The following is a 57,671-nucleotide window of genomic DNA, read 5'->3' on the forward strand; positions in this document are numbered from 1 at the left end:
GCCGAAGGTTGCTTCGGCGTCCTGTAGTTTTACTACAAATCGTCGGCCATTTCAGCCTTTCGAATGTATATACGAGTAGTAAAACTACACAAGACTGAGCGTATGGCTCGGTCTTGCTGGTGAGCATAATCGTTATTGTTGGTCTATTGCGAACAAGAAAAGGTGAAACTTTGATGTTGCCTGCCAAGATTAATTTAATTTCAGCTATTTCTAACCTTTGTTCGACAGTCCTTCACCGAGCATGGCTCTTGCCTTCACAACTACACGCCATTTACACGCCGATCAAGGATAGACCATGAGCCTTCCAACGCTGGCCGAACTGCCGGCCATTCTGTTGCCTTACGCCAACCGGGCCGAGCAGTCATTTCGTGACGCGGTGGCCGCGCTGGATGACGATCATGGCCTTTCTGCGTGGACGCCGCAACGGTGGGCCGACTTCGCCCGCGTGTGCGCCGCGAGTGATTTCGTCATTGAACAGGGTGTTCGTGACCCTTTGATGTTGCTGGAGCTGGTGGCCTGGGGCGAGCTGGACCGCGGCTTTGCGCCCGGCGAGCTATGCAGCCAGATAGCCGGTGCCGTGCAACAGGCCGAAACAGAAGATGAACTGGGCCGCGTGCTGCGCCGCCAACGTACGCGCCAGCAGGTGCGCATCATCTGGCGCGACCTCACACGCCAGGCCGACCTGGTGCAAACCTGTCGCGATCTGTCCGACATGGCCGACGCCTGCATCGACCAGGCCTATCAATGGCTGTACCAGCGCCACTGCGCCCAGTTCGGCACGCCGACCGGCGCACGCAGCGGCGAGGCACAGCACATGGTCATCCTCGGCATGGGCAAGCTCGGTGCAGTGGAGCTGAACCTGTCGTCGGATATCGACTTGATCTTCGCTTATCCCGAAGGTGGTGAAACGGTGGGCGTGAAGCGCGCCCTGGATAATCAGGAGTTCTTTATTCGCCTGGGTCAAAAACTGATCAAGGCCCTGGACCCGATGACCGTCGATGGTTTTGTCTTCCGCGTCGACATGCGCCTGCGCCCCTACGGTTCGGCCGGCGCCCTGGTGCTGAGCTTCAACGCGCTGGAGCAGTACTACCAGGACCAGGGTCGGGACTGGGAGCGCTACGCCATGATCAAGGCGCGGGTGGTGGCCGGCGACCAGGCGGCTGGCGCGCAACTGCTCGACATGCTGCGCCCGTTTGTCTACCGCCGTTATCTGGACTTCTCGGCCATCGAAGCGCTGCGCACCATGAAGCAACTGATCCAGCAGGAAGTACGGCGCAAGGGCATGGCCGACAATATCAAGCTGGGCGCGGGCGGCATTCGTGAGGTGGAATTTATCGCGCAGGCATTCCAGCTGATCCATGGCGGCCGCGACCTCAGCCTGCAGCAACGCCCGCTGTTGAACGTGCTGGGCACGCTGGAAGGCCAGGGTTATTTGCCCGCAGCGGTGATCAGCGAGCTGCGCAGCGGTTACGAGTTCCTGCGCTACACCGAGCATGCGATCCAGGCGATTGCCGACCGCCAGACGCAAATGCTGCCGGACAGGCCCGAAGACCAGGCGCGCATTGCCTTTATGCTGGGCTTCAGTGACTGGGCCGCGTTCCACGAGCGCCTGATGTACTGGCGTGGTCGCGTGGACTGGCACTTTCGCCAGGTGATTGCCGACCCTGATGAGGAAGAAGGCGAAGAAAGCGAATTGGTGGTCGGTGGTGAATGGTTGCCACTGTGGGAGGAATCCCAGGATGACGACGCGGCGTGCCGTCAACTGAGTGAAGGTGGTTTCACCGATGCCCCCAAGGCCCTCAAGGCGTTGGCCAGCCTGCGTGCCAGCCCGCAGTTGCGCGCCATGCAGCGCCTGGGGCGTGAGCGCCTGGATGCGTTTATCCCGCGCCTGCTGGCCCAGGCCGTTGAACATGCCAACCCCGACCTGGTACTGGAGCGCGTGTTGCCGCTGGTGGAAGCCGTGGCCCGGCGTTCGGCCTACCTGGTGTTGCTGACTGAGAACCCCGACGCCCTGCGTCGCCTGCTGACATTGTGCGCGGCCAGCCCTTGGATCGCCGAACAGATCACCCGTTTTCCGCTGCTGCTGGATGAATTGCTCAACGAAGGCCGCTTGTTCAAGCCGCCGCTGGCGCCGGAGCTGGCCGCTGAGTTGCGCGAGCGCCTCACGCGCATTCCCGAAGATGACCTTGAGCAGCAAATGGAAGCCTTGCGCCATTTCAAACTGGCGCACCGCCTGCGGGTGGCCGCCTCGGAAATCGCCGGCAGCCTGCCGTTGATGAAGGTCAGCGACTACCTCACCTGGCTGGCCGAAGCGATTCTTGAACAAGTGCTGGCCCTGGCCTGGCGCCAGACCGTCGCCCGTCACGGCTCGCCGCAGCGACTGGACGGCACCCTGTGCGATCCTGGGTTCATCATTGTCGGTTATGGGAAAGTGGGCGGCATCGAACTGGGGCATGGTTCGGACCTGGACCTGGTGTTTATCCATGACGGCGACCCCCAGGCCGAGACGGACGGTGCCAAGCCGATCGATGGCGCGCAATTCTTTACACGCCTGGGCCAGCGCATCATTCACCTGCTGACCACCCAGACCAACTCCGGCCAGCTGTATGAAGTGGACATGCGCCTGCGACCTTCCGGCGCATCGGGCTTGTTGGTGAGTTCCCTGGGGGCGTTTGATCGCTATCAACAAAATGAAGCCTGGACCTGGGAACATCAGGCCCTGATCCGCGCGCGGGTACTGGTGGGCAGCCAGGATGTGGGCCAGGCGTTCGAGCAGGTACGGGCTAACGTGTTGGGGCGTGAGCGGGACTTGGAGAAGCTGCGCCAGGAGGTCAGCGAGATGCGTGCCAAGATGCGTGACAACCTGGGCACCAAGGCCACGACGGCCGGCAGGGGCGCCAATGCCTTCGAGGCCACGGCGCTGTTCGACCTCAAGCAGGACGCCGGAGGTATCGTCGATATTGAATTTATGGTGCAATACGCGGCTTTGGCGTGGTCTGCGCAACATCCATCGTTGCTGCGCTACACCGACAATATCCGCATTCTGGAGGGCCTGGAGCAGGTCGGGCTGATGCCCGCCGCCGATGCCCATTTGCTGCGTGAAGTGTACAAGGCTTATCGCTCAGCCGCGCACCGCCAGGCTTTGCAGAACGAGGCCGGTACGGTAGCCGGGGACCAGTTCGCCGACGAGCGGCGACAGGTGATGCGAATCTGGCAGGCGCTGGGCTTAAATTGAAACTCGACTGATTGGCGACGCCAATTTTTATATGGGATGCGGATTAATGTGGGAGCCGGGCTTGCCCGCGATGCAGGCGCCTCGGTTTATCAGGGATACCGAGGTGATGCGATCGCAGGCAAGCCAGCTCCCACATAAAGATGCTCCCTGGCGCACCGCGATCTACAGTCATTATCGAGGCGGGGAGGCATAGGCCTCCCCGCATCGTTTGTGGAAACTACATGAATATTCTGATCGTTGGGCCCAGTTGGGTCGGTGACATGGTGATGGCACAGACACTGTTTCAGTGCCTGCGCCTGCGCTATCCAGACTGCCAGATCGACGTGCTCGCCCCTGAGTGGAGCCGGCCGATCCTTGAGCGCATGCCCGAGGTGCGCAAGGCCTTGAGCTTCCCGCTCGGCCACGGTGCCCTGGAGTTGGCGACCCGCCGACGCATCGGCAAGTCCATGGCCGGCCAGTACGACCAGGCGATCCTGCTGCCTAACTCGCTGAAGTCGGCGCTGGTGCCGTACTTTGCCGGTATCCCCAAGCGCACCGGCTGGCGCGGCGAGTTTCGCTATGTGCTGCTCAACGACGTGCGCACCCTGGATAAAGCCCGTTACCCGTTGATGATCGAACGCTTTATGGCTTTGGCCTACGAGCCGGGTGCTGAACTGCCCAAGCCGTACCCACGCCCCAGCTTGCAGATCGACCCGGTGACCCGCGACGCGGCGCTGGCCAAGTTCGGCCTCACCCTGGATCGGCCCGTATTGGCCTTGTGCCCTGGCGCCGAGTTTGGCGAGTCCAAGCGCTGGCCGTCGGAGCATTACGCCAAAGTCGCTGATACCAAGATCCGCGAAGGCTGGCAGGTGTGGTTGTTCGGTTCCAAGAACGATCATTCGGTGGGCGAAGACATTCGCCAGCGCCTTATACCCGGCCTGCGTGAAGAAGCGGTGAACCTCAGTGGCGACACGTCCCTGGCTGAGGCCATCGACCTGTTGTCGTGCGCCGACTCGGTGGTGTCCAACGATTCCGGCCTGATGCATGTGGCGGCGGCGCTGAACCGTCCGCTGGTGGCCGTGTACGGCTCCACATCCCCAGGCTTCACTCCGCCGTTGGCCGACAAGGTCGAAGTGGTGCGCCTGGGTCTGGATTGCAGTCCGTGTTTTGACCGCACCTGCCGCTTCGGCCACTACAACTGCCTGCGCCAGTTGCTGCCCCAGCCGGTAACCGATGCCTTGCAGCGTTTGCAGGGCGACGTGGTCGAGGTTCACTGAGTTGCGGGTTCTGGTAATCAAGACCTCATCCCTGGGCGACGTGATCCATGCCTTGCCGGCCCTCACTGATGCAGCACGGGCGATTCCCGGCATTCGGTTCGACTGGGTGGTGGAAGAAGGCTTTGCCGAAATCCCAACCTGGCACCCGGCGGTCGACAAGGTCATCCCGGTAGCGATTCGCCGCTGGCGCAAGAACCTCTGGCAAACCATCAAGAGCGGTGAATGGCGGCGGTTCAAGCAGGCGGTGCAGTCGACCAAATATGACCTGGTGATCGATGCCCAGGGCTTGCTCAAAAGCGCCTGGCTGACCCGCTATGTGCGGGCGCCCATCGCCGGCTTCGACAAAGATTCTGCGCGTGAACCCCTGGCTGCGCGCTTTTATTCGCGGCGCCTGGCCGTGGCCCGTGGGCAGCATGCGGTGGAGCGCTTGCGCCAGCTGTTCGCCGTGGCGCTGGGCTACGACCTGCCCCAACGCCTGGGCGACTACGGCCTGAGCGTTGAAAAGCTGCTTGGCCTGCCGCCGAAAAAACCGTTCGTATTGCTGCTGCACGGTACTACCTGGGACACCAAGCACTGGCCCGAAGCCTATTGGCGCGAGCTGGCCGAACGCATGGGCCGTTTGGGCGTCGATGTAAAGCTGCCGTGGGGCAACGCCGCCGAAAAGGCGCGGGCCGAACGCCTGGCCCTCGGCCTGCCCAACGCCGAAGTGTTGCCCAAGCTCAACCTGGCGGGCGTTGCCCGTGTCTTGGCGAGCGCCCGTGCCTGCGTGGCCGTCGACACCGGCCTTGGCCACTTGGCGGCGGCATTGGACGTGCCGACCATTTCCCTGTTCGGCCCCACCAACCCAGGCCTCACCGGTGCCTACGGCAAGGGCCAGATTCACTTGGCCAGCGACTGGCCGTGTGCGCCTTGCCTGCAAAAACAGTGCACTTATCAACCCACTGCCGACGACCTGCGGCGGTTCGACATCGCACGCGAGTCGCCCCTGTGCTTCACGCGCTTGAACCCTGAGCGTGTCGCAAGCCGGCTGAGCACGTTGTTACTGGCCGAGGAGCAGCACTGATGCAACTGGCTTTTGTTCTGTACAAGTACTTTCCTTTCGGTGGCCTGCAGCGCGACTTCATGCGCATCGCCCTGGAATGCCAGCAGCGCGGCCACAGCATTCGGGTGTACACCCTGATCTGGGAAGGCGATATCCCGCCAGGCTTTGAGGTGCTGGTGGCGCCGGTCAAGGCCTTGGTCAACCACCGCCGCAACGAAAAGCTCTACGCCTGGATCCAGGCCGACCTGGCCAAGCGCCCAGTGGACCGCGTGGTGGGCTTCAACAAGATGCCGGGGTTGGACCTGTATTTTGCCGCCGACGGTGTGTTCGAGGACAAGGCCCAGACACTGCGCAACCCGATGTATCGCTGGTTCGGGCGCTACAAGCACTTTGCCGAATACGAGCGCGCCGTGTTCGATAAAAACGCCAAGACGCAGATCATGGTGTTGTCCGAGCATCAGCAACAGCTGTTTACCCAGTATTACGGCACCCAGGCCGAGCGTTTTCACCTGTTGCCACCGGGTATTGCCCGCGACCGCCGCGCCCCGCCGAACGCCGCCGAGATCCGCGCCGAGTTCCGCGCTGAATTCGGCTTGGCCGAAGACGATTTGCTGTTGGTGCAAATCGGTTCGGGGTTCAAGACCAAGGGCGTCGACCGCAGCCTCAAGGCGCTGGCCGCACTGCCTTCGCGGCTGAAGAAACGTACCCGGCTATTTGTAATCGGCCAGGACGACCCCAAAGTATTCCAATTGCAGAGCGCGGCGCTGGGCCTGGGCGACCAGGTGCAGTTCTTCAAGGGCCGCAATGATATTCCGCGTTTCCTGCTGGGGGCGGACCTGTTGATTCACCCCGCGTACAACGAGGCGGCCGGCATGGTGCTGGTCGAAGCGGTGGTCGCCGGCCTCCCGGTACTGGTGAGCCAGGTGTGCGGCTACGCGTTCTACATCGACAAGGCCCAGAGCGGCCGGGTGTTGGACGAGCCGTTCGAGCAAACCCAGCTCAACCAGTATCTGGTCGATATGCTCGACGACCCACAAGCGCGTGCGACCTGGAGTCGCAATGGTCTGGCCTTCGCCGAGACGGCCGACCTCTTTAGCATGCCGCAGTACGCTGCGGACCTGATTCTGGCGGAGCCAAACCGATGAAGTTGATTCTAGCCGAACCCTTCAAGACCCTCTGGGCCGGACGCGATGCGTTCGCCGAGGTCGAGAAGCTGGAAGGCCAGGTGTTCCGCGAGCTGGCCGCTCGCCGTACGTTGCGTACGGTGGTCGAGGGCCAGCCTTATTTTGTGAAGATCCACCGTGGGATCGGCTGGGGCGAAATCCTCAAGAACCTGGTTACTGCCAAATTACCGGTGTTGGGCGCGGGCCAGGAGTGGGTGGCGATCCAGCGCTTGCAGGCGCTTGGTGTACCGACCATGACCGCCGTGGCGTTCGGTGAAAAAGGCAGCAACCCGGCCGACCAGCACTCGTTCATCATCACCCAGGAACTGACCCCCATCATCAGCCTGGAAGACCTGACCCTCGACTGGGTCAAGCAACCGCCCGTGCCGTCGATCAAGCATGCCTTGACCCTTGAGCTGGCGCGTACCGTGGGCGCGATGCACCGCGGTGGCGTCAACCACCGTGACTGCTACCTCTGCCATTTCCTGCTGCACACCGACCGGCCCATCAGTGTCGACAACCTCAAGCTGTCGGTGATCGACCTGCACCGTGCCCAGGTGCGTGCGACGATCCCCGTGCGCTGGCGCAACAAAGACTTGGCCGGCCTGTATTACTCCGCGTTGGAGATCGGCTTGACCCAGCGCGACAAGCTGCGTTTTCTCAAGGCCTATTTCCAGCAGCCGCTGCGCCAGATCCTGGCGGAGCAAACCGCGCTGTTGTCTGCGCTGGAACGCATGGCAGCAAAGCTGTATGCGCGTAAACAACGATACGGGGATGCAATCTGATGGCGGGTTGGAATCTGGAACCTGCCTACGCCGCCCTGGCGGATGACTTTGGAAGCCTGGACGCGGTGTTCGCCTTGCAAGGCGAGCGGCTGACCCGCGACCCGTTGTCGGAAGTGATTCGGGTGGAGCGTGGCGGGGTCAATTATTACGTCAAGCGCTACGTAGGTGCCGGCAAGGGCCTGCGTCGTTACCTGGGTCGGCCGCGGGTGAAGTCCGAATGGCAGAACCTCAAGCGTTTCGCCAAGTGGGGCATCCCCACCGCCGACGTGGTGGCCTGGGGCCTGGACCGCAAGGGCCTGGCCTATAACCGTGGCGCCATGATCACCCGTGAACTGCCCAAGACCGAAGATCTGTCGGTGCTGGCCGAGCGTCACGATGAGCGCCTCAAAGACCCCCGGTGGGTCGATGGCATCAGCCGCCAGCTCGCCGAATACACGCGCACCATGCACGATCACCGCTTCACCCATAACGACTTGAAGTGGCGCAACCTGCTGGTGGACGACCAGCGCACCCTGTACCTGATCGACTGCCCCAACGGTGATTTCTGGCGCGGCTTCTGGCTCAAGTACCGCATCACCAAGGACTTGGCCTGCCTGGACAAAGTCGCCAAGTATCACTTGTCGGCCACCCAGCGCCTGCGTTTCTACCTGCAATATCGCCAGCGCGCGCACCTGACCGCGTCGGACAAACAGCGAATTCGCCATGTGGTGAAGTTTTTCGAGGGACGCGAATGAGTGACTTCCTGGCGGCTGAAGACCGCGCTCTGCTTGAGCGCAACGGCCTGGCGACCTTCGACGCCCTGTGGGCCAAGCAACTGGATGCGGTGGACGAGCCGAACACCAGCGGCGACGGTTGGAGCAGTGTGTATCGCCTGGAGCTTGAGGGGCAGGGCTACTACCTCAAACGCCAGAGCAACTACCTCACACGCACCTTGCACCGGCCGTTTGGCGAGCCGAGTTTTGCCCGCGAGTTTCGCAACATCAGCCTGTATCGAAAGCTCGGCATCCCGGCCCTGCAAGCGGCGTTCTTCGGTGAGCGCAAGGTCAAGGGTGAGCGCCGGGCGATGCTGCTCACACGGGCCCTGGATGGCTGGAATGACCTGGATTCGTTGCTGGAGCAGTGGGCGCAATTGAGCGCAGCCCAGCACAGTGCGATCCTGTTGGCCTGCGGCAAGCTGGCGCGTCATCTGCACAGCGTCGGGCAGGTGCATGGCTGTTTTTACCCCAAGCATATTTTCCTGCAGCCTGCCGGTGAGGGGTATGCCGCACAGTTGATCGACCTGGAGAAAACTCGCCCGCTGTTGTTTGGCTGGCGTGACCGGGTCAAGGACCTGGAACCGCTGCTGCGCCGTGCGCCGCAATGGTCGGATGCGCAGGTGCGCCAACTGCTGGCGGCGTACCTTGAGCAGCCCGAGGACGGTGCCCTGGTGTCCACTTGGCACCAGCGCCTGACCGCGCGCCGCAGCCACAAGGAGAACCGCTGATGCGTTTATCCGAGCTGAAATCGGCTGGGCGTACCCCCAGCCTGCCACTGACCCTCGACCTGGCGGATGCCGCCGGCCCTGGGCAATTGCAATTGCTGAGCCTGCTGCGGGTGTTGCCGGGGCAGCGCTACGTGGGTGCCGCCGTGTGGCGTGGTCGCCCGGTGTTGGCCAAGTTGTTGGTGGGCAGCAAGGCGGCGCGGCATTTTCAGCGTGAGCTCACGGGTGTGCGTCTGTTGGCTGAGCAAGGCCTGACCACGCCGTTGCTGCTGGCCGATGGCTTGCAGGACGGCGAGGGTGGTTGGCTGCTGTTTGAATTTATCGAGGGGGCCCAAAGCCTGTCCGACGCTTGGCTCGCCGTCGAAAACCTGCCGCCGTTGGCGGACGAACAAACCGCTGTGCTCGCCGAAGCGCTGGGCGCGATCGCCCAGATGCATGCCAAGGGCCTGTGGCAAGAAGACCTGCACCTGGACAACTTGTTGCGCAAGGATGGCAAGCTGTATCTGATCGATGGCGCCGGCATTCGTGTCGAAGAGGCGGGCAAGGCGCTGTCGCGCAATCGAGTGCTGGAGAACCTCGGTGTGTTCTTCGCCCAACTGCCGAAAAACCTCGAACCTTTTACCGAAGAGTTGCTGGTGTATTACTTGCTGGCCAACGGCGAACACGCCTTGCCAATGCAAGCCCTGGAAAAACAGGTGCGTAAAGTCAGCGCCTGGCGCTTGAGAGACTACCTGGACAAGACCGGCCGCGAATGCACGCTGTTCAGTGTGGTGCGCGGCGCTTTTGGCTTGCGTGCGATCCGCCGCGAAGAGGAAGCTGCGATGGTGCCGGTGCTTGAGCAAGCCGATGCGTTGCTCGACCAGGGTCACCTGTACAAGACCGGTGGCGCGGCGAGCGTGGCCAAGGTCGACGTGGCCGGCCGGCCGCTGGTGATCAAGCGCTACAACATCAAGGGTTTTGCCCATTGGCTCAAGCGCTTCTGGCGCCCGAGCCGCGCCTGGCACTCCTGGCGCGAAGGCAACCGCCTGGCCTTCCTGGGCTTCGCCACACCCAAGCCGCTGGCGGTGCTGGAGAAACGGTTCCTGTGGTTGCGCAGCCGCGCCTATCTGGTCACCGAATACCTGCCTGGGCCGGACATCATCGAGCGCTTTGCGCCGTATGTGGAGAGCGGCGAGGCGCCCGAGAGCGAGTTGCAGGCGCTGGACCAGCTGTTTGCCGACTTGATCCGCGAGCGCATCAGCCATGGGGATTTCAAGGGCCATAACCTGTTCTGGAATGACGGGCGCTGGGCGATGATTGACCTGGATGCGATGTGCCAGCACTCTTCCGCTGCCAGCTTTGCGCCGGCCTATGCCAAAGACCGTGCAAGGTTTATGCGTAACTGGCCGCAGGGCAGTGCGCTGTACCAGGTGATTGACCAGCGCTTGCCCAAAGAGGCGGGTGTCGGCAGTTAAACCTATCGCGGGCAAGCCCGCTCCCACACTTGATCTGTGAACGCGGTCAAAATGTGGGAGCGGGCTTGCCCGCGATGGCGCCCGTCCAGGCGCTGCATTCAGAACTGGTACTGCGCCCCAGCCCCCGCATACCACGAGCGCCCCGGCGCCGCTTCGTAGTAGCGGTTATTGCCATCCCCCACAATCACCGACCCCACGTACTGACGATCCAGCAGATTATCCAGGCGCAGGGTCTGGTGAAAGGTCCAGTGCTCTACCTTCTGCTCAAACCGTGCGCGCCAGTTGAAGACGCTGTAGGCCGGCGCGGCGTGTTGTTGGTTGGTGTCTTCTACGTAGACCTTGCTGCGGTACATGCCTTCGATGGCGGTGCTGACCCAGTCCCGTGGTTTCCAGTTCAGTTCGGCGAACAGGGTGGTTTGTGGCACGCCGGGGAGGTAGTTGCCTTTGTCGATGGTGTTGGCGCCGCTGGTAAAGTCGCTGTCGTAGGTTGCGTGCAGGCGGGTGTAGGCGAGGCTGGTGCTCCAGTGGTCGCTCAGCTGGCTTTCAACACCCAGTTCGAAGCCGCGGCGCAACGTGCGACCGGCGTTCTGGTAGCTGGTACGGCCACCGATGGATTGCTGCACCACCAGTTCGTCCTCGGTGGTGATCTGGAAAATGGCGGCGTTGATCCGCGTGTTGTTCAGTTGCGCTTTCACGCCCATTTCATATTGCGTGCTTTCAGACGGCTTCAAGCCGAAGTTGAAGCCCTCGGCGTTGCCCGGTGCATAGGCCAGCTCGGCCTGAGTCGGGGTTTCAAAGCCTTTGCCTGCGCTGATGTAGGCGTGCAAGTCGGGGGTGAACGCGTACATCACGCTCATCGAAGGGGTGTTTTTCTGGTAGGTCTTGTTGCCGCTGGCGTCGCCATTGCTCAGGAACTGATCGTCAACGTCCATTTGCATCGTGCTGTGGCGCACGCCGGCTTGCAGGGTCCAGCGGTCGAGGGCCCAGTTGGCTTGGATATACGGGTCGAGGCTGCGAGCCGTGTCGATTTCGTCGCGGCGTAGTTGGCCTTTCACGCCGAGGGTGTTGCCGCTGTAGTTCTGATAGCCATGGCGGCTGTCTTCGCTTTGGTCGAAGTCCAGGCCGGTAATGATCGTCAGCTCGCCAGGCGCGCTTTCGATGGGCTGCAGCCAGCGCACGCTGCCGCCGTAGAACTTTCGATCAAATTGCACTACGCCACCGCCGCGTTCGTTGGCGGGCGTGCCCTTGGGGATCGACAGGTACTGAATCACACTGCGCCTCCCGGTGTAGGTATTGACCTGCAAGGTCGCGCCACCGAAATACCGCTCGTAATTCATCCCCAATTGCTGGTGATCGATACTTTTACGCGTGTTGTAGTTCAGCGCATTGGCGCTTACCGAGCGCGGGTCTGCCTTGTACGCTGCCCAGGTTTGCCCCAGCGGATCCTGCGTACCGTCCTGCTCCAGGCTGCTGTAGATCAATGCCAGCTTGCTGTCGTCATCGGGCTCAACATTGAGCTTGGCGAAGGTCTGGTCGCGGCGCGCGCTGCTGTGATCGCGGTAGCCGTTGGTGTCCATGCGCGAGGCGTCGAGCACAAACCCGGCGCCATTCGCCGCGCCCTCGGCGCTGAGGTGGTTCTTGTTCAGGCCGTCGCTGCCCACCAGGGTTTCGGCGCCGATACGCGGCGGGCCCTCGCCGTCGCGGGAGAACATCTGGATCACGCCCCCGGCGTTGCTGCCATACAGCGTCGCCGCCGGGCCGCGCAGCACTTCGATGCGCTCGGCCGTGTCGAGGTTGAACGTCGCGGCCTGGCCCTGGCCATCCGGGGTACTGGCGGGGATGCCGTCGGCGATCAGCTTGATGCCGCGCACGCCGAATGCTGAACGGGCGCCGAAGCCTCGGGACGAGATCTGCAGGTCTTGCGCGTAATTCTGACGGTTCTGCACCACCAGGCCGGGCACGCGGGACAGGGCTTCGGAGGCGTTGATGCCGAGCTGGCCGTCACTGATCTGCTCGCGGTTGATGCCGTCCACGGAATAGGGCAAATCGAACGTCGGGCTGGCGCTGCGCGAGCCGGTGACCACGCTGGGGTCCAGGATCAGGGGCGTATTGTCGGCCTGGGCGGTGTTACACAGGCCCAGCAGTAAGGCAAGGCAGGTTGGGGCAGAAGGAGTCATGAAAAGGCCGGTTGGTAGCGCGCAAGTGAGGGGCGTAGGCGAAAATGTTACAAGTTTAACGACTCGCCCTCTGATTTGCCGAAATCCTGACCGCTGGGCGCAATGGGATGCTTCCTACGCTTAGCGTCGACTGCGTAAGCCTGAAGCCTTGGTTCTGTGGTGTTAGGTTTTCGGTCTTTATTAACAAACAAGAAGAATCGACTATGCGGAGTCCTATTCTGAGGTTGCTGGTATTGCTGGGAATATCGTTGCTCATGGGCGGCTGCGGTACTACGACCACGGTACTGCGTGGCGATGACGTCACTGTTCTGAACCTCAAGAGGAAGAAAACGTACTGCAACTCTGTTCCGCGTGTTTATAGCGGCGTGGTTTATGACTTGTGTGTCTTGCATGGACCGCCGAACTCCGCAAGTGATCTCTCGCTGAATGGTATTCCCTGGGGCATTCTTGATGTGCCCGTTTCTGCTGTCCTGGACACGCTCGTCCTGCCCTACACGATCTACCGCCAAAGCGCGGACGGCAGCATCGAGCTGCGCTAACAGCTTCCTACTGCTTTTAAGCTATAATCCCGCCCTTTAGCTGTTTCCCGCCCCGGCGGGAAACACACTTTTTTCAGGCGCGATGCGCCTGCATGCAGACTAAAAGAGGCTAGACCCCAGTGGCATTGACGATTCTTGGCCTGTCCGGCGCCCTTAGCCATGATCCTTCCGCAGCCCTGTATATCGACGGCAAGCTGATTGCGGCCGCCGAAGAAGAGCGCTTCGTACGCGACAAACATGCAAAGAACCGCATGCCCTACGAGTCGGCGAAGTTCTGCCTGGAGCAGGCTGGCATCAAGCCTTCGGACGTTGACGTGGTGGCGATCCCGTTCGCCCCGATAAGCCTGTTCGGCGAGGCGCGCTGGCACTACGCCAAGCGTTACTGGTACGCCCCGGACCGCGCCCTTGACGCGATCCTGATGGGCAACCGTCGCTACAAGCGCTATCGCAACAAGATCGTCTGGTGCCTGGAGCAACTGGGCTTCGATCCGAAGAAAATCAAGATTGAACCGGTAGAACACCACCTGGCTCACGCATCCAGCGCCTACCACTGCTCGGGCTTCCAGGAAAAAACCGCGATCCTGGGCATTGACGGCAAGGGCGAGTACGCCACTACCTTCTTTGGTTACGGCGAAAACGGCAAGATCCACAAGATCAAGGAATTCTACGATCCGGACTCCCTCGGCGGCCTGTACGGCGCAATCACCGAGTTCCTCGGTTTCGAAATGCTCGACGGTGAGTTCAAGGTCATGGGCATGGCGCCGTACGGCGATGCCAGCAAATACGACTTCTCGCGCCTGGCCTCCTTTGAAAACGGCGAACTGGTGATCAACACCGACTACGCCAACGTCATCGGCCTGCGCCGCTACAAAGAGAAGGGCAAGGGTTTCTACTTCTCGCCAAAACTGATCGAGTGGCTGGGGCCGAAACGCGAAGGCGACATCGCCGACGAACCGTACATCCACTATGCAGCCAGCATGCAGGCGCTGTTCGAAAAACTGGCCTTGCAGATGATCGACCACTACCTGGGCGACATCCTCAAGGACACCGGCAAGCTGGCCTTCGCCGGCGGCTGTGCGCTGAACGTCAAGCTGAACCAGAAAATCATTGCCCGTGACGACGTCAAAGAGCTGTTCGTACAGCCGGCTTCCGGCGATGCCGGCACCGCCGTCGGTGCGGCGGCCTACGTGTCCCATGCTCGTGGCGTACCGGTCGAGAAGATGGAACACGTCTACCTCGGCCCGTCCTACAGCAACGAAGACGTGATCGCCGCGTGCGCCAAGCACGAGAGCAAGCCGAACTGGCGCAAGATCGAGAACATGCCTAAGCGCATTGCCAAGATCATGGTCGACGGCAATCCGGTAGCCTGGTTCCAGGGCCGCATGGAGTTTGGCCCGCGTGCCTTGGGCGGTCGTTCGATCATCGGTTGCCCGAGTGCGACCGGCGTGGCGGATCGCATCAACCACCAGATCAAGTTCCGCGAGCGTTGGAGGCCTTTCTGCCCGTCGATGCTCGACACCGTGGCCCCGCAGATGATCAAGGTCGATCATCCTGCGCCGTTCATGACCTTCACCTTCGAAGTCGCCGAAGAGTGGAAGACCCGTGTACCGGAAGTGGTGCACGAAGACGGTACTTCCCGCGCCCAGGTGCTCAAGCGCGAGTACAACCCGCGCTACTACGACATGATGAAAGAGCTGGAAGTGCTGACCGGTAACGGCGTGTCCCTGAACACCTCGCTCAACCGTCGTGGCGAAGCGATGATCTGCTCGCCGACCGACGCGCTGAACATGTTCTTCGGCTCGGACCTGCAGTACCTGATCATGGAAGACATCCTGGTGGTCAAGGATGGCGTGGACCCTTATGACGCCGTGGTTTAAATGCTGAACCGCTTCCAGGGCTGGCGTGAACGTGGCTGGGCGCCTGTCGAGGCCGAGGTTTACGCCCAGGCCTGGCAGCGTTACGGCGGCAGTGTGGCGACCCATCCCCAGGTGATTGAGCGGTTGGCCGGGCTGGCGCAGATACCTGTGCGCTACCTGGGCTGGGAGCACGGTGGTGAACTCAAGGGGGCAATCGCCACCTGGGGACGCGACCTGGCGCTGTCCAAGGATGTGCTCAAGCGCAGCGGCAAGAAAGGCCTGTTTGACCTGGGCAACGCCGAGATCATCCTGCCGATTGCTGCCGATGCGCAGCTGCCGTTGCGTCATCGTGCGCGCTACCTGTCGACGCTCAATCAAGGGCGCGTGAGCACCCTCAAGCCCCAGGCCGAGCAATTGGCCATGGCGCGTACTCCCGAAGACCTGTCGAAGAAGTTTCGCTACAACCAGCGGCGTGAACTGCGCCTGTTGGAAGAGGCGGGCGGCTTGGTAAGGGCGGTCAGTGAGTTTTCCAGTGTAGAACTGGCGGCGATCTATTGCGACCTGTTCCAGCGTCGTTGGGGCTTCCCGGCGGCGGGCGCGGCGCGTCTGGCCGAGGTGCTGGAGTTGCTCAAGGAATTCCTGTTCGGCTCGGTGCTGTTTCTGAACGACGCGCCGATTGCAGTGCAATTGGTGTATCAGGTGCAGTCCAACGAGTGGTTCAGTGCCGAATATGTCAATGGCGGCGTCGACCCTGAAACCCGTGCATTCAGCCCCGGCAGCGTGCTGAGTTTTCTCAATACCCAAGGTGCCTGGGAGCAGGCGCGGGTGGCGAACAAGTCGCTGCGCTTCTCCTTCGGGCGTTCCGACCGTGAATACAAGGAGCGCTGGTGCAACCCGGTGCCGGTGTTCAGTGTATGAGCCGTAAACAGCAACTGCTCAAGCGCCATCGGCGTAACAAGCGTATTGCGCTATTGATCGGCGTGCTGGTGTTGGTCGCCACCGGCGTACTGGTCGCCTGGTGGTTGCCGCTGATCCTTGCGGTGCTGCTGTGGGCCGCCCATGAAGCCTGGTTTGCCGATCACCTGTTTTACTCGCCCAAAGACAGCTATGAGTACGCGTTCCCGGCCGGCAGCGAACAGCCCGGCTTGCGCCTGGAGGCGGGCCGGCTGTTGCTGGATGCGCCGTTGGCGGCGGATGAAACCCTGATCGTCGGCATTGAGTTGAAAAGTACCTGGCTGGGGCGTTTCTTCGACCCTGCGGTGGACCTGTTGGGCCTGCAAAGCCCGGACCGGCAAGCCTTCGAGCGCGGCGTCGCTGGGCGGCGTTATCTGAACCTGACCGGCGCCGCCGAAGCCTTGGCCGCGGGCAAGCTCGAATTGCGCGGGCGTTTTTGCCGGATAAAGGGGCAGCCGACGCTGTGGCGCTTTCGCCAGCCGGACTATCGCCAGCAACGTGTGATGGTGATCGCGCCCCATGCCGACGATGCCGAGCTGGCTGCGTTCAGCCTTTACAGCCAGGCGACTGAAAGCTGGATCGTCACGCTGACGGCCGGTGAAATCGAAGCTGAGCATTATCAGAACATGGGCCTGCCCAAGGCTGAAGCTGCGCGCCTCAAGGGCCGTTTGCGGGCCTGGGACAGCGTCGCCGTGCCCCGCTGGGCGGGCGTGCCCGAGGCGCAGTGCGTGCAGTTGGGGTACTTCTGCATGCAATTGCAAGCCATGCAGGCCGCGCCAGATCAGCCTCAAGCCTCCCGCGAAGCCGGTTTGGCCGATACGCGGCTGTTCCGCCAGTTCAATGGTTTTGCCCTGCCTGGCGATGCTGATGGTGCACCGACCTGGCATAACCTGATCGCCGACCTGCGGGCGCTGCTGCTCAAGGCGCGGCCCCAGGTCATCGTCTTGCCCACGCCGTTGCTTGACCCTCACGCCGACCATATCTGCGCCCACGCGGCAGTGCTGGAAGCCTTGCAGGGCCTGGAGTGGCAGCCCGACACATTGCTCGGCTACGCCAATCACCTGCATGATAACGACCGCTGGCCAATGGGCGATTCCGGCGCTGGCGTGGCGCTGCCGCCACGTTTCGATGGTGCTGTGGAACTGGTGCCGTGCAGTTTCGCTCTCGCCTTGAGCCAGCAGCAGGACAAGGCCATGGCCCTGGGCATGATGCACGACCTGCAGCCGCCAGCGCCGTTCAAGCGTCGAGTGCGTAGGTGGTTGCAGCAACTGCTGGCGGGCCGTAGTCCATCGCCCTATGGCGAGAACGAATTCTTCCGCAAGGCCGTGCGCCGTCACGAGCTGTTGTGGGTCCTGAAGCAGGACTGAGAGCCGATTGAAGGCAGGCCGTTATGCGCCTGTCGCCCTTTTTACCGGGCTGCATGCCCGTAGCCAGATCGCTGCATGGAGAGTTATGAAGCCTCGTTTCAAGGTTTTGCAGTTACAGCCGGACTACAACGTCAAGACCCATGACTTCGCGGACTTGGGTGAGCAAATCGTCAAATCCCTGCCGGCTGAGCGCTTCGAGGTGACCTCCGGATTTCTCAGTGGGCGCCCGCTGCCCGGCCAGCCCCTGAGCGTGGCCGAGCACTCCCATTATTTCGAGCTGCCGGAGAAGTCCCTCAAGGGCATTCGCTTTGGCGCCATGTGGCAGATCTACAAGTACTGCCGCGAGCAGAAGTTCGACGTGGTCATCTGTAACCGCTTCAAGTCGGTGAACATGATGCTGTCGCTCAACCGCTGGTTGAAGATCCCGCTGTGCATCGGCATCTCCCACGGCTTTGGCGAGTACGCCCGTGGTTACCGTCGGCGTCAGACCCAGCGCTGGGTCAGCCCGGCGTGGCGTTTTGTCGGGGTGTCCGAAGCGGTCAAGGACTACCTGGTAGACCTCAATTGCGGGTTCACCCCTGAGAACACCACCTACGTCACCAACGCGATCGACATTCCCCAGGCAGAGGCTTTGCAGCTGTCCCGTGAAGACGCACGCAAGGCCCTGGGCCTGCCGATGGATGCACGGATGATCGGCGCCCTGGGCCGCCTCGTGCCGATCAAAGGGCATACCCATCTGCTGCAGGCCTTCGCCACGCTCAAGGACAAATACCCTGAGGCGCAGGTGGGGATTATTGGTTCTGGCCGTGCCGAAGCCGACCTGCGTGCCGACATCGAGCGCCTCGGCCTGACCGGCCGTGCGCACTTGCTGGGCTTTCGCGAAGACGGCATGAAGTACGTGCGCGGCTTCGATATCTGGACCATGCCGTCGCTGTTCGAAGGCCTGGGCCTGGCCTTGCTGGAAGGCATGAGCGGCCACCTTCCGGTGATCGCCTCCAACGGCCCGGCGATGCTGCCACTGGTGCAGGGTGCGGGCGGCTTGTCCCATGATCCGGGCAACGTCGAACAATTGGCTGCGGCCCTGGACACTTACCTGGCCTTGAACGATGAACAATTGCGCGCCAAGGGGGAGGAGGTGTTCCGCTATCTGGAGGCCAACCACACCCTCGACGAGTTCAAGCACAAGTACCTGACCCTGATTGAAACCGGTTTGCGTGAAGTAGGTAGAGCATGAATCAGCAACAACCCCTGGTCTCGGTGATCATCGCTTCCTACAACCATGGCCAGTACATCGAGCAAAGCATTCTTAGCGTGCTGGGGCAGACCTACCCCAATATCGAGCTGTTGGTAGTCGACGACGGCTCCAAGGATGACAGCGTCGAACGCATCCAGCGCTTGCAGGCCGAGCACGGCTTTGATTTCCAGGTGCAGCAGAACCAAGGGCTCAGCGCGACCTTGAACGGTGCGATCGCTCGCGCCAAGGGTAGCCTGATCGCACCGTTCGGCTCGGATGACATCATGTTGCCGGACCGTATTGCCACCCAGGTGGCGTATATGGACGGCAAGCCGAAAGTGGGCATGTGTGCTGGCAATATCGAGCTGATCGACGGGGATGGCAACCTGCACCCGGAGAAGAAACAGCGTCGCGACGTGCCGTTTCGCCGTCTGGACTTCGATGACCTGTTCCTGGACCGCAAGCCGTTTCCACCGGCGCCGACCATGCTGATTCGTCGCGAAGTGCTGGAGGAGGTCGGTGGTTTCGACCCGCAGATTCCCCTGGAAGACTTGCTGATCCAACTGAAGATCACGGCGGCGGGCTACACCATCGACGCCCTTGACGTGGTGATGGCCAAGTATCGCCAGCACGCCAGCAACACGTACAAGAACCACCGCTACATGATCCAGAACATCCTCAAGACCTACGCCAAGTTCAGCGAGCACCCGGCCTATGACGCGGTTCGCTACAACTTCCTGAACTCGATGTTTCTCAAGACCGCCGACCGCGACCGCCCGTTGGCGCGGGAGGTGCTCAAGCAGATCCCTTTGAAGTTCTGGGGGCGCAAGACCTTGCGCGGGCTGGTGCGGTTGTATCTGGCGCCGCTCAAGAACTGAACCGACGCCGCCCCCTGTAGGAGCGAGCTTGCTCGCGAAAAACGTCAACGATAACGCGTACTTCCTGAATAAACGCGGCGCCGGTGAGTTTTTCGCGAGCAAGCTCGCTCCTACAGGTGTTTAAAGGCTCTGGACCTGCTCGCGGATTTTCGCAGTGGCCGCTGGGCTCGCCTCCAAGGCGTAACCTTTGACCAATTGTTCGAAGTGCGTTTCGAACAGCCAGTTGCGATCCTGAGGATAACGTTGCATGTGGCGCAGGTTACGTTGGCGCAAGGCGTAACGCAGTGAAGACGGGTAGATGCGCAGGTCAGCCACGTCGATCAGGGCGAACTCACCGTCGTCCATCAACAACACGTTACCCAAGTGCAGCGAACGGAAGTACACGCCGCGCTCGTGCAGTTGCGCCATGAACCGTCCAAAGCGCTCAACCAGTGATTCACGCAGGCTGCTGTCCAGGCTTTGCAGCGCTTGGCGCAACGTCAGGCCGGGCAACGGCGTGTAGCGCACCGCGCTGCTGGCGTCGCTCAGGCGGTAGAGCCCGAGGATGTGCGGCGTAGGAATGCCCAGGGTGCGCAGTTGCTCGCTGTTGCTGGCAAAGCGCTCGGAGTACGGGTTGAAGCTGCCGGAGGTGTACCAGCGGCGTGGGCGGAACAGCTTGAGGAAACTGCCGTCCTCCAGGCGCAGGACTTTGGGACCCAGGCCATCGGCCTCAATCACATGGGCGTTGCTGCAAAGTTGTTCAAACGCTGCGGGCTTGAGGTTCTGCACCGGCATGCGCAGCAGGCTGCGATGGCGCTGGGCGATGCTCAGGCCGGTGATAATTGCCAACGGAATCCACAGCAGGAACCAGTGCTCCTTAGGGCGCGACAGAATGCCGCCGCCTTCGGTCAGGCCCGCACCGATGCCGTAGGCCAGCAGTGACGAAGCCAGGATGAACAGCGGCTGGGCGCGTTGCTGCAGACTTTTGTATAGAGCCCAACCGAGCATGAAGGCCCAGGGGATAAAGCCGATGATGCCGACGTAATAAAGCACCCCGAGGGCGAAGCTGTGGGGTTCGCGCAGTTGGTAGCCATCGGATACGGTCAGGTATAGCTCGGAATCGTAGCTATGCCCAATCCAGGGGTGTTCGGCGATGAGCTGTAATGTCATGGTCCACAGTTCGAGTCGGAACGAGCTGCCGCGTCCAGTGATCATTTCGGGGAAAAACAACAAGAGCCCGGCTGCACCCAGCACCATACCGGCGAAAAGCATCGCTGCGCGGCGGTTACGGCTGACAAAGCTCAACCATAGGATGGCCAGCGTCAACGCTACTAATGCAGTACGTGAACCGGTTGCCAAAACCGCGGCGGTCATGACCGCCAGGGCCGGAACGCTGAACCACAGCACCTTGAGACGCTGGGTAGTCATGCAGACATACAGCCAGTACACCGTGAAAAAGCCAAACAGATGCGAGCTGAGCAGTGGGTTGTCCAGGGCGCCCAGGCCGCCGATCATGCGCATGCCGGGCGAATAACCCTTGGCGAACGCCACCAGGTTACCCAGGCTGACCACCAGCGCAATCACCGCAGCGCTGAAGAAGATCGGCTTGAACAATTCGTTGCGGTAATGCAGCAGCAGACCGCAGCCGCCAAACAGCATGAAGGTATTCAATGGTCGCTTGAACAGGTCAGTATCGGAACTGGGCGCCGGGCTCCAGAGCAGACTGGTCAACGCCCAGGCGGAGAACGCCAGGAACGCGATTGCCAGGGGCTCGCGCAGCAGGTCCTTGAATTCCCGAGGGCGCATGCACAACAGAAACAAGGTCGGTACGCTGAACAGGATGTAGACAATGCGGTGCAGTACATTGCGATTGCCGACAAAGAACAGTGCACTCAGGAGCAGCAGCAAGCCAACAGGCAAAATCCATAGGACCAGGAAGTCGAAAACGCGATTTGAGCCATAGGTAAGGCGCTTGGAGTGCATACAGTAAAGCCATTCCAGAAATAGAAAGCCGACCATCTTAAGCTAGTGGCTAAGTAATGTCGCCGGTAGGATCCAACCGGGCCGCGGCTTACGCCGGGTGCAAGTACAACAGAGAAGCTGTGCTAAAGTCAGCCTCCTTTTTCAAAACGCCGCGTGATATGACCGACTCCAGTCCGAGCGCAAGCCCTTCGAGCTTGAAAATATACTTCCGCCTGCTCAGTTACGTTAAGCCCTATATGGGCTTGTTCGCGTTGAGTATCCTTGGATTTCTGATTTTCGCGTCGACCCAACCGATGCTGGGTTACATCCTCAAGTACTTTGTCGACGGTCTCTCCAATCCGGAAGCTGTGCTATTCCCGACCGTGCCCTTTTTGCGCGACCTGCAATTGCTGCAGGCAGTGCCGCTGCTGATCATCCTGATCGCGGCCTGGCAGGGCCTTGGCTCGTTCCTGGGCAACTACCTGTTGGCCAAGGTCTCCCTGGGTCTGGTCCACGACTTGCGGGTGCAACTGTTCAACAACCTGCTGACGCTGCCCAACCGCTACTTCGATAATCACAACTCCGGGCATCTGATTTCCCGCATCACCTTCAACGTGACCATGGTCACGGGGGCCGCGACCGATGCTATCAAGGTGGTGATCCGCGAAGGCATGACGGTGATCTTCCTGTTCGCCTCCTTGCTGTACATGAACTGGCGCCTCACGTTGGTAATGATCGCGATCCTGCCGTTGATTGCCGTGATGGTCAGTACCGCCAGCAAGAAATTCCGTAAGCAGAGCAAGAAGATCCAGGTGGCCATGGGCGACGTGACCCATGTGGCCTCGGAGACCATCCAGGGCTACCGCGTGGTGCGCAGCTTCGGCGGTGAAATCTACGAACAGAAGCGCTTTTTCAAGGCCAGCCAGAGCAACACCAACAAGCAACTGCGCATGACCCGCACCGGGGCGATCTACACCCCGGCGCTGCAATTGGTGATCTACTCCGCCATGGCCGTGCTGATGTTCCTGGTGCTGTACCTGCGTGGCGACGCCTCGGCGGGTGACATGGTGGCCTACATCACTCTGGCGGGCTTGTTGCCCAAGCCGATCCGCCAGCTCTCGGAGGTCAGCTCGACTATTCAGAAAGGTGTGGCGGGCGCCGAAAGTATCTTCGAACAGCTGGACGAAGACGTGGAGGTCGACCACGGCACTCTCGAACGCGACAAGGTCAGCGGTCGCCTGGAAGTTCGTCACCTGAACTTCACCTACCCTGGCACCGATCGCCATGTGCTCAAGGACATCAGCTTCACCGCCGAGCCTGGGCAGATGATTGCGCTGGTGGGGCGCTCGGGCAGTGGCAAGTCGACCCTGGCCAGCCTGATCCCGCGCTTTTACCATCATGAAAGCGGTGAAATCCTGCTCGATGGCATCGAGATTGAAGACTACAAGTTGCTCAACCTGCGCAAACACATTGCCCAGGTCACCCAGCATGTGACCCTGTTCAGCGACACTGTGACCAACAACATCGCCTACGGCGACCTGGCCGGTGCACCTCGTGCCGATGTGGAAGCGGCGGCAGCGGATGCCAATGCGAAGGACTTCATCGATCAGTTGCCCAAGGGCTTCGATACCCAGGTGGGTGAGAACGGTGTGCTGTTGTCCGGCGGCCAGCGCCAGCGCTTGGCGATTGCCCGTGCATTGCTCAAGAACGCGCCGTTGCTGATCCTCGACGAGGCCACCTCGGCCCTCGATACCGAGTCCGAGCGGCATATCCAGGCGGCACTCGATAAGGTCATGCAAGGCCGCACGACCCTGGTGATCGCGCACCGTTTGTCCACCATCGAGAAGGCTGACCTGATCCTGGTGATGGACGACGGGCGGATTGTCGAGCGTGGTACCCATGGCGAGTTGTTGGCGCAGAACGGTTACTACGCCCGCCTGCATGCCATGGGTCTGGATGCACCGGTGCAGGCTGATATCACCTGATCCAACCGGCATCACGGTGTAAAGGAAATGTAGGAGCGAGCTCGCTCGCGAAAAACCTCAACGATAAACCGCGCTTCCTGAATAAACGCGGCGTCTGTGAGTTTTTCGCGAGCAAGCTCGCTCCTACAGAGAGCAAATCCCCTCCCACATTTGCCCTGCGGTGGTCGCAAGCCATCGCAAACCCTGTGCTAATATCGCGCCCCTGTTCATTTTGTATGTGGGTTGCTCCATGAAGTTGTCCATGCCGCGATTCAATCAAGCCGCTGTCTTGGTGGTCGGCGATGTCATGCTCGACCGTTACTGGCATGGTGGTACCTCACGGATTTCCCCTGAGGCTCCGGTACCGGTCGTCAAGGTCGAGCAAATCGAAGACCGCCCAGGTGGCGCTGCCAACGTCGCGCTCAATATTGCCGCCCTCGGCGCCCCGGCCTCCCTGGTGGGGGTGACCGGCGACGACGAAGCGGCCGAAAGTCTGGCCAACAGCCTGCAGGGTGCCGGCGTGCATGCGTTGTTCCAGCGCATCGCTCATCAGCCGACGATCGTCAAGCTGCGGGTCATGAGCCGTCACCAGCAGTTGCTGCGTATCGATTTCGAAGAACCCTTCGCCACCGATGCCCTGGCCCTCGGCGACCAGGTCGACGCGCTGCTCGACGGTATCAAGGTGCTGGTGTTGTCCGACTACGGCAAAGGCGCCTTGCAGAATCACCAGGTGTTGATCCAGGCCGCCAAGGCTCGCAACATTCCGGTGTTGGCCGATCCCAAGGGCAAGGACTTCTCGGTTTACCGAGGCGCCAGCCTGCTCACGCCCAACCTCAGTGAGTTCGAAACCATCGTCGGCGGTTGCGCTGATGAGCACGAACTGGTGAGCAAGGGCGCGGCGCTGATGGCCGATCTCGACTTGGGCGCCTTGCTGGTGACCCGTGGCGAGCACGGTATGACCCTGTTGCGTCCGGGTCACCCGGCGATGCACCTGCCGGCGCGTGCCCGTGAAGTGTTTGACGTTACGGGCGCCGGTGACACGGTAATCTCTACTCTGGCTGCGTCTATCGCGGCTGGCGAGGAACTGCCCCACGCCGTGGCCTTGGCTAACCTGGCCGCGGGCATTGTGGTGGGCAAGCTGGGTACTGCAGCCATCAGCGCACCTGAGTTGCGCCGTGCGATCCAGCGTTCCGAAGGCTCGGAGCGCGGTGTGCTGGGCCTGGAGCAGTTGCTGCTGGCAATTGACGATGCTCGAGCTCACAACGAAAGCATTGTGTTCACCAACGGCTGCTTTGACATCCTGCACGCCGGGCATGTGACGTACCTGGAGCAGGCAAGCGCCCAAGGCGATCGCTTGATCGTTGCGGTCAACGATGACGCTTCGGTCAGCCGCTTGAAAGGTCCTGGCCGCCCGATCAACAGTGTTGACCGGCGCATGGCGGTACTCGCGGGCCTGGGCGCGGTGGACTGGGTGATCAGCTTCTCCGAAGGCACCCCGGAAAACCTGTTGGCCCAGGTCAAGCCCGACGTGCTGGTCAAGGGTGGTGACTACACTGTCGATCAGGTAGTCGGTGCGGACATCGTCAGCGCCTACGGCGGCACGGTCAAAGTGCTGGGGTTGGTTGAAAACAGCTCCACCACTGCGATTGTCGAGAAGATCCGCAACAACGAGTGATACCCCGTGGGGCGAGCCTGCTCGCCCCTAGCTTTTCTTCGGCACGATCTTGCGCAGCATCTGCCGTGCCTTGCCGGTCAAGCGCTTGAGCTTCGAGTCTTTTTCCGGTTCTGCCAGGCCCTGCTGCCTGAGCCAATCCTTCCAGCGAATCCGCTCATCGCGCACCAGCCAGCCTTCTTGCTGGGCAAAACTTTCCGCCAGATAGAGGCCGCGCGTGCTGGCCGGGTACAGTTGGTCTTTCTTGACCGTGTACAACTCTGCCAGTGGCTCGCCATCTTTGAGCGGCATCAAGTACAGGTCCGGGCGCTGACGGTCCAGGCGCGCCACCAGTTGGTCACCCTCCAAACGCTCATCCACATGAAACAAGCTGAGGGACTTGGCTTCCTTCGGCACTTCCAGGCGCAGGTCATAAATCAATTGCAGCGAGGCGGTCGGCAGGTGCACATAGGCCCGTGGGCGCTCGATCAGTTGCATGGTGGCGCAGCGTACCGGGCGTGCGGCGCCGGACAAGGGGCTGAGCCGAAACGGTAGGGCCTCGCGGTAATGCAGGGCGGCGGAGTAGGGCGCCGGCAGCCAGGTGTCGTTGAAGCGCCCGCCGAGCCAGCCTTCGGGGGTTTCGAGCAGGCACTCTTCGGCAATTTCCTGGATGGCGGTGTGCAGCGGCAGGTTCAGTTCATGGGCCGGGACGTAGCCGGAGATCAGCTTGAGCACCACATCGCCACGGTCCTGGCGGCGTTGGCGCACCAGCACCCAGTAGTCCTTGTTTTGCCAGTGCAGGGTCAGGCGTACCGAGACGCCGAGGTTCGCCAGTTCCAGGGCGAAGCGTTCGGCATCTGGTACCTCGACCGGCTTGCGCCGTTGCAGGGTCTGGGCGAAGTTGAGCGGCATGCCGACGCTCTGGTAGCTCAGGCCTTCGGGGGTGGCTTCGACGTGCAGCGGCAGTGTCTTGAAGTTGCTGGGGTTCTTTCTTATGAGCGTACGCGGCATGTCGGCTCCTTCTTGCGACGGGGTCGGCCGCGTGGGCGGCATCAGAGTTGACGAATGACCCGGGCAGCAGTTGCTACGTTATGGGCCAGGTGCAGCGGATTAATGGTCCCGACAATAGCACTGGCGACGCCCGTTTGCGCGAACAACAAGGTGAAACTGGCCTGAATTGGATCCATTCCCGGTTCCAGGCATACGTGGCCGCTGGCCAGCGCCTTTTTCACCAGGATGCCCTTGCCGTGGGCGGCCGCATAGTCGATCACGGCCTTCTCAGCCTGTTCGTTGAGGTTGTAGGTGACCATCGCACAGTCGCCCTGCTCCAGCGCTTTCACCCCGCCTTCGACGGTTTTGCCGGAGAAGCCGAAACCGCGGATCTTGCCGTCTTTCTTCAGCTGCGCCAGGGTCTGGTAAACCTCGCAATCATTGAGGATATGCAAGTCGTTGCCGTCGGAGTGCACCAGCACCAGGTCGATAAAATCCGTTTCAAGTCGTTTCAGGCTGCGTTCAATCGACATTCGCGTATGGGCCGCGCTGAAATCGTGGTGGGACACGCCATTGGCAAACTCTTCGCCAACCTTGCTGACGATTACCCAGTCCTTGCGCTGGTCACGCAGCAGCGGCCCCAGGCGCTCTTCGCTCATGCCGTAGGCCGGCGCGGTGTCGATCAGGTTGATGCCCAGCTCGCGGGCCTGGCGCAACAACATGCGGGCGTCGTCGTCGCCAGGGATCTGAAAGCCGTTGGGATATTTCACCCCTTGGTCGCGGCCCAACTTGACGGTGCCCAGGCCCAGGGGCGACACCAGCAGGCCGGTGCTGCCCAGGGGGCGATGCAGGTCGTGCAGGGTTGGCAGGCTCATGGCAACAGTTGCTCCCAGGCGGGTTGGCCGATTGCCGGGGTTGGCAGTTCGGGCAGAGGGGCGCTGGCGCTGGGGCGTATGCCGTCGCGCTCCAGGGCGTGGAGTACGCGGTCGGCGAAGTCCGGCGCCAGGGCCAGTTTGGTGGGCCAGCCCACCAGCAGACGGCCGTCTTCGGCAAGGAACGCGTTATCGGGACGGCTCAGCCCCGATTGCAGCGGCTCGGCGCGATCCACCCGCAGGGTGGCCCACTGAGTCTGGCTCATGTCGATCCAGGGCAGCAGTTGCGCCAGCTCTTTTTGCGCGGTGGCGATCTGTTCTTGCGGCGTACGCGCCACACCGTCAGCCTCGGCGATATCGCCGCCCATGTACCACACCCAGTTGCCGTCGGCGGCCGGGTGGGTGGTTACGGTGATCCGCGGCTTGGTGCCGCCGCCCAGGCAGTGGGCGTACAGCGGCTTGAGGCCGGGGCCTTTGGCGATGATCATGTGCAGCGGGCGTTTTTGCATGGCCGGCTGGCTATGGCCCAGGGCGGCGAGCAAGTCTGCCGTGCCGCCGCCAGCGCTCAGGACTATGCGTTGGGCGCGGATTTCACGGCCATCGACCTTCAAGCCCACCAGGGTGCCACCCTCCAGCAACGGTTCGATGTGCTGACCAGCAAGCAGACCGTCACCGGCCAATTGCGCCAGGCGGTTGATCAGGCTGGGCACGTCCACCACCAGCTCGGCCAGGCGATAGACCTTGCCTTTGAAGCGACGGTCCTGCAGCGCCAAGGGCAGTTCGTCGCCCTTGACCTGATCGACGCGGCCACGCACGGCCTTGCTGGCAAAAAAGCTGGTGAGGTTGCCGGCAATCGTGCCGGGCGACCACAAGTAATGCGCCTGGGACAGCACGCGCACACCGGACAGGTCCAGCTCGCCGCTGCCGGCCAGGGCTTCACGCCAGCGGCGCGGCATATCGGCAATGGCTTCGGAGGCGCCGGTGAGCGCGCCATGCAAGGCGTATTTCGCACCGCCGTGAATGATCCCCTGGGACTTCAGGCTTTGCCCGCCGCCCAGGGTGGCGCTTTCCACCAGTACCGTGGAAAACCCCTGGCCGCGCAGGCGCGCATTGAGCCAGAGGCCGGCAACCCCGGCGCCGACAATCAGAACGTCGGTGGAAATAACGGATGGCATCGGCGACCTCAGTGTTCAAGACAAGAGGCGCAGTATACAGGCTGTTGAGTGGCGGTCAGTGCCCGGCGGTTTTTGAGAACAGCTGAATCACCACCACACCCAGCACAATCAGGCCCATCCCCAGCATCGCCGGCACATCCAGCTTCTGCCCGTAGATGAACAACGCCGCGATGCTGACCATCACGATGCCCATCCCGGCCCATACCGCGTACGCCACGCCGACCGGCACGGTGCGCACCACCAGGGTCAGCATCCAGAACGCCACGCCGTAACCGACGATCACCAGCAGCAACGGAATAGGGGTGCTCCAGCCTTTGATGGCTTTCATGGAAACGGTGGCGATCACTTCCGAGCAGATGGCGATGGCCAAGTAGTAGTAGGCGGCATTCATGGGGCAATCCTCGACGTGATGCGCATTTGATAAGGTCGGCATTCTAGAGGTTCGCCAGATGGGGTAAAGTCATTACCTATCTGGAATTGAGATGGGTTGAGCCATGAGCGTGCACTGGGATCTGGAGCAGATGCGGCTGTTTGTCAGCGTCGCCGAGCAGCGTTCGTTTTCTGCCGTGGCCCGTGGGCAGCGCAAGGCGCAATCGGCGGTCAGCAATGGCATTGCCCTGCTGGAGGCGGACTTGGGCGTTGTCCTGTTCGAACGTAGCAGCGGCCGGCAACCGCGCCTGACCGAGGCCGGCAGTGTATTGTTGGAGGAAGCGCGTGAGGTGCTGCGCCAGTGTGAGCGCCTCACGGGCCGGGCGTTGTCGTTGACCCGCGGCGAGGAGGCCTGCCTGCGCCTGGCCCAGGATGAGGCGATGTTGTTCCAGCCTGTGCTCGACAGCCTGGAGGCGCTGGCGGTGCACTACCCGCTGCTGGAGGTGCAGTTGTCCAGCGCGGCTCAGGGCGATGTGGCGCGCAAGCTGGTGGAGCGCAAGGCGGACCTGGGGCTGTTGTTCTATCACGACCAGATTCCTGAAGCCCTGGAGCGAAGGGTGGTGGGCAGTGTGGAAATGGTCACGGTGTGTGGAGTCAATCACCCGTTGGCCAAGGAGCAGTACGTGACGTGCCAACACCTGGCCCAGTTTCGGCAGTTGCTGATGTCGACCCAGACCAGCGTCTACCCCGGCAGCGAGGCGGCCAGCCCCCTGGTGTGGCGCGCCGACAGCTTCTACGTATTGGCCGAATGGCTGATGAGTGGCCTGGGCTGGGCCTGGCTGCCTCGGCATATCGTGCAATACCCGACCTACCAGCAACAGATGGTCGAATTGGCCAGCGAATGGACCCCGCCCGCCCTGGTGGTGGAACTGGTGTGGCGCCGCGACGAGCACCTGGGGCCCGCCGCTCGCTTCTTGGCCAAACGTTTTGCCGAGTGCTTGCAGGCGATCGACTGAAAAAGCCGATAAACTCCGCCGCCATGAATAGAACTCTCTACAGCTGTCTGTTTTACCTGGCGCTGCCGTTGGTGGCTTTACGCTTGTGGTTGCGTGCGCGCAAAGCGCCGGCCTATGCCAAGCGGGTGGGCGAGCGGTTTTCCTATGGCTTGCCGGTGATGCGGCCCGGCGGGATCTGGGTGCACGCGGTGTCGGTCGGCGAAAGCATTGCCGCCGCCCCGATGATTCGCGGCTTATTGGAGCGTTATCCACAGCTGCCGATGACTGTCACCTGCATGACACCCACAGGTTCCGAGCGTATCCAGGCGCTATTTGCCAACGAACCGCGCATCCAGCACTGCTATTTGCCGTACGACTTGCCCTGCGCCGCCAAGCGTTTTCTCGACCGCGTGCAGCCTACGCTGGCGGTGATCATGGAAACCGAGCTGTGGCCCAACCATATCCATGCCTGCGCCCAGCGCGGTATCCCGGTGGCGCTGGCCAATGCGCGGCTGTCGGCGCGTTCGGCCAAGGGGTATGCGCGATTTGCCAAGCTGACGGCGCCGATGCTGGCAGAAATGAGCTTGTTCGCGGTACAGACCGAGACAGAGGCCGAACGTTTTCGCGGCCTGGGCGCACGGCCTGAAACCGTGGAAGTGACCGGCTCGATCAAGTTCGACCTGAGCATCGACTCTCAGTTGACGGCCCGCGCCGCCGCCCTGCGTGAACAATGGGGCGCCAGCGAGCGTCCGGTCTGGATCGCCGCCAGTACCCACGAAGGTGAAGACGACGTGGTGCTGGCAGCTCATCGCCAGTTGCTGGCGAACTATCCCAATGCACTGCTGATTCTGGTGCCCCGTCATCAGGAGCGCTTTGGCCCGACGTTTGAGCGCTGCGTGCAGCAAGGGTTTGCCACCGTGCGTCGCTCCAGCGGTGAGCCGGTCACCGAGCAAACCGCGGTGCTGCTTGGCGACACCATGGGCGAATTGCTGTTTCTTTACGCCCTGGCCGACAGCGCATTTGTCGGTGGCAGCCTGGTGCCGACCGGCGGGCACAACCCGCTGGAACCGGCGGCGCTGGGTAAACCGCTGATCATGGGCCCGCATGTCTTCAACTTCCTTGACATCACCGCGATGATGCGCGACGCCGGGGCTTTGCGAGAGGTGGACGATGCCGATGGGCTGGCCGAAGCGGTGCGACAGTTGTTTGAGTTGCCCCAGGACGCACGCAAGATGGCGCAGGCTGGGCTCAAGGTGATGCAGGCCAACCAGGGCGCGTTAAAGCGTTTACTGGATGGCTTGGACAAACTGATCAAACACTGACCACACCAACCCAATGTGGGAGCTGGCTTGCCTGCGATAGCATCACCTCGGTGTACCAGATATACCGAGGTGTCTGCATCGCAGGCAAGCCAGCTCCCACATGGGTTCGGCGGTGCGCTTAATAGCCGGGGCGGGCCTTGAGCTGTTCGGCAGCGGCTTTGGCGAGGTCCGGCGGCAGGAAGTCTTTGTCCGGGTTGTAGTCGGCCTTGAGGTAGCGCGCCAGATCCTGCAAATCCCCTGGGTTGAGCGTGCCTGCCGCCTGCTTCAAGCGCAGGTTATCGAGGATGTAGTCGTAGCGGCTGTTGTTGTAGTTGCGCACCGACGCGTACAACTGGCGCTGTGAATCCAGTACGTCGACGATGTTGCGCGTGCCCACCTGATAGCCGATTTCCGTGGCTTCCACCGCGCTCTGGTTGGAGATGATCGACTGACGGCGTGCCTGTACCTGCTCCACATCGGTGTTGACTGCACGGTGCAGGTTACGGGTGTTTTCCACTACCTGGCGGCGTAGGCCTTCGCGCTGTTGCTCGGTCTGGTCGAGGCGCGAATAGGATTCGCGCACTTGCGAACTGGTGAGGCCGCCGCTGTAGATCGGGATGTTCAAGCGCAGGCCGACGGTGCGTTGCGACACATCGCCGCCGTACGGGATAGGCAACTGATTCGGGTTGCTGAAACCCAGGGCGTCGTTGTCGCCTTTTTCGTATTGCGCAACCGCATCGAGCGTCGGCAAGTGGCCGGCTTTGCGCTGCCGAAGGGTTTCTTCAGCGGCGGTTACCGCGTAATTGCTGGCGAGCAGGTTAAGGTTCTGACGCCCGGCAGTTTCGACCCAGGCCTTGGCGTCGTTCGGTGCCGGCGGCAGCACCGGCAGCGTGTGGACGATACCCTGAATCGAGTTGTATTGGCGGTTGGTCAGGGTGATCAGCGCTTCGAAAGCGTCGTCCACCTGACGCTGGGCCAGGATGCGGTTGGCCCGGGCAGTGTCGTAGCTGGCCTGGGATTGCAGCACATCGGTCTTGTCCGACAGGCCCACATCGAAGCGTTCGTTGGACTGGTCGAGCTGGCGCTTGAAGGCATTTTCTTCGGCCTTGGTCGACGCCAGGTTGTCCTGGGCGCGCAGCACGGCGAAGTAGCTCTCGGCACTTTGCAAAATCAGGTTCTGCTCGGAGGCCGACAGTTGCAGCGAGGCTTGCTCGTTAACGGCTTGGGCGGCTTGCAGCTGGAACCAGCGGTCGGCACGGAACAGCGGCTGGCTCAGGGTGGCCCGCCAGGAGTGGGCGTCACGGTTGGCCGTGGCGGCCGGTTGGTCGATCTGGGTACGTACGTTATTGCTGTCGGCGCCGGCCGACAGATTCGGCAGCAAACCTGCGCGGGCCTGGGGCACTACTTCTTTTTGCGCGCCGTACTGCGCACGGGCAGCGGCCAGGTCGGCGTTGTTGTTCGCCGCTTCCTGATAGACGCTGACCAGGTCGGTATTGGCGGACAAGGGCGCTTCAGCTGCCCAGACCAGTCCGTTGGTCGCACAAGACACGGCAACAGCCAGTGAGAGTTTGCGCAGCATGAGGCGATCCCTAGTAAGAATATTACGGTGATAATTCAGCGCCCAAGGCTAAGGCTGGCCATGCCTGGCGTCAAGCCTTGAGGCCGTGCCCGAGTGTAGTGGCCGTACCGTCACACAACAATCCCACGATCACGCCATTCATCACGCTGAATGCACCGCTATTGGCAATTTGCCCACGCCATGGTCTAGACTGGCCGCGTTCTTGTCGGGGTGCCTTGTTGGAAGGCTGAGATCGGTAAATACCGGATCCCGTTGAACCTGATCAGGTTAGCGCCTGCGTAGGGAACAAGATTTCTCGTCACCCGGCGAGTCCTCTTGTGCTTCGTCCGGGATGTTGTTCGACAATCGAACAGCCCTCGTGCGCCAAGCACAGCACTGGTTCCAGTGCGTCCGTCCGTCACAGGTTCGCTCCGACAAAAATCCACCGCCTGGATAAGTTGGAGAGCCTGTGATGAGTACAAAACTAAAAAATACCGTGCACCTGAGTGAATCGGCCAAGGTCGACTCCGGCTCCGTGCAGCCATTTACCCGCTCGCAAAAAATCTACGTGCAGGGCTCCCGCCCGGATATTCGCGTGCCGATGCGTGAAATCAGCCTGGATGTGACCCCCACTGAGTTTGGTGGCGAAATCAACGCCCCTGTAGTGGTCTACGATACCTCCGGCCCCTATACCGACCCCAATGTCATCATCGACGTGCGCAAAGGCTTGGCCGATGTGCGCTCGCCGTGGATCGAAGAGCGTGGTGACACCGAGCGGCTGGCCTGCTTGAGTTCACGCTACGGCCAGGAACGTCTGGATAACCCCGACCTGGCCTACCTGCGCTTTGCCCACCTGCAAAACCCGCGTCGGGCCAAGGCCGGCGCCAACGTCAGCCAGATGCACTACGCGCGCAAAGGCATCATCACGCCAGAAATGGAATACGTGGCCATCCGCGAAAACATGAAGCTTGAGGAAGCTCGCGCCAGCGGCCTGCTCAAGCAACAACATGCCGGGCACAGCTTCGGCGCCAGTATTCCGAAAATCATCACGCCCGAGTTCGTGCGCGAAGAAATCGCTCGCGGCCGCGCAATCATCCCGGCCAACATCAACCACACCGAGCTGGAACCGATGATTATCGGCCGTAACTTCCTGGTGAAGATCAACGGCAACATCGGCAACAGCGCCCTGGGTTCGTCCATTGAAGAAGAAGTGGCGAAGATGACCTGGGGCATTCGCTGGGGCTCGGACAACATCATGGACCTGTCCACTGGCAAGCATATCCATGAAACCCGCGAGTGGATTATCCGTAATTCGCCCGTGCCGATCGGCACCGTGCCTATCTATCAGGCCCTGGAAAAAGTCGACGGCGTTGCCGAAGACCTGACCTGGGAGCTGTTCCGCGACACCCTGATCGAACAGGCCGAGCAAGGCGTGGACTACTTCACCATTCACGCCGGCGTACTGCTGCGCTACGTGCCGCTGACCGCCAATCGCGTCACCGGCATTGTCAGCCGTGGCGGCGCGATCATGGCCAAGTGGTGCTTGGCCCATCACAAGGAAAACTTCGCCTACACGCACTTCGAAGAGATCTGCGAAATCATGAAGGCCTATGACGTCAGCTTCTCCCTGGGGGATGGCCTGCGCCCGGGGTCGGTGGCCGATGCCAACGACGCTGCGCAATTCGGTGAACTGGAGACTCTGGGCGAGCTGACCAAGATCGCCTGGAAGCACGACGTACAAACCATGATCGAAGGCCCCGGCCATGTGCCGATGCAACTGATCAAAGAGAACATGGACAAGCAGCTGGAGTGCTGCGACGAGGCGCCGTTCTACACCCTCGGCCCGCTGACCACTGATATTGCGCCGGGCTACGACCACATCACCTCGGGTATCGGTGCGGCGATGATCGGCTGGTTCGGTTGCGCCATGCTCTGCTACGTCACGCCCAAGGAGCACTTGGGGCTGCCGAACAAGGATGACGTGAAGACCGGGATCATCACCTACAAGATTGCGGCCCACGCGGCCGACCTTGCCAAAGGCCACCCTGGCGCGCAGATTCGCGATAACGCCCTGAGCAAGGCGCGCTTCGAATTCCGCTGGGAAGACCAGTTCAACCTCGGCCTGGACCCGGATACCGCACGGGCATTCCACGACGAGACGTTGCCCAAGGAATCGGCCAAGGTCGCGCATTTCTGCTCCATGTGTGGGCCTAAATTCTGCTCGATGAAGGTCACCCATGAGGTGCGTGAGTACGCGGCCAACCAGCGCATCGATGCGGTGGATGTGGACGTGGCCAAGGGCTTGGCCGAGCAGGCTGAGCGGTTCAAGCAGGAAGGTAGCCAGCTCTACAAGAAGGTCTGATCCCTAGGCGGCGGTGTCTGCACCGCCGTCATCGCGGGCAAGCCCGGCTCCCACAGTTGGCCGAGTGGTACACAGATTTTGTGTTCACAGCCGGTCCCCTGTGGGAGTCGGGCTTGCCCGCGATAGCGATCCGACGAACACCCAATCTCCCTCTGCAATAACACCCTTGAACCACCAACCGATCAACGGCGTGCGGGCACCAGCTCAGGCTTGATCACGCCGGTGAGGCGCGTATAGGGCAGGGTGATTTCGATCAGCCCCTGTGCGTAAGGGGCGATGGTGCTGACGTTGTACTTGAGCACCACACCGCCGCTGGTCAGGGCCACGTTCGGGGTTTTCTGGAATGGCCAGCTCTTCACGAACTCCGGATCGCGGTCCATCTTGGTGCCGATCAACCAACTGTTGTGGGCAACTTTCGCGGTATTCCAGAAGGCCTGCTCCTGGTCGGGCAACAGCATGTCGGCCAGGGTCAGTTCCTTATGTAGAATCCGTGAATAGTTGATAAACCCCCGGCCTGGCTCGCCGTGGGCGACGCCGGTGTCCAGGTAACTGGACACTTCAACGATCACCAGTCCGTCATGCTGGTCACGTACCTTGGCTTGCAAGTACATGCCATGGCGGTCCGGCGACTCACGCAGGAAGGTGTTCCGGTAGGCGTTCAGGCTCGCCGGTACGCTGGCGCCAGGCGTGGTGCGGGTCATTTGCAGCAAACGCTGTTCCACCAGGCTGTCGAGTTGTGGCTCGGTGGGGAAATGCACGGTGTCGATGTTCACCAGCGGGCAGGCCGGGCTGTCACAGCCGGGCTTGATCTGCTCCGATTTGTCGGTGGTAACGTCCAGCGGCTTGAGATAGGCCGGTTGGAACAGGCTCTGGCAAGCACCCAGGGTCAAGGCAATACAGGCCACGGAGGCGATTTTTAAAAGCGACATGTGTGTCCTTCGTAAATCGATGGAAAGCGAAAAGAGTAGCGCTTGGACTGCCAACGTGGCCGCCAGTTCGCCACTAAACTGATTGCAGCGAGTTTGACGCTCGCCGCCTCTCCCGGCAACCGCAAAGGGGCTGCATCAACGGGCGTCGGCGCGTTAGGATGGCGCCCATTGCACGAGCTTAACGAGGGACACCATGACGGACATCGCGAAGTCGACGCCGAACAAGATCGAGATTGTTCAGCGTGACAATGCCTATAAAGGCTTCTACAAGCTCGATCGCGTGCAACTGCGCCACGAAAAATTCGACGGCGGCATGAGCCGGGTGATCAACCGCGAGGTGTTCGTGCGTCATGACGCCGTGTGCGTGCTGCCCTACGACCCGCTGCGCGATGAGGTGGTGTTGATCGAACAGTTCCGCGTCGGCGCCATGGGCCGCGCCGACAACCCCTGGCTGGTGGAGATGGTCGCCGGCCTGATTGACAAGGATGAGCAACCCGAGGAGGTTGCACACCGCGAGGCCGAGGAGGAAGCTGGGCTGACATTCTCCGCGCTGTGGCCGATCACCAAGTATTTCCCGTCGCCGGGCGGCAGTACTGAATTTGTCCACCTGTACCTGGGCCGATGCGACAGCTCGGGCGCGGGTGGCGTCCATGGATTGGAAGAAGAAGCAGAAGACATCCGCGTAACCGTCTGGGCATTCGAAGATGCCTTGCAGGCGGTGCGCGATGGCAAGATTTCCAACGCAGCCAGCATTATCGCCCTGCAATGGCTTGCGCTTAATCGCGCGGAAGTGAGGGGGTTATGGCAGTAAAGGCACGGGAACGTTATCGAGTTGACCTGATCGGGCTGCAAGCGGCCTGCGAGGCCAACTATGCGCGGCTGATGCGCCTGCTCCCGGACATGCGCCACGCCCCGCAGGCGCGGCGCATTGCTGTCACCCATGGCGATCAGATGCTCGGTGTGCTGACCCTGGAAGTCATTCTGACCTGCCCGTACACCACCACCCTGCGGGTGCGCCAGGAGCACAGCCTGCCGTGGTTGCCGGTGCCGCAACTGGAAGTACAGGTGTACCACGACGCGCGTATGGCCGAAGTGATCAGTGCCGAGCACGCACGACGCTTTCGCAGCATCTATCCTTACCCGAATGTGTTCATGCACCAGCCCGATGAGAAAGCACAGCTCAATGTGTTCCTCGGCGAATGGCTCAGCCACTGCCTGGCCTTGGGCCATGAGTTTGAAGTGGTGCGGTAGATGTGAACTGTGCCTGCTTCCTTGGGTTTCCTCTTTGTGTCCTGCCCCAGCATAATCGCGCCAAATGTCCATTCCTGTAGTTGCCAGGGAGAGCGCCTTGCCGAGCGTATCCGCCGTGAATCCTGATGCCGTGTTGCTGGTGCAGTTGTCCGACAGCCACCTGTTCGCCGACGCTGACGCCACGTTGCTGGGCATGAATACCCGTGAAAGCCTGCAGCGGGTGGTCGAGCTGGTGCGTGCGCAACAGCCGGCCATCGACCTGATACTGGCGACCGGCGACTTGTCTCAGGACGGCACGCTGGCGTCCTATCAGCAGTTTCGCGATTTGACCGCTCCCCTTGGCGCCCCGGCGCGCTGGATTCCCGGCAACCACGACGAACCGCAGGTCATGGCCCAGGCTGCCATGCACAGTGATTTGCTCGAACCGGTGGTGGATATCGGCAACTGGCGTATCACCCTGCTGGATTCGGCGGTACCCGGTTCGGTGCCGGGCTACTTGCAAGACGAGCAACTGCAACGGCTGGCGCAGGCCTTGAGCGAAGCGCCGGACCGCCATCACCTGGTTTGTTTCCACCATCATCCGGTGCCCATCGGTTGTGCGTGGATGGAGCCTATCGGCCTGCGCAACCCCGAGGCGCTGTTTGCCGTGCTTGAGCGCTTCCCGCAGACCAAGGCATTGCTTTGGGGCCATGTGCATCAGGAAATCGACGGCGAGCGCAACGGTGTGCGGTTGCTGGCTTCGCCGTCCACCTGTATCCAGTTCGCGCCGGGAAGTGAGGATTTCCAGGTCAGCGAGCAGGCGCCGGGTTATCGCTGGTTGCGCTTGCATGGCGACGGACGGTTGGAGACGGGGGTGGAGCGTTTGGTGGGCTTTGCGTTCACCGTCGATTACGGCAGCAACGGCTATTAAGACCTGCAAACACTGATCAAAGGGTGGGAGCTGGCTTGCCTGCGATGGCGGTGTACCTGGCGCTGACTCGTTGACTGAATCGCCGCCATCGCAGGCAAGCCAGCTCCCACATTGGGTCCGCTTCTGCCTGCATTCCCTGTAAACTGCGCCTCTTTGGCCCCAGCACGGAGAGCCCGGCATGTCCGCTTCGATCCTGTATATCCACGGTTTCAACAGTGCGCCGGCTTCCAACAAGGCCAGCCAGTTGACCACTGTGATGGGCACCCTCGGCCTGTCCGACCAGCTACGTGTACCGGCGCTGCATCACCACCCTCGTCAGGCGATTCTTCAATTGGAGCAAGCGATTGCGCAACTGGGCCGGCCACTGCTGGTCGGCAGCTCACTCGGCGGCTACTATGCAACCCATCTTGCAGAACGCCATGGTCTCAAGGCGTTGCTGGTCAACCCGGCGGTCAGTCCCCATCGGATGTTCGACGGTTACCTGGGCACCCAGAAGAACCTCTACACCGATGAGACCTGGGAATTGACACAGGACCACGTCACGGCCCTGGCCGAGCTGGAAGTACCGGCGCCCCAGGATGCCGCGCGTTATCAGGTGTGGTTGCAGACCGGGGACGAAACCCTGGATTATCGCCTGGCCCAACAGTATTACCGGGCCTGCGCCTTGCGCATCCAGGCCGGTGGCGACCATGGCTACCAGGGGTTCGCCCAGCAATTGCCGGCACTGTTGTGTTTTGCCGGCATTGGCGCAGATCAGTTTCAATCCTTCGATTTTTCGTCACTGTAGAAAATCGCAGGTCACTTTTTAATCGAACGACTCACGACGAGACCCCATGGCCACTCCCAGCGCTAGCTCTTATAACGCCGACGCCATCGAAGTCCTCTCGGGCCTCGACCCGGTGCGCAAACGCCCCGGCATGTATACCGACACCAGTCGGCCGAACCACCTTGCCCAGGAAGTCATCGACAACAGCGTCGACGAAGCCTTGGCCGGGCACGCCAAGTCGGTGCAAGTCATCCTTCACGCCGACCATTCCCTGGAAGTGTCCGACGATGGTCGTGGCATGCCGGTGGACATTCACCCCGAAGAGGGTGTGCCGGGCGTCGAGCTGATCCTTACCAAGCTCCATGCCGGCGGCAAGTTCTCCAACAAGAACTACCAGTTCTCCGGCGGTTTGCACGGTGTGGGTATTTCCGTGGTCAACGCGCTGTCGACTCTGGTGCGGGTCAAGGTCAAGCGCGACGGCAACGAGTACCAGATGACCTTCGCCGATGGCTACAAAGCCACCGACCTGGAAGTGATCGGCACCGTTGGCAAGCGCAACACAGGCACCAGCGTGTACTTTGCGCCGGACCCCAAGTATTTCGATTCGCCCAAATTCTCCATCAGCCGCCTCAAGCACGTGCTCAAGGCCAAGGCCGTGCTGTGCCCGGGGCTGCTGGTCAGCTTTGAAGACAAAGGCACCGGCGAGAAGGTCGAGTGGCACTACGAAGACGGCCTGCGTTCCTACCTGGAAGACTCGGTCAGCGACTTCGAACGCCTGCCCAACGAGCCGTTCTGCGGCAGCCTTTCGGGTAATAAAGAAGCGGTGGACTGGGCGCTGCTGTGGTTGCCCGAAGGTGGCGACAGCGTGCAGGAAAGCTACGTCAACCTGATCCCCACGGCCCAGGGCGGCACCCACGTCAACGGTTTGCGCCAAGGCTTGCTGGATGCCATGCGTGAATTCTGCGAATACCGCAGCCTGTTGCCGCGTGGCGTCAAGCTGGCGCCGGAAGACGTGTGGGAGCGCATCGCGTTCGTGCTGTCGATGAAGATGCAGGAACCGCAATTTTCCGGCCAGACCAAGGAGCGCCTGTCGTCCCGCGAGGCAGCGGCGTTTGTCTCTGGCGTGGTCAAGGACGCCTTCAGCCTGTGGCTCAACGAGCATCCCGAGCTGGGCCTGGCCCTGGCGGAGCTGGCGATCAACAACGCCGGCCGGCGCTTGAAGGCCAGCAAAAAGGTCGAGCGCAAGCGCATCACCCAGGGCCCGGCACTGCCGGGCAAACTGGCCGATTGCGCCGGGCAAGACCCGATGCGTTCCGAGCTGTTCCTGGTCGAAGGTGACTCCGCCGGCGGTTCCGCCAAGCAAGCGCGGGACAAGGAGTTCCAGGCGATCCTGCCACTGCGCGGCAAGATCCTCAACACCTGGGAAGTCGACGGCAGCGAAGTGCTGGCCAGCCAGGAAGTGCACAACATCGCCGTGGCCATCGGGGTCGACCCGGGTGCAGCGGACATGAGCCAGCTGCGCTATGGCAAGATCTGTATCCTCGCCGACGCCGACTCCGACGGCCTGCACATCGCTACCTTGCTGTGCGCGTTGTTTGTGCAGCACTTCCGCCCATTAGTGGATGCCGGTCACGTCTACGTCGCCATGCCGCCGCTGTATCGCATCGACCTGGGCAAGGAGATTTTCTACGCTCTGGACGAAGCCGAGCGCGATGGCATCCTCGACCGCCTGGTGGCCGAGAAGAAACGCGGCAAGCCACAGGTCACGCGATTCAAGGGCCTGGGTGAGATGAACCCGCCGCAACTGCGCGAAACCACCATGGACCCGAACACCCGGCGCCTGGTGCAGTTGACCCTGGAAGACTTCGCCGCTACCTCGGAAATGATGGACATGCTGCTGGCTAAGAAACGCGCTGGCGACCGCAAGACCTGGCTTGAATCCAAAGGCAACCTGGCCGAGGTTCTGGGCTGATGCGCACAGGCTTCGCCCTGGCGATCCTGATGTTGAGCGGGCTGGCGGTCACCCAGGTGGCCGCAGCCAGCGTGGCAGAGCTCAAGCTGGTCTCGGAACACCCGGTTGACGGCATGCGCGGTGGGAACCTGTCGGGCCTGGCGTTGTGTGGCAACGAGCTGTGGACGGTTTCGGACCGCGATGACGACCAGATTTACCGCCTGGATACCCGTGCGCCGACGTGGAGCGCGCAAGCGCTGAAGATCGACGTGCCGCCCGTGCCCGAGTCCGGCCTGCCTTGGGGCTTGCGTTCGCGCACCAAGGCCGCTTCGTTCATACGTGGTGGTGACCTGGACTTTGAAGGCATCAGCTGTGATACCGCAGGCAACCGTTACATTGTCAGCGAAGCCCATGCCGCGGTGTTGCAGGTGCCCGCGACGGGCGCGCCGGAGTGGTTGAAAATCGCGCCGGGCATGGTGCGTGAAGCCAGGGCTAGTGGCATGTTGCTGCACTTTAATGCCTTGTTCGAAGGCCTGGCGGTAAACCCTGAAGGCAATCAGATCTGGCTGGCTGCCGAGCGTGAACGCCGTGGCCTGGTCTCGATCAAGCGTGGGCAGAGCGTATGGGATTGCGATGGTCGTTGTGTATTGTTGAGCGAGGCCGGCCAGGAAGTGCAGCCGGCGCAGTTCCCCAACGCCAAGGCCGTGTCCAAGGACTTTGCCGACTTGTCGCTGTTCAACGGCAAGCTGTTTACCCTGGAGCGTAATGCGTTTCAGATCTGCCGGCGCGACCCGCTCACGGCCAAGGTTGAGCTGTGCTGGTCGTTTGCCGACGAAACCCTGACGCCACAGCGACGTTACCCACAGTCGTATGGCCTGGCTGAGGCCCTGTTGGTGGATGCCGACGGTGCCTGGGTCGGGATCGATAACAATTTCGGCCCGCGTGACGATGGTGAAAAACGTCCGATGGTCTATCGTTTTGCCGCTCCGGATGGCGGCTGGAGTGCCCAGCCATGAGTCGAGATTTTTTTGAATTGAATCAGCGCAGCGGCAGTTCCGCTGCGCCTTACCCCATGATGAGGCCCGCATGAGTGACATCCTCGCAGACAGCTTAGATGGCGTAGAACGCCGGTCGCTGGCTGAATTCACCGAAAATGCCTACCTCAACTACTCCATGTACGTGATCATGGACCGTGCCTTGCCGCATATCGGCGACGGCCTGAAGCCCGTGCAACGGCGCATCATCTACGCCATGAGTGAGTTGGGCCTGGACGCCGATTCCAAGCACAAGAAGTCGGCGCGTACCGTCGGTGACGTGCTGGGTAAGTTCCACCCTCACGGCGACTCGGCGTGCTATGAAGCCATGGTGCTGATGGCCCAGCCGTTCAGCTACCGCTATACCCTGGTGGACGGCCAGGGTAACTGGGGGGCACCGGATGACCCCAAATCCTTCGCCGCCATGCGTTACACCGAGGCGCGGCTGTCGCGTTATTCCGAAGTGCTGCTCAGCGAGCTGGGCCAGGGCACTGCCGACTGGGGGCCGAACTTTGACGGCACCCTTGACGAACCCCTGGTGTTGCCGGCGCGTTTGCCGAATATCCTGCTCAATGGCACCACCGGTATCGCGGTCGGCATGGCCACCGACGTGCCGCCGCACAACCTGCGCGAAGTCGCCACCGCCTGCGTGCGCTTGCTCGATGAGCCCAAGGCTACGGTCGAGCAGCTCTGCGAGCATATCCAGGGCCCGGATTACCCGACCGAAGCAGAGATCATCACGCCGCGCGCCGACCTGCTGAGGATGTACGAAACGGGCAAGGGCTCGGTGCGTATGCGTGCCGTGTACCACATTGAGGACGGCGACATTATTGTGACCGCGCTGCCGCACCAGGTATCGGGTGCCAAGGTGCTGGAGCAGATCGCCGCGTTGATGCAGGCCAAGCCGTCGAAATTGCCGCAAGTGGCCGACCTGCGTGACGAGTCCGACCATGAGAACCCGTGCCGTATCGTGATCATCCCGACCAACAGCCGGGTGGATCATGAAGTGTTGATGCAGCATTTGTTTGCCAGCACCGACCTGGAGTCCAGCTACCGGGTCAACGTCAACATCATCGGCCTGGACGGCAAGCCGCAGTTGAAGAACCTGCGCAACCTGCTGGTGGAGTGGCTAGAGTTTCGCGTACAAACCGTGCGCCGCCGCCTGCAATTTCGCCTCGACAAGGTTGAGCGCCGCTTGCACCTGTTGGACGGCTTGCTGATCGCCTACCTCAACCTGGATGAAGTGATCCATATCATCCGTACCGCCGAGCATCCGAAGGCCGAGCTGATCGCGCGTTTCGAGCTGAGCGAGATCCAGGCGGACTACATCCTCGACACCCGCTTGCGCCAGTTGGCACGCCTGGAAGAAATGAAACTGCGCGACGAGCAGGATGCACTGCTCAAGGAGCAAGCCAAGCTGCAAGCCCTGCTGGGCAGCGAAGCCAAGCTCAAGAAGCTGGTGCGTAGCGAACTGCTCAAAGATGCGGAAACCTATGGCGATGACCGTCGCTCGCCTATCGTCGAGCGCGCTGAAGCCAAGGCCCTGACCGAAACCGAGCTGTTGCCCAACGAGAAAATTACCGTCGTTCTGTCGGAAAAGGGTTGGGTTCGCTCCGCCAAAGGGCATGATATTGACGCCACCGGCCTTTCGTACAAAGCCGGTGATGGCTTCAAGACCGCTGCCGCCGGGCGTTCCAATCAGTTTGCGGTGTTTATCGACTCGACCGGGCGCAGTTATTCGGTGCCGGCCCACACCCTGCCGTCTGCACGGGGGCAGGGCGAGCCGTTGACCGGGCGCCTCACGCCGCCGCCGGGGGCGAATTTCGAGTGCGTGCTGTTGCCGGACGATGATTCGCTGTATGTCATCGCCTCCGACGCCGGTTACGGTTTCGTGGTCAAGGGTGAAGACCTGCAGGCCAAGAACAAGGCGGGCAAGGCGCTGTTGAGCCTACCGAACAACGCCAAGGTGATTCTGCCGAGGCCGGTGGAGGATCGTGAAAGCAACTGGCTGGCGTCGGTGACCACCGAAGGGCGCTTGCTGGTGTTCAAGATCAGCGACTTGCCGCAGTTGGGCAAGGGTAAAGGCAACAAGATCATCGGGATTCCCGGTGACCGGGTGGCCAGTCGCGAGGAGTATGTGACTGACATCGCCGTGGTCCCGGAAGGCTCTACCCTGGTGCTCCAGGCCGGCAAGCGCACGTTGTCATTGCGCCCTGACGACCTTGAACACTACAAGGGTGAGCGTGGCCGGCGAGGTAACAAACTGCCACGAGGCTTCCAGCGAGTGGATGCCTTGCTGGTCGAAACGCCGGTTTAAGCGGTACTAGAGGCCTCGATCTACGATTTAACGCGTAGATCGATGCTTTCGCGCTGGAGTCATGGCGCATATTCACGGATGATATGGCCTTTCCAGCGCCGGCGTGGCCGAGCGTGTTCAGGTTATTTTTAGTATTACATTGTGGTTCGCCTTGTGGCAGCCACTTGGATGGGATGATGACTGCTCCACGCCTTCCTCTATTTTTGATGCTCGCTGGCCTTTTGGGGTTGGCGGGTTGCAGCACACATCAACCGGTGTCGCTGTACCAGCTGGACAGCGGAAGTCCGGCTCAGCCAGCCCAAACCGCTGGCATGGCAGTATTGCTGGGGCCGGTAGTCGTTGCCGATTACCTGCAACGCGAAACCCTGCTTCAACGTCAGAACGACGGCAGCCTGCAAGGTTCCACAGATGGTCGTTGGGCCGGTAGCCTGTCGTCGGATATCAACCAGTTGATGTTGCGTCAGGTCGCCGGCCAGTTAGACAGCCAGCGAGTGGTCCTGGCGCCGGGACCCTCCGGGTTCACCCCGGATGTACAGGTGTTGCTGACCATTACGCGTCTGGATTCCGGCAAGTCGCAACCGGCGATCCTGGATGCACAGTGGCGCCTGATCGACCGTCGCGGGCAAGTGCGGGACAACCGCATTGTGCACCTGCAGGAAGAACACGCCGGCACCACTGCCTCCCAGGTCCAGGCCCAGGGTGTGCTGTTGCAGCACTTGGCACAGCAGTTGTCGGTGGCGCTCAAACCACTGGCCAACCAGCCGCCGATTGCCGAAGCGCAGCCGCGTAAACAGGCCCCCGCCCAGGCCAAGCCTGCGGCCCCGGAAAAGCCGAAGATGCCGATGGCCACGCCGATTCGTACGGATCTGGAAGTGTTCAGGTTCTGATCTGAAATTTATTTTTGAAAAAGCCCGCCAAGCCCGCGGGCTTTTTCATGCCTGCTGTAAAACGCCAGCGCCTAATTCTGCGTACCTGTTAATTCTGACAGTATCCAGCTGCGCATAAGGTCTCTAGTGTGATTTCAGTCCTATCTCTTAAGGTACTGAACTCATGAAAAAAATATCGATCTTCCTCGCTTGGTTTTTTTGTAGTGCATTAAGTGTTGCTCTCATGGGCTGTAGCCATGAAGTTAATCGTGAATTTGGCGGCCTTGAAAATGATGAACTTCCGCCCGCCGAAGGTGAACTGTCAAGCTTGAGTCAGATAATCCGCCCTGTGACGGGCACCAAGAGGATGCTGGTCACGGTAACCCATTGGCAGGGAGAGCGAGTGTTGGACAGGGATCAGGTGGAGTTGCATACGCTGTCTACTGATCCTAATTCATTACGCTCTTATATTCTGGCTGCGTCCGGTGGAAAGCTGAAGTTGGAGGGGCGGGTAGTGGAGGCGACGTCTGGACCGAAGCCTGAGGGATGCTCTATGTCCACGTCTATCGCGGAGGGTCGCAAGACTGCCGAAAAGAATGGCCTTAATCCCGATGATTTCGACTATGAAATTAACATCGTTAACTGTGGCGGTGGCGCCTTGGCCTTTACCCCCGGTAGGCATGTTGGAGTGTTTGGCAAGGCAGGCTCACCGCATGTTTACAAGCACGAGCTTGGTCATAATTTAGGCTTTCGTCATGGGGGAAGCCTCATAGGCTGCCCCCGCAATGGCGCGTCTGTGAGTGCGCCTGTTGATTGCACTTACGTTGAGTATGGAGACACTGGTGACTCAGTGTCAGGTGGTGGCACGCTTTATCCTGCGGTCAGCCGCCGCTATGCCGGCTGGCTGGATGATGGCCAGGCGACGACTATCACGCGCACCGGCCTTTACAGTTTGAAGGTGTTGGGACGCGAAGGCCCGCAGCTGTACCTGATCAAGATCCCTGAAACCCATTCGCCCGGTGGGGCCTACTACCCGTTGTTGTCGCTCGAATACAGGAAACCTACGGTCTTTGATAACTTTCCGGAGAATGACAACCGGGTCAATGGCGTGTGGATGCGTTATGCGAGGGAGCAAGGCGTGCAGAATGTGCAGATTGATGCCACGCCAGAGACGCCAAGAACCAACGATCCTACCTTACTTACGGGGCAGACATTTGAGGACTCTTCCGGCAAGGTTAAAGTGCTTGTGTGCAGCGCCGGGCCGGACGAGGCGATAGTCGCGGTCGCGCTTGATGGGGCGGGTTTTCCTTACTGTACAACCACGGTCCCCGCTCCCGTCATTGCGGTCCCTCTCGAGGGGGCCAGCACCGGTAAACAGCCAGTATTTGCCGGCACTGCCTGGCCTGGCGCACGTATTGAAATAGTAAATGCTTCCAAGCCCGAGGAAGTCGTGGGCACAGCCATTGCTGATGGCAACGGCAACTGGTCGGTGTACTCGCTGTCAGTGCATGATGTTGGCAGTTATTCTTATACTGCCCGACAAACTTTTGGGGGAAGAACCTCGGTGTTATCTGGCAATCGCAGCTTCAAGGTGGCTGAACTGAGCGTGCCTGCGGCAATAATCGAGACCCCCGCCCAAAATGTCGAAGTTGGCCGCCTGCCGCAAGTGTCAGGTACCGGTGTTCCTGGTGCTACTGTGATGTTGCTTAAATCCAACGATCCTTACAATCCGCTGGCCACTACTAGGGTCGATGGCTATGGCCGCTGGTCAGTGCGCATAGAGCGCCCTCTACCGATAAGTCCACCCGCCTTTACCATGACCGGCTATCAAACCCTTGATGGAAAACGTTCGGGTTGGCTGGCGAACAGGACACTCAAGGTTGTTAATGTACCTGATCCGGCGATTATCCAAACGCCGGCCCAAAGCGTCAGAACGGGCCGCCGGCCTTTTGTGACAGGTACGGGTGTAGCAGGTGCTACTGTTGTGTTGATGCAGTCGTACAAACCTGAAAATATTTTAGCCACTACTACCGTCGATGGTTATGGGCGATGGGCCACGCAGGTTGATAATCCGCTGCCGATAAGCCCACCAGCCTTTACCATGACTGGATATCAGTCGATTGAGGGGAAAAGATCCGGTTGGTTGGCCAATAGAACTATCCAGGTTGTCGATGCTCCCGATCTGGCGATTATCGAAACCCCTGCACAAGGTGTGAAAACAGGACGTCGGCCAGTTGTGTCAGGTAGTGGTATTGCGGGCGCGACCGTCGTGTTGCTCAAATCGGGTGACCCGTATAACGCCTTGGCGACCACCACTGTCGATGGCTATGGACGCTGGTCGGTGCAGGTTGATCAGCCTCTGCCGGTCACAAACTCCTTTGTCATGACGGGCTATCAGCAGCTTGACGGTAAAATCGCCCGCTGGTTGGCGAATAGGACCTTCCAGGTAGTGCAGGTTCCCGATGCTCCGGTTATCGAAACCCCTGCCGAAAACCAGACCGTTGGCCGCCAGCCTCTTGTAAAAGGCAGTGGCGTTGTGGGGGCCGTGGTTGAGTTGAATCAGGAGAACAGGCCCGGAATTCCACTTGGGTACGCGGTTGTCGATGGTTTTGGACAATGGTCTGTCCAGATAGAAAGGCCGCTACCCGTCGGGTCCAACTTTAAAATGAGTGGGTATCAGCTTTTGGACCAGGTCAGGTCAGGCTGGATTCCACGCCGAACCATTAATGTCGTGGATAGCAAGAAAATCAAATAGTACTAGAAAGCCCGCAGGTGTTCGTTCTCTGCGGGCTTGCGATCATCAATGCATGAGTCTTGGAGTCAACCCTTGTTGCGGGTCTCATGCATCCGCGCCAACTGACGCTCCAGCATCGACGGATACGGCTCCATCAACCGCTCCACACAACTGGCCCCTTCAGGGCTGGCAATCGGGCGGATACGTGCGCGTTGGCGGATCAGCGTGTCTTCGCTGATCTTGCGCTCCACCAGCAGGAGGTTACGGCTGTGCTGGGACAAGGCCAGAGCATCCTGGGCGATTTCGGTCAGCAGCAGGTCGATCTGGCTGATGCCAAACAGGTCGTCACCCACGGTTAGACCCAGCTGCAGTTGCAGGGTAATGCCGCTGTCGGCTACTTCGATCTGCAGGGCATGGCCCAGGGCGCGCAACAGCTCGCCGCAGCAGATGGCATTGGTCAGGTAGTCCTCGCCGCTGTCTTCGCTGTGGAACAGCATCAGCGTGCTGCCATCGTTCAGGGTGTGCAGTTCGCTCTGGTAGAGCGAAGCGGCCTGGTCGAGGCAGTCGCGGTAGCGTTCGAGCAGTTCGGTCAGGCGGGCACGGGGCAGGCGGCGCAGTTGCTCCTGGGCGCCCAGTTGCACGGCGAGTACGGCACTGTGCTGTGGCTCGGCGTTCTTGACCGCAACGGGTTTGGGCGCAGCGACTGGGGCGGCTGCCGAGGTGTCGCGCAGGTCGGCGAACGGGTCTTCGTCGTCCAGCTCGTCTTCCTCGGCCTTGATCACATGGCGCGGCGCAGGCTTGAGGCCGGCCACCGGGGCGCTTTCGTCGAAGCCTGGGTCGCGCAGGTCGCGCACTTCAAACTCAGGCTCGTCATTGTAGTCCTCGGTGTCGTCGTACTCAGGCTCGGGCTCGACTTCAGGCGCTTTTGGCTCCGGGGCAAAGCTGGCGTGGAGCTGACGCGCGAGGTCGCCGATTTCGTCCTGGCGATCGGTGGCCGGGGTGTGTTCGTCGATATCCCGCAGCCAGATGCGCAGTTGCATCAACGGTGTGGAGATATGCCGGCCCAGGCGCAGGCTCAAGGCCAGGGCCAAGGCCAGTAGGATCGCGCTCAGAATGCCCATGCTTTGCAGGCTGATGGTCATCGGCTGCTGGAACTGTTGCATATCAAGGCTGATACGCAGTTGGCCGGCCTTCACGTCCTGGAACGTAATATTACTCTGATACAGGCCTTCGGCCTCACCGAGCAGACCGTTTTTCGGGCGTTGCCCGGCCTCGGCCATGATCCGGTTGTCCACGCTATAGATAGCGGCGTGGGCCACGAGCGGGTTCTTGGTCAGGTTGTTGAGCAACACGTTGAGGCTGAGGATGTCGTTGGACACCAACAACTCAGTCGCCGAAGTGGCAGTCTGGGTTGTCAGGCTCGCGCCCAGGGCGTCAGCTTGCTCGTGCATGGCCTGCTTGAACTGCAAACCCATCACGCAGGCGTAGATCACCAGGGCCAGAGCGACCAGGATCACGTTATGGCTGGCGATGCGCAATGCAATCGGTACACGGCGATGGCGCAGTGCCCGGAAGATCAGCAGGAAGAAGTTATCGGTTTTTACTGGCGTGGGCCGGTTCACTTGCGCTCGGCTCTTGGTCCGTGAAGTTGACGCGCAGTATAGCGACAGGCCCATGGCCGGCAAAGCGCTGGCTGTGCCCGATGGTCACTGAAAGTGGGTAGAATGCGGTTTTTTTCCAGCCTGGGGGTGCGCTTTGCGCGAAATTGTCCTGATCAACATCACGGGTGAAGACCGGCCGGGTCTCACCGCAGCCATTACCGGCGTCCTGGCCCAGGGTGGTGTGAACATTCTCGACATCGGCCAGGCGGTGATCCACGACACCTTGTCGTTCGGCATCTTGGTGGAGATCCCCAGCACCGAACAGGCCTCCTCGGTACTCAAGGACATCCTGTTTACGGCGTATAAGCTCGATCAACAGGTACGTTTCACCCCGGTGTCCGAAGCTGACTACCAGCACTGGGTCGAAGGCCAGGGTAAAAAGCGCCATATCGTCACCCTGTTGACCCGCAAGGTAACGGCTGAGCAGTTGCAGCGCGTTAGTTCAATCACTGCGCAATACGGATTGAATATCGACCATATCGACCGTCTGTCGGGTCGCATGCCCTTGGACACTCCGGCTGACAAAGGCAAGGGCTGCATCGAGTTCTCTGTGCGCGGTGAACCGGCTGACGCGCAAGCGCTACGCGCCGATTTCCTGAGCGTGGCCCAGGAACTGAATGTCGATATCGCCTTCCAGGAAGACTCCCTGTTCCGTCGCAACCGCCGCTTGGCGGTGTTCGACATGGACTCCACCTTGATCGAAGCCGAAGTCATCGACGAGCTGGCCAAGGCGGCCGGTGTGGGCGAGCAAGTCTCGGAGATTACCGAGCGCGCGATGGCCGGCGAGCTGGATTTTCGTGCCAGCTTCAAGGAGCGTCTGGCGCTGCTCAAAGGCTTGGACGTTGGCGTGCTGGATTCGATCGGCGCGTCGCTGCGCCTGACTGAAGGCGCCGAAACCCTGTTCGCCGAACTCAAGCGCCTGGGCTACAAGACCGCCATCCTGTCCGGCGGCTTCACTTACTTTGCCAAGCAGTTGCAGGCCAAGCTGGGCATTGACTATGTATTCGCCAACGAGCTGGAAGTGGTGGATGGCAAAGTGACTGGCGTCGCGGTGGAGCCGATTGTCGACGCCCAGCGCAAGGCCGACCTGCTCAAGGAATTGGCCCATAAGGAAGGCTTGCGCCTGGAGCAGACCATTGCGGTCGGCGACGGCGCCAATGACTTGCCGATGCTGGCGATTGCCGGGTTGGGCGTGGCCTTTCGCGCCAAACCGTTGGTCAAGCAGTCAGCCAAGCAGGCGATTTCGACCTTGGGGTTGGATGGCGTGTTGTATCTGCTGGGCTTGCGTGACCGCGACGGTCAGCTATAAGCCGATCTCACTGTCACTGATCGTTCCCACGCTCCGCGTGGGAGCGCCTCCAGTGACGCTCTGCGTCACGCTTTGGGCGCAGAGCGCCTCGGGCTGCATTCCCACGCGGAGCGTGGGAACGATCAACTGCAATATCAGGCTTTAGCAGCGGCGATGCCCTGGCCCATCTGCACCGGCGTACCCGCTGCCAGTTCTTCAGCCCACTTCACCTGGTCCGGCCCGAACAACACGATGGCGGTCGATCCCAGTTTGAAGCGACCCAGTTCCGCACCTTTCTCCAGATGAATCGGCGCGCGGGCCGCTTCGTCGTAGCGGAAGGTTTTCAGCTCGCGTTTCGGCGGCGTCACCAAACCGGCCCACACGGTTTCAATTGACGCAACGATCATCGCACCTACCAACACCACGGCCATCGGGCCGCGTTCGGTGTCGAACAAGCAAACAACGCGTTCGTTACGGGCGAACAGTTCCGGCACGTTTTCGGCGGTGGTCTGGTTGACCGAGAAAATCCGCCCTGGCACATACACCATCTCGCGCAGGGTACCGGCCAGTGGCATGTGCACCCGGTGGTAGTCCTTGGGCGACAGGTAAATAGTCGCGAAGTCCCCGCCCATGAACGGCGCAGCCATTGCCGCATCGCCACCGAGCAGTTCCAGCACGCTGAAGCTGTGGCCCTTGGCCTGGAAGATACGACCATGTTCGATCGGGCCTAGCTGGCTGACCGCGCCATCGGCAGGGCTCAGCACTGCGCCTGGGGTTGGATCTAACGGACGGGCGCCGTCTTTCAGCGCGCGGGTGAAGAAGGCGTTGAAGTGCTCGTAGGCGGTCAGGTCTTCCACCAGGGCCTGGGACATGTCCACCTGGTAGCGCTTGGCGAACCAGGCAGTGAAGGCGTTCTTGAACCAGCGCACGCGGCACTCGGCGATACAGCCGGCCAGGCGCGACAGCAAGTGATGCGGCAGCAAGTACTGGCTGAGGATAAACAACTGCTTTTTCATAACTGTCCTTAAACCTTAAATCTCAACGGGGGTGTCGGGGTGGTTGCCCCATTCGCCCCAGGAACCGGCATAACCTTTGACTCGCGGATAACCGAGCGCCTTGGCCACCAGGTAGGTGAAGCCAGAGCGGTGGTGAGTCTGGCAGTGGGTGATGATTTCTTTGTCTTTGGTCAGCCCGAGGTCTTCGAGGATTTGCGGCATGTCACGGCGGATACGCAGGCTGCGCGCCTTGTCCATGCCGGCGGTCCATTCGAAGTTCACCGCGCCGGGAATGTGGCCGCCCTTGGCTGCGAGCACTTTCTCGCCGGAATACTCCAGCGGGCCACGAGCGTCCCAGATCCCCAGGTCGGCCGCGCCGAGGCGGCTTTGCAGGTATTCGCGGGTGGCTGTGGGGCCGTCGTGCAGCGTAAGGCTGACCGGGCCGCCGGCTGCTGGGGGCGCATCGGTGGAAAGCGGGTGCCCTTCCTCCAGCCAAGCCAGCAGGCCACCGTCGAGGTAGTGATATTTCTGGTGGCCGATCACGTCGAGCATCCAGATAAAACGCCCGGCCCAACCGCCGCCTTCGTCGTCATAGACCACATAGGTGGCGTCCGGGGTGTGGCCCAGTTCGCCGAACAGTTTTTCCAGGTCGGCCTTGCTTGGTAGCAGGCCGGGTGCCGGTGGCTGTCCCAGTTGGGTGCGCTTGGGGTCAACGAAGTGCGCGCCGGGGATATGCCCTTCGGCGTAGCGGGCGACACTGGTGAGGTCTACCAGTATCAAGTGCTTGGAATCGAGGCGACCCAACAGGTCGGCGGATTCGATCACCAGCGGCAAGCCAGAGAAGTCAGGCATGTGAGGTCTCCTGGGCACAAATGTTGGCGATAAAGGCCGGTGATTGTAGCGCAAGCATCAGGCGCTGCGGTTGGTAAAGCTGTGCAGGGCTTTCTCGATGCATTGGGCGGTTTTGCCGAACGCCTGCACGGTGGTTTCCGAGAACGGCCCGCCGCCTTGGTCCGCCACGATCAGCATGACCACGCGACCGTTGCAGCTCAGTGAGCGCAACAGCAAGTGCTCGCCAATAAATAGACGACGCAGGATTGGTGGCAGCAATGCGGAAAACTGCGCATGGTTGTCGGGGTTCAGGCGTACCTGGGCGGACTTTTCCAGCAGGCGTTGCAGCAGTGTGCTATTGACCACATCCAGGCTCAGGTGAGCCGCGTCCTTGGGCAGGCCGTCGGCCTGGTGTACACGCAAGGTGCTCAAGGCGCGATCTGCCATGAATATCAGTACCCGCTGCATGCCACTGGCGACCAGGGCTTCCTTGGCGCAAGTGGTCAGGTGCATGGCGTTGGCAAAGCGGCTCGGCTCCACCAGCAACTCGGTGCAACGCGTGCGCCACACGGCCAAGGCTTCGGCAGTGGGCGGTGGTGCCGGCAGCAAGCCGCGATGGACTTTCTGTACGTGCCACGGCCAGATCAGCGACAGCGCCGGGTGCCAGAGGTCGGGCATCAAGGTGGTACGAGCACTGGTCACCGCTTGTTGGTGGGCTTGCTGTTGCACATCGCTCAACGGCGTTTGCAGGTACAGCGCCGTCAGGTATTGCCAGCGCTCAGTGTGCGGGCAGGTCCAGGATTCCTGGGCCGACATCGCCAGGCCGTTGGCCAGCAACACGGTGTTGGCCGGCTGGTTCAGCCAGCGTCGCAGGTTGGGCTCGGCATCGAGCAATTGCTGGTGGCGCAGGGCATCGTCTTGACGGGCAATGTGCAGCGCCTTGACCAGCAGGCGTTGCTCGGCCAACAGCAACTTGTAGCCCTGTGAAACCCAGATCGGCAGGTGCCAGGCTTCGGTCAAGCCCAGGCACAGGTCAAGCAAACGCACGCCGAACAGCTGTTGCTCGACCTGGCGCGCCGATTGGCCTTTATGGATCACCCGCAACTCCCACTCCTCCAGGAGCTTGGGGTAGGCGACGGCCATCGGCCACAGCGGCGACAGAAACAGCAGGCTGCCCCAGTGGATGTCCTGCCACAGCCGCGCCAGGCGACTGCCGAACAAACCGTTGGCTTGCTGGGATGCGTGCTGGCTGATCAGCAACAGCTGACGCAAGGCCACGGGGATTTCCCGGGCGGGTACCGAAGGCAGGCGCGCCAACAACTCTTCGGCACGTTTGAGGCCAAGACGGTTAAGTGCGACTTCAAGGTTTTCTGCAGGTTCGGCCAGGCTGCCGTGGGCTTGGCTGTTGGCTTCGCGCATCACACTCAGCACCAGGGCCGGACTGTTTTGCATCAACTCAGCAATATCTCGCAATGAACTGCGGCTATCGCGAATGGCTTTGCACACGCGTTCATGGCTGGCCTGGGGCACGGGCAGCAGCACGTCGTCCAGGCACTTGATCCAAGCGGCGAGGGTAGTGGGGCGGTTTGTTGGGACTGTCGTTTCAATTGCCATGATTGGGGCGCGATCATCACTTGCGTTCAACACGCCCGGAACGGGCCGAATTGGCTTTTCGCCTTAACGGGCTATAGTCTGGCGCAGTTTTGCCGATAAGTAGAACAAGAGTTTTCTGCTGCACCCCATATGTCCATGAACCCGACGGCGCAAGTACCCCTCTCCTATGGCTAAAATTATCGGCATCATTGTCGTCATCGCAAGTGTGCTCGGAGGGTACGTCCTCTCCCACGGTAAAATCGCCGCACTGATCCAGCCTTTCGAAGTGCTGATTATCGGCGGTGCCGCGTTCGGCGCATTTTTGCAGGCCAACCCAGGCTATATGACCATGCACGTGGTCAAGAAGTCCCTGGGCATGTTCAGTTCGCGCTTCTCCCACACGTTTTATCTGGAAGTGCTGGGGCTGATCTACGAGATCCTCAACAAAAGCCGCCGCGAAGGCATGATGGCGATCGAAGGCGATATCGAAGACGCCGCGGCCAGCCCGATTTTTGCCAAGTACCCGGCCGTGCTCAAAGACGAGCGCATGACCGCGTATATCTGTGATTACCTGCGCATCATGTCCTCCGGCAACATGGCGCCTCACGAGCTGGAAGGCCTGTTCGACATGGAGTTGTTCAGCCTCAAGGAAGAGCTGGAGCATCCTTCCCACGCCGTGACCGGCATTGCCGACGGCATGCCCGGTTTTGGTATTGTCGCGGCGGTACTGGGGATCGTGGTGACCATGGCGTCCCTGGGCGAGGGCGATCAGGCGGCCATCGGCATGCACGTAGGTGCGGCGCTGGTGGGCACCTTCTTCGGTATTCTCGCCGCCTATGGTTTCTTCGGCCCGCTCGCCACCTCCCTGGCCCACGATGCCAGGGAAGAGATCAACCTCTACGAAGCGATCAAGGCGTGCCTGGTGGCATCGGCGTCGGGCATGCCGCCGTCGCTGGCCGTGGAGTTCGGGCGCAAGGTGTTGTACCCGAAACACCGCCCAAGTTTCTCCGAGCTGGAACAAGCGGTTCGCGGTCGCTAAGCCATGGAAAACAACCAGCCGATCATCATCAAGCGCGTCAAGCGCTTCGCTGCGGGGCACCATGGCGGCGCCTGGAAAATCGCCTTCGCCGACTTTGCCACGGCGATGATGGCGTTCTTCCTGGTGTTGTGGCTGATGTCCACCGCTACGCCAGAACAGAAAATCGCCATCGCCGGCTACTTCAAGGACCCGATTGGCTTTTCGGAAAGCGGTACGCCGTTTGTCATTGACCTGGGCGGCTCGCCGGAACTGGCGCCCGAGCGCACCATCAACCCGGAAGTGCAAACTGAATCGCCTCAGGAAAAAATCCCGATCGAGCGCGACACTGTCGAATCCATGGCCGAGCAGGTCGAACAGGAGCGACTGGAACTGTTGCTGCAGGAATTGCAGAACAAGGTTGAAGAAAACCCACAGTTGCTGAAGTTCAAGGACCAGATTTCCTTCGAGATCACCCCCGAGGGGCTGCGCATCCAGATTACCGATGCGGCCAACCGGCCGATGTTCGACTCTGGCAGTGCGCGGTTGAAGCCGTACTTTGAAGACATCCTGCTGGCCATGGCTGACACCATCAAGGCGGTGCCGAACAAGATCAGCATCAGCGGGCATACCGACGCCAAGCCCTACGCGGGCCAGGGTGATTTCGGCAACTGGGAACTCTCGGCCAACCGCGCCAATGCTGCCCGGCGTGCGCTGGTGGCCGGCAGCTACCCGGACCCGCAAGTGGCGCGGGTAGTGGGTTTTGCCTCCTCGCAACTGTTTGATCCCAAAGACCCGTTCAACCCGGTCAACCGCCGTATCGACATCGTGGTGCTGACCAAAAAAGCCCAGCGTGCGATTGAAGGCGATCAACCCCCGCCACCGGCACCGACCCAGGGCGACGGTGCGCCAGGCGAAGTGCCGGCCGACCCCAACGCGCTACCGCCGGAGCAGGAACCGCTGCCAGCCCATGAGCTGCGCCAGAAGCTGAACCTGTTTGATGATGGGGGCGTCAAGGATCCTACGACGCCTGCGCCGAAGCCGTAAGCTCCAGATACAACGAGGCCGCGATAATCGCGGCCTTGTTGTATCTGCGCTGTCATAGATATCTACACAATTTTGGGGCGACGCTGGGCCTGTGGCGAGGGAGCTTGCTCCCGTGACGGCCTGACAGCCGGCGCCTATCTACCTGACGCCCTCAATCCAAATGTGGGAGCTGGCTTGCCTGCGATGGCGATTTGCCGATGTACATATCCATTCCTGCGGTAACGGCCACCGATACCGATGCTGCATTGTAGGAGCGAGCTTGCTCGCGAAAAACGTCAACGATAACGCGTGTATCCAGGATGCCCGCGTTGCGCTTGAGGTCTTCGCGAGCAAGCTCGCTCCTACAGAGGTGGGGGCTGCTTAGTAGCTGCTCTCGGGCAAGCTCGCAATAATCGACCGATAGCTGTTCATCCGCTGCTGCTGCACGCGCCCATCTTCCAGTGCCTTGAGCAGCGCACAGCCCGGCTCGCGGTCGTGTTTGCAGTCGCGGAAGCGGCAGGTGCCGATCAGGTCGTTGAACTCAATAAAGCCGGCTTCCACATCGCTACGGCTGACGTGGCCCAAGCCAAATTCACGGATACCCGGCGAGTCGATCAACTCGCCGCCGCCCGGGAAGTGGAACAGCCGTGCGGTGGTGGTGGTGTGGGTGCCCTGGCCGGACAGCTCCGACAGCGGGCCCACGCGGGTTTCGACTTCCGGCAACAGGCTGTTGACCAGCGACGACTTGCCCACGCCAGACTGGCCGACGAACACGCTGATCCGCCCGTCCAACTGCTGTTGCAGCTGTTCCATGCCGTTGCCGTGGTGAGCCGACACTTCCAGCACCGGGTAGCCCAGGGTGCGGTAGACCGCCAGCAATGCGTTGAGCGCCGGGGCGTTCTGCTCGTCGATCAGGTCGAATTTGTTCAGCAGCAGCAACGGGCGGATGCCAGCATGCTCAGCCGCGACCAGGTAACGGTCGATCAGGTTGGCATGGGGCTCGGGCAGTGGCGCGAACACGATCACGATCATGTCGACGTTGGCCGCCACCGGCTTGAGCTGCCCACGGCTGTCGGGGCGGCGCAGTTCGGTGCTGCGCGGCAACTGGGCGACGATGACGCCGATGCCCTGGTTGCCGGCACGCCACACCACCTTGTCGCCGGTGACCAGCGCGGGCAGGTTGGCGCGCAGGTGGCAACGGAACACCTGGCCTGCGAGTTCGCCTTCGAGCGCCTCGACTTCGACCTGCACACCAAAGTGCGCGATCACCAGGCCCGTTTGTTCGGGGCCCAGGTCGCCGCCCTCGAGCGCTTCCACGGCTGAGGATTCACGTTTGGCGGCGCGGGCGGCGCGTTCACCTTGAATCTTTTCGATGCGCCAGTTTTGGCGACGGTTGAGCTGGCGTTTGGCCATTGGTGTTCCGTGTCGATAATGCAAAAGTTGGGTAAAACGGCCGCGAGTCTAGCACGCCCCCGCCTGCTAAACTGCCCGGCTACGCCAAGGTGCCAAGAGAATCAAGCCATGCAAAACCCACAGAACCTGATTTGGATCGATCTGGAAATGACCGGTCTGAACCCCGACACCGACGTCATCATCGAGATGGCGACCATTGTCACCGACAGCAACCTCAACACCTTGGCCGAAGGCCCGGTGATCGCCATCCACCACAGCGACGCCGTACTCGCCACCATGGACGAGTGGAACACCCGCACCCACGGTAACTCCGGGCTGACCCAGCGCGTGCGCGACAGCCGCATCAGCATGGCCGAAGCCGAGGCCGAAACTATCGCCTTCCTGGAAAAATGGGTGCCCAAGGGCAAGTCGCCAATCTGCGGCAATAGCATCTGCCAGGATCGTCGCTTCCTTTATACGCACATGAAGGGGCTGGAAAGTTACTTCCACTACC

Annotated in this window: 45 protein-coding genes and 1 riboswitch (1 of these 46 only partly in view); of the genes, 32 read left to right on the forward strand and 13 right to left on the reverse strand. The window is 61.2% G+C overall.

From position 1 onward, the window contains the following. Window positions 1–295: 295 nt before the first annotated feature. The 8 genes from glnE (at window position 296) to ACP7CZ_RS09320 (ending at window position 10,415) form a co-directional block, all read left to right on the forward strand. Window positions 296–3,235 carry a bifunctional [glutamate--ammonia ligase]-adenylyl-L-tyrosine phosphorylase/[glutamate--ammonia-ligase] adenylyltransferase gene (gene glnE, locus ACP7CZ_RS09285; RefSeq protein WP_220382812.1) on the forward strand — a complete coding sequence of 980 codons (2,940 nt, stop codon included), beginning with the start codon at window positions 296–298 and terminating at the stop codon, window positions 3,233–3,235. Window positions 3,236–3,456: 221 nt separating this feature from the next. Then, complete coding sequence (gene waaF / locus ACP7CZ_RS09290; RefSeq protein ID WP_054918888.1) at window positions 3,457–4,491, forward strand: lipopolysaccharide heptosyltransferase II; 1,035 nt, start codon at window positions 3,457–3,459, stop codon at window positions 4,489–4,491. 1 nt (window position 4,492) lies between these two features. Beyond that, the gene (gene waaC / locus ACP7CZ_RS09295) at window positions 4,493–5,554 is read left to right on the forward strand and encodes a lipopolysaccharide heptosyltransferase I (protein WP_054896238.1); all 1,062 of its coding nucleotides are present in this window, start codon (window positions 4,493–4,495) and stop codon (window positions 5,552–5,554) included. Further along, window positions 5,554–6,678 (forward strand): glycosyltransferase family 4 protein, encoded by a 1,125-nt coding sequence (locus ACP7CZ_RS09300; RefSeq protein WP_014716627.1) that lies wholly within the window; start codon window positions 5,554–5,556, stop codon window positions 6,676–6,678. The genes waaC and ACP7CZ_RS09300 overlap by 1 nt, the downstream gene beginning before the upstream one ends. After that, on the forward strand, window positions 6,675–7,481 hold the full coding sequence (gene rfaP, locus ACP7CZ_RS09305) for a lipopolysaccharide core heptose(I) kinase RfaP (RefSeq protein WP_054896239.1): 807 nt from the start codon (window positions 6,675–6,677) through the stop codon (window positions 7,479–7,481). The genes ACP7CZ_RS09300 and rfaP overlap by 4 nt, the downstream gene beginning before the upstream one ends. Continuing rightward, window positions 7,481–8,215, forward strand: coding sequence for a lipopolysaccharide kinase InaA family protein (locus tag ACP7CZ_RS09310; RefSeq protein ID WP_003187993.1), 735 nt, complete (start codon window positions 7,481–7,483; stop codon window positions 8,213–8,215). The genes rfaP and ACP7CZ_RS09310 overlap by 1 nt, the downstream gene beginning before the upstream one ends. Beyond that, window positions 8,212–8,964 carry a lipopolysaccharide kinase InaA family protein gene (locus ACP7CZ_RS09315; protein ID WP_034125618.1) on the forward strand — a complete coding sequence of 251 codons (753 nt, stop codon included), beginning with the start codon at window positions 8,212–8,214 and terminating at the stop codon, window positions 8,962–8,964. The genes ACP7CZ_RS09310 and ACP7CZ_RS09315 overlap by 4 nt, the downstream gene beginning before the upstream one ends. Further along, window positions 8,964–10,415 (forward strand): lipopolysaccharide kinase InaA family protein, encoded by a 1,452-nt coding sequence (locus ACP7CZ_RS09320; protein ID WP_057975424.1) that lies wholly within the window; start codon window positions 8,964–8,966, stop codon window positions 10,413–10,415. The genes ACP7CZ_RS09315 and ACP7CZ_RS09320 overlap by 1 nt, the downstream gene beginning before the upstream one ends. 98 nt (window positions 10,416–10,513) lie before the next feature. Here the strand turns inward: ACP7CZ_RS09320 and ACP7CZ_RS09325 are convergent, their stop codons facing one another. Continuing rightward, on the reverse strand, window positions 10,514–12,592 hold the full coding sequence (locus tag ACP7CZ_RS09325) for a TonB-dependent receptor family protein (RefSeq protein ID WP_198790495.1): 2,079 nt from the start codon (window positions 12,590–12,592) through the stop codon (window positions 10,514–10,516). Window positions 12,593–12,795: 203 nt separating this feature from the next. On the opposite strand from ACP7CZ_RS09325, the gene ACP7CZ_RS09330 reads away from it, so the two are divergent. The 6 genes from ACP7CZ_RS09330 to ACP7CZ_RS09355 all read left to right on the forward strand — a co-directional run bounded on the left by ACP7CZ_RS09330 (window position 12,796) and on the right by ACP7CZ_RS09355 (window position 19,420). Then, window positions 12,796–13,131 carry a YceK/YidQ family lipoprotein gene (locus ACP7CZ_RS09330; RefSeq protein WP_198790496.1) on the forward strand — a complete coding sequence of 112 codons (336 nt, stop codon included), beginning with the start codon at window positions 12,796–12,798 and terminating at the stop codon, window positions 13,129–13,131. A gap of 119 nt (window positions 13,132–13,250) precedes the next feature. Continuing rightward, window positions 13,251–15,008: a carbamoyltransferase family protein gene (locus ACP7CZ_RS09335; RefSeq protein WP_014716634.1), complete on the forward strand. Its 1,758-nt coding sequence runs from the start codon at window positions 13,251–13,253 to the stop codon at window positions 15,006–15,008. After that, window positions 15,009–15,905: a GNAT family N-acetyltransferase gene (locus ACP7CZ_RS09340; protein ID WP_236279521.1), complete on the forward strand. Its 897-nt coding sequence runs from the start codon at window positions 15,009–15,011 to the stop codon at window positions 15,903–15,905. Continuing rightward, window positions 15,902–17,308, forward strand: coding sequence for a PIG-L deacetylase family protein (locus ACP7CZ_RS09345; RefSeq protein ID WP_060764901.1), 1,407 nt, complete (start codon window positions 15,902–15,904; stop codon window positions 17,306–17,308). The genes ACP7CZ_RS09340 and ACP7CZ_RS09345 overlap by 4 nt, the downstream gene beginning before the upstream one ends. An 85-nt stretch (window positions 17,309–17,393) precedes the next feature. Continuing rightward, window positions 17,394–18,542 carry a glycosyltransferase family 4 protein gene (locus ACP7CZ_RS09350; RefSeq protein WP_054918876.1) on the forward strand — a complete coding sequence of 383 codons (1,149 nt, stop codon included), beginning with the start codon at window positions 17,394–17,396 and terminating at the stop codon, window positions 18,540–18,542. Continuing rightward, window positions 18,539–19,420: a glycosyltransferase gene (locus tag ACP7CZ_RS09355; protein ID WP_034125626.1), complete on the forward strand. Its 882-nt coding sequence runs from the start codon at window positions 18,539–18,541 to the stop codon at window positions 19,418–19,420. The genes ACP7CZ_RS09350 and ACP7CZ_RS09355 overlap by 4 nt, the downstream gene beginning before the upstream one ends. Before the next feature lie 120 nt (window positions 19,421–19,540). Here the strand turns inward: ACP7CZ_RS09355 and ACP7CZ_RS09360 are convergent, their stop codons facing one another. After that, complete coding sequence (locus tag ACP7CZ_RS09360; RefSeq protein WP_054918873.1) at window positions 19,541–21,382, reverse strand: O-antigen ligase family protein; 1,842 nt, start codon at window positions 21,380–21,382, stop codon at window positions 19,541–19,543. 158 nt (window positions 21,383–21,540) lie between these two features. Between ACP7CZ_RS09360 and msbA the strand changes: the two genes are divergently transcribed. Beyond that, a complete protein-coding gene (gene msbA / locus ACP7CZ_RS09365) occupies window positions 21,541–23,346 on the forward strand; it encodes a lipid A export permease/ATP-binding protein MsbA (RefSeq protein WP_054918872.1) in 1,806 nt (601 codons plus the stop codon). A 229-nt stretch (window positions 23,347–23,575) separates the two neighbouring features. Continuing rightward, entirely contained in the window at window positions 23,576–25,000 is a 1,425-nt protein-coding gene (gene hldE / locus ACP7CZ_RS09370) for a bifunctional D-glycero-beta-D-manno-heptose-7-phosphate kinase/D-glycero-beta-D-manno-heptose 1-phosphate adenylyltransferase HldE (RefSeq protein WP_034125865.1), read from the forward strand. 27 nt (window positions 25,001–25,027) lie between these two features. Here hldE and ACP7CZ_RS09375 read toward each other — a convergent pair whose 3' ends face one another. From ACP7CZ_RS09375 to ACP7CZ_RS09390, 4 genes are read right to left on the reverse strand one after another with little or no spacing between them, the layout of a single operon-like run. After that, window positions 25,028–25,987 carry a hypothetical protein gene (locus ACP7CZ_RS09375; protein ID WP_003188010.1) on the reverse strand — a complete coding sequence of 320 codons (960 nt, stop codon included), beginning with the start codon at window positions 25,985–25,987 and terminating at the stop codon, window positions 25,028–25,030. 41 nt (window positions 25,988–26,028) lie between these two features. Next, on the reverse strand, window positions 26,029–26,841 hold the full coding sequence (locus ACP7CZ_RS09380; RefSeq protein ID WP_034125629.1) for an aldo/keto reductase: 813 nt from the start codon (window positions 26,839–26,841) through the stop codon (window positions 26,029–26,031). Beyond that, window positions 26,838–28,013 (reverse strand): NAD(P)/FAD-dependent oxidoreductase, encoded by a 1,176-nt coding sequence (locus tag ACP7CZ_RS09385; RefSeq protein WP_057975429.1) that lies wholly within the window; start codon window positions 28,011–28,013, stop codon window positions 26,838–26,840. Before ACP7CZ_RS09385 ends, ACP7CZ_RS09380 begins: the two co-directional genes overlap by 4 nt. A gap of 55 nt (window positions 28,014–28,068) precedes the next feature. Then, on the reverse strand, window positions 28,069–28,404 hold the full coding sequence (locus tag ACP7CZ_RS09390; protein WP_003188013.1) for a DMT family transporter: 336 nt from the start codon (window positions 28,402–28,404) through the stop codon (window positions 28,069–28,071). A gap of 103 nt (window positions 28,405–28,507) precedes the next feature. On the opposite strand from ACP7CZ_RS09390, the gene ACP7CZ_RS09395 reads away from it, so the two are divergent. Then, entirely contained in the window at window positions 28,508–29,398 is an 891-nt protein-coding gene (locus tag ACP7CZ_RS09395) for a LysR family transcriptional regulator (RefSeq protein WP_197900264.1), read from the forward strand. 23 nt (window positions 29,399–29,421) lie between these two features. Then, window positions 29,422–30,699, forward strand: a complete 1,278-nt coding sequence (waaA, locus tag ACP7CZ_RS09400) for a lipid IV(A) 3-deoxy-D-manno-octulosonic acid transferase (RefSeq protein WP_072445876.1) — start codon at window positions 29,422–29,424, stop codon at window positions 30,697–30,699. 118 nt (window positions 30,700–30,817) lie between these two features. Here the strand turns inward: waaA and ACP7CZ_RS09405 are convergent, their stop codons facing one another. Then, window positions 30,818–32,257: a TolC family outer membrane protein gene (locus ACP7CZ_RS09405; protein ID WP_032893875.1), complete on the reverse strand. Its 1,440-nt coding sequence runs from the start codon at window positions 32,255–32,257 to the stop codon at window positions 30,818–30,820. A 196-nt stretch (window positions 32,258–32,453) separates the two neighbouring features. After that, window positions 32,454–32,559, forward strand: a riboswitch (TPP riboswitch). A 149-nt stretch (window positions 32,560–32,708) separates the two neighbouring features. On the opposite strand from ACP7CZ_RS09405, the gene thiC reads away from it, so the two are divergent. Beyond that, complete coding sequence (gene thiC / locus ACP7CZ_RS09410) at window positions 32,709–34,598, forward strand: phosphomethylpyrimidine synthase ThiC (protein ID WP_034125634.1); 1,890 nt, start codon at window positions 32,709–32,711, stop codon at window positions 34,596–34,598. Window positions 34,599–34,780: 182 nt separating this feature from the next. Here the strand turns inward: thiC and ACP7CZ_RS09415 are convergent, their stop codons facing one another. Next, window positions 34,781–35,527, reverse strand: a complete 747-nt coding sequence (locus ACP7CZ_RS09415) for an RsiV family protein (RefSeq protein WP_089042116.1) — start codon at window positions 35,525–35,527, stop codon at window positions 34,781–34,783. Window positions 35,528–35,720: 193 nt separating this feature from the next. On the opposite strand from ACP7CZ_RS09415, the gene ACP7CZ_RS09420 reads away from it, so the two are divergent. The 9 genes from ACP7CZ_RS09420 to ACP7CZ_RS09460 all read left to right on the forward strand — a co-directional run bounded on the left by ACP7CZ_RS09420 (window position 35,721) and on the right by ACP7CZ_RS09460 (window position 47,377). After that, window positions 35,721–36,338, forward strand: coding sequence for an NUDIX domain-containing protein (locus ACP7CZ_RS09420; RefSeq protein WP_034125636.1), 618 nt, complete (start codon window positions 35,721–35,723; stop codon window positions 36,336–36,338). Then, entirely contained in the window at window positions 36,329–36,778 is a 450-nt protein-coding gene (locus ACP7CZ_RS09425; RefSeq protein ID WP_003188022.1) for a DUF1249 domain-containing protein, read from the forward strand. Before ACP7CZ_RS09420 ends, ACP7CZ_RS09425 begins: the two co-directional genes overlap by 10 nt. 97 nt (window positions 36,779–36,875) lie before the next feature. Beyond that, window positions 36,876–37,688 (forward strand): 3',5'-cyclic-AMP phosphodiesterase, encoded by an 813-nt coding sequence (gene cpdA, locus ACP7CZ_RS09430; protein WP_034125637.1) that lies wholly within the window; start codon window positions 36,876–36,878, stop codon window positions 37,686–37,688. A 178-nt stretch (window positions 37,689–37,866) separates the two neighbouring features. After that, window positions 37,867–38,475: a YqiA/YcfP family alpha/beta fold hydrolase gene (locus tag ACP7CZ_RS09435; protein WP_014716651.1), complete on the forward strand. Its 609-nt coding sequence runs from the start codon at window positions 37,867–37,869 to the stop codon at window positions 38,473–38,475. A 46-nt stretch (window positions 38,476–38,521) separates the two neighbouring features. Further along, window positions 38,522–40,426 (forward strand): DNA topoisomerase IV subunit B, encoded by a 1,905-nt coding sequence (gene parE / locus ACP7CZ_RS09440; RefSeq protein ID WP_003188026.1) that lies wholly within the window; start codon window positions 38,522–38,524, stop codon window positions 40,424–40,426. Further along, window positions 40,426–41,421 (forward strand): esterase-like activity of phytase family protein, encoded by a 996-nt coding sequence (locus ACP7CZ_RS09445; RefSeq protein WP_070415467.1) that lies wholly within the window; start codon window positions 40,426–40,428, stop codon window positions 41,419–41,421. Before parE ends, ACP7CZ_RS09445 begins: the two co-directional genes overlap by 1 nt. 70 nt (window positions 41,422–41,491) lie before the next feature. After that, window positions 41,492–43,756: a DNA topoisomerase IV subunit A gene (parC, locus tag ACP7CZ_RS09450; protein WP_294148253.1), complete on the forward strand. Its 2,265-nt coding sequence runs from the start codon at window positions 41,492–41,494 to the stop codon at window positions 43,754–43,756. Between the two features lie 173 nt (window positions 43,757–43,929). Continuing rightward, window positions 43,930–44,643 carry a PqiC family protein gene (locus ACP7CZ_RS09455; protein ID WP_032873461.1) on the forward strand — a complete coding sequence of 238 codons (714 nt, stop codon included), beginning with the start codon at window positions 43,930–43,932 and terminating at the stop codon, window positions 44,641–44,643. 163 nt (window positions 44,644–44,806) lie between these two features. Next, window positions 44,807–47,377 (forward strand): hypothetical protein, encoded by a 2,571-nt coding sequence (locus ACP7CZ_RS09460; protein WP_294148249.1) that lies wholly within the window; start codon window positions 44,807–44,809, stop codon window positions 47,375–47,377. 65 nt (window positions 47,378–47,442) lie between these two features. On the opposite strand, the gene ACP7CZ_RS09465 is transcribed toward ACP7CZ_RS09460, so the two are convergent. Beyond that, window positions 47,443–48,978 carry a histidine kinase gene (locus tag ACP7CZ_RS09465; RefSeq protein WP_252949389.1) on the reverse strand — a complete coding sequence of 512 codons (1,536 nt, stop codon included), beginning with the start codon at window positions 48,976–48,978 and terminating at the stop codon, window positions 47,443–47,445. Window positions 48,979–49,111: 133 nt separating this feature from the next. Between ACP7CZ_RS09465 and serB the strand changes: the two genes are divergently transcribed. Next, window positions 49,112–50,326 carry a phosphoserine phosphatase SerB gene (gene serB / locus ACP7CZ_RS09470; protein WP_003188034.1) on the forward strand — a complete coding sequence of 405 codons (1,215 nt, stop codon included), beginning with the start codon at window positions 49,112–49,114 and terminating at the stop codon, window positions 50,324–50,326. Window positions 50,327–50,460: 134 nt separating this feature from the next. On the opposite strand, the gene asd is transcribed toward serB, so the two are convergent. The 3 genes from asd to ACP7CZ_RS09485 are packed head-to-tail and all read right to left on the reverse strand — an operon-like array spanning window position 50,461 to window position 53,745. After that, window positions 50,461–51,321, reverse strand: coding sequence for an archaetidylserine decarboxylase (gene asd / locus ACP7CZ_RS09475; RefSeq protein ID WP_054896259.1), 861 nt, complete (start codon window positions 51,319–51,321; stop codon window positions 50,461–50,463). A gap of 15 nt (window positions 51,322–51,336) precedes the next feature. Continuing rightward, window positions 51,337–52,152 (reverse strand): rhodanese-like domain-containing protein, encoded by an 816-nt coding sequence (locus tag ACP7CZ_RS09480; RefSeq protein WP_054918863.1) that lies wholly within the window; start codon window positions 52,150–52,152, stop codon window positions 51,337–51,339. A 57-nt stretch (window positions 52,153–52,209) separates the two neighbouring features. Further along, complete coding sequence (locus tag ACP7CZ_RS09485; RefSeq protein WP_038448629.1) at window positions 52,210–53,745, reverse strand: HDOD domain-containing protein; 1,536 nt, start codon at window positions 53,743–53,745, stop codon at window positions 52,210–52,212. A gap of 166 nt (window positions 53,746–53,911) precedes the next feature. Here ACP7CZ_RS09485 and motA point away from each other — a divergent pair, with 166 nt between their 5' ends. Together motA and motB are read left to right on the forward strand one after the other, a co-directional pair. Beyond that, window positions 53,912–54,763 carry a flagellar motor stator protein MotA gene (gene motA, locus ACP7CZ_RS09490; RefSeq protein ID WP_054896261.1) on the forward strand — a complete coding sequence of 284 codons (852 nt, stop codon included), beginning with the start codon at window positions 53,912–53,914 and terminating at the stop codon, window positions 54,761–54,763. A 3-nt stretch (window positions 54,764–54,766) separates the two neighbouring features. Next, window positions 54,767–55,786 carry a flagellar motor protein MotB gene (gene motB, locus ACP7CZ_RS09495; protein ID WP_054896262.1) on the forward strand — a complete coding sequence of 340 codons (1,020 nt, stop codon included), beginning with the start codon at window positions 54,767–54,769 and terminating at the stop codon, window positions 55,784–55,786. A gap of 360 nt (window positions 55,787–56,146) precedes the next feature. Here motB and rsgA read toward each other — a convergent pair whose 3' ends face one another. Beyond that, entirely contained in the window at window positions 56,147–57,178 is a 1,032-nt protein-coding gene (gene rsgA / locus ACP7CZ_RS09500) for a small ribosomal subunit biogenesis GTPase RsgA (RefSeq protein ID WP_003188044.1), read from the reverse strand. Window positions 57,179–57,286: 108 nt separating this feature from the next. Between rsgA and orn the strand changes: the two genes are divergently transcribed. Beyond that, a protein-coding gene (orn, locus tag ACP7CZ_RS09505) for an oligoribonuclease (RefSeq protein ID WP_003171343.1) crosses the window boundary here: on the forward strand, window positions 57,287–57,671 show its 5' portion. Its footprint extends 158 nt past the window's final position; 385 of the gene's 543 nt are visible here — the first part of the coding sequence; it begins with the start codon at window positions 57,287–57,289; its stop codon lies off the right edge, out of view.

Origin of the sequence: Pseudomonas sp. DWP2-2, from assembly GCF_049897065.1 — a bacterium.
Taxonomy (GTDB): domain Bacteria; phylum Pseudomonadota; class Gammaproteobacteria; order Pseudomonadales; family Pseudomonadaceae; genus Aquipseudomonas; species Aquipseudomonas paracarnis.

Excerpts from the sequence above, each read along its gene's own strand:
- ACP7CZ_RS09460 (WP_294148249.1), top strand. The coding sequence starts at position 44,807 with ATGAAAAAAATATCGATCTTCCTCGCTTGGTTTTTTTGTAGTGCATTA.
- rsgA (WP_003188044.1), bottom strand. The coding sequence starts at position 57,178 with ATGGCCAAACGCCAGCTCAACCGTCGCCAAAACTGGCGCATCGAAAAG.
- hldE (WP_034125865.1), top strand. The coding sequence starts at position 23,576 with ATGAAGTTGTCCATGCCGCGATTCAATCAAGCCGCTGTCTTGGTGGTC.
- glnE (WP_220382812.1), top strand. The coding sequence starts at position 296 with ATGAGCCTTCCAACGCTGGCCGAACTGCCGGCCATTCTGTTGCCTTAC.
- ACP7CZ_RS09360 (WP_054918873.1), bottom strand. The coding sequence starts at position 21,382 with ATGCACTCCAAGCGCCTTACCTATGGCTCAAATCGCGTTTTCGACTTC.
- ACP7CZ_RS09310 (WP_003187993.1), top strand. The coding sequence starts at position 7,481 with ATGGCGGGTTGGAATCTGGAACCTGCCTACGCCGCCCTGGCGGATGAC.
- ACP7CZ_RS09480 (WP_054918863.1), bottom strand. The coding sequence starts at position 52,152 with ATGCCTGACTTCTCTGGCTTGCCGCTGGTGATCGAATCCGCCGACCTG.
- ACP7CZ_RS09435 (WP_014716651.1), top strand. The coding sequence starts at position 37,867 with ATGTCCGCTTCGATCCTGTATATCCACGGTTTCAACAGTGCGCCGGCT.
- ACP7CZ_RS09345 (WP_060764901.1), top strand. The coding sequence starts at position 15,902 with ATGAGCCGTAAACAGCAACTGCTCAAGCGCCATCGGCGTAACAAGCGT.
- ACP7CZ_RS09315 (WP_034125618.1), top strand. The coding sequence starts at position 8,212 with ATGAGTGACTTCCTGGCGGCTGAAGACCGCGCTCTGCTTGAGCGCAAC.
- ACP7CZ_RS09380 (WP_034125629.1), bottom strand. The coding sequence starts at position 26,841 with ATGAGCCTGCCAACCCTGCACGACCTGCATCGCCCCCTGGGCAGCACC.
- ACP7CZ_RS09455 (WP_032873461.1), top strand. The coding sequence starts at position 43,930 with ATGATGACTGCTCCACGCCTTCCTCTATTTTTGATGCTCGCTGGCCTT.
- parC (WP_294148253.1), top strand. The coding sequence starts at position 41,492 with ATGAGTGACATCCTCGCAGACAGCTTAGATGGCGTAGAACGCCGGTCG.
- ACP7CZ_RS09420 (WP_034125636.1), top strand. The coding sequence starts at position 35,721 with ATGACGGACATCGCGAAGTCGACGCCGAACAAGATCGAGATTGTTCAG.
- ACP7CZ_RS09415 (WP_089042116.1), bottom strand. The coding sequence starts at position 35,527 with ATGTCGCTTTTAAAAATCGCCTCCGTGGCCTGTATTGCCTTGACCCTG.
- waaF (WP_054918888.1), top strand. The coding sequence starts at position 3,457 with ATGAATATTCTGATCGTTGGGCCCAGTTGGGTCGGTGACATGGTGATG.
- rfaP (WP_054896239.1), top strand. The coding sequence starts at position 6,675 with ATGAAGTTGATTCTAGCCGAACCCTTCAAGACCCTCTGGGCCGGACGC.
- ACP7CZ_RS09395 (WP_197900264.1), top strand. The coding sequence starts at position 28,508 with ATGAGCGTGCACTGGGATCTGGAGCAGATGCGGCTGTTTGTCAGCGTC.
- ACP7CZ_RS09405 (WP_032893875.1), bottom strand. The coding sequence starts at position 32,257 with ATGCTGCGCAAACTCTCACTGGCTGTTGCCGTGTCTTGTGCGACCAAC.
- ACP7CZ_RS09425 (WP_003188022.1), top strand. The coding sequence starts at position 36,329 with ATGGCAGTAAAGGCACGGGAACGTTATCGAGTTGACCTGATCGGGCTG.
- ACP7CZ_RS09325 (WP_198790495.1), bottom strand. The coding sequence starts at position 12,592 with ATGACTCCTTCTGCCCCAACCTGCCTTGCCTTACTGCTGGGCCTGTGT.
- ACP7CZ_RS09485 (WP_038448629.1), bottom strand. The coding sequence starts at position 53,745 with ATGGCAATTGAAACGACAGTCCCAACAAACCGCCCCACTACCCTCGCC.
- ACP7CZ_RS09300 (WP_014716627.1), top strand. The coding sequence starts at position 5,554 with ATGCAACTGGCTTTTGTTCTGTACAAGTACTTTCCTTTCGGTGGCCTG.
- ACP7CZ_RS09385 (WP_057975429.1), bottom strand. The coding sequence starts at position 28,013 with ATGCCATCCGTTATTTCCACCGACGTTCTGATTGTCGGCGCCGGGGTT.
- ACP7CZ_RS09375 (WP_003188010.1), bottom strand. The coding sequence starts at position 25,987 with ATGCCGCGTACGCTCATAAGAAAGAACCCCAGCAACTTCAAGACACTG.
- ACP7CZ_RS09445 (WP_070415467.1), top strand. The coding sequence starts at position 40,426 with ATGCGCACAGGCTTCGCCCTGGCGATCCTGATGTTGAGCGGGCTGGCG.
- ACP7CZ_RS09355 (WP_034125626.1), top strand. The coding sequence starts at position 18,539 with ATGAATCAGCAACAACCCCTGGTCTCGGTGATCATCGCTTCCTACAAC.
- parE (WP_003188026.1), top strand. The coding sequence starts at position 38,522 with ATGGCCACTCCCAGCGCTAGCTCTTATAACGCCGACGCCATCGAAGTC.
- ACP7CZ_RS09340 (WP_236279521.1), top strand. The coding sequence starts at position 15,009 with ATGCTGAACCGCTTCCAGGGCTGGCGTGAACGTGGCTGGGCGCCTGTC.
- msbA (WP_054918872.1), top strand. The coding sequence starts at position 21,541 with ATGACCGACTCCAGTCCGAGCGCAAGCCCTTCGAGCTTGAAAATATAC.
- asd (WP_054896259.1), bottom strand. The coding sequence starts at position 51,321 with ATGAAAAAGCAGTTGTTTATCCTCAGCCAGTACTTGCTGCCGCATCAC.
- motB (WP_054896262.1), top strand. The coding sequence starts at position 54,767 with ATGGAAAACAACCAGCCGATCATCATCAAGCGCGTCAAGCGCTTCGCT.
- motA (WP_054896261.1), top strand. The coding sequence starts at position 53,912 with ATGGCTAAAATTATCGGCATCATTGTCGTCATCGCAAGTGTGCTCGGA.
- ACP7CZ_RS09330 (WP_198790496.1), top strand. The coding sequence starts at position 12,796 with ATGCGGAGTCCTATTCTGAGGTTGCTGGTATTGCTGGGAATATCGTTG.
- ACP7CZ_RS09350 (WP_054918876.1), top strand. The coding sequence starts at position 17,394 with ATGAAGCCTCGTTTCAAGGTTTTGCAGTTACAGCCGGACTACAACGTC.
- ACP7CZ_RS09390 (WP_003188013.1), bottom strand. The coding sequence starts at position 28,404 with ATGAATGCCGCCTACTACTACTTGGCCATCGCCATCTGCTCGGAAGTG.
- ACP7CZ_RS09320 (WP_057975424.1), top strand. The coding sequence starts at position 8,964 with ATGCGTTTATCCGAGCTGAAATCGGCTGGGCGTACCCCCAGCCTGCCA.
- waaA (WP_072445876.1), top strand. The coding sequence starts at position 29,422 with ATGAATAGAACTCTCTACAGCTGTCTGTTTTACCTGGCGCTGCCGTTG.
- thiC (WP_034125634.1), top strand. The coding sequence starts at position 32,709 with ATGAGTACAAAACTAAAAAATACCGTGCACCTGAGTGAATCGGCCAAG.